Annotated in this window: 52 protein-coding genes (2 of these 52 only partly in view); 34 read left to right on the plus strand and 18 right to left on the minus strand. The window is 60.9% G+C overall.

Annotated features, from left to right (window positions below):
- On the minus strand, positions 1-366 hold the 5' portion of the coding sequence (locus ACSAMW_RS19130) for an energy transducer TonB (RefSeq protein ID WP_500591624.1). 267 nt of this gene lie to the left of the window's left edge; only the first 366 of its 633 coding nucleotides appear in the window; it begins with the start codon at positions 364-366; the stop codon falls past the left edge of the window.
- A gap of 94 nt (positions 367-460) precedes the next feature.
- Here ACSAMW_RS19130 and ACSAMW_RS19135 point away from each other — a divergent pair, with 94 nt between their 5' ends.
- Positions 461-1,243, plus strand: coding sequence for a class I SAM-dependent methyltransferase (locus ACSAMW_RS19135; RefSeq protein WP_500591625.1), 783 nt, complete (start codon positions 461-463; stop codon positions 1,241-1,243).
- On the opposite strand, the gene ACSAMW_RS19140 is transcribed toward ACSAMW_RS19135, so the two are convergent.
- The 7 genes from ACSAMW_RS19140 to ACSAMW_RS19170 form a co-directional block, all read right to left on the minus strand.
- Positions 1,240-1,632, minus strand: a complete 393-nt coding sequence (locus tag ACSAMW_RS19140) for a YbaY family lipoprotein (protein ID WP_500591626.1) — start codon at positions 1,630-1,632, stop codon at positions 1,240-1,242. The two genes, ACSAMW_RS19135 and ACSAMW_RS19140, sit on opposite strands and share 4 nt — an antisense overlap.
- Before the next feature lie 126 nt (positions 1,633-1,758).
- Positions 1,759-2,145 (minus strand): YbaY family lipoprotein, encoded by a 387-nt coding sequence (locus ACSAMW_RS19145; RefSeq protein ID WP_500591627.1) that lies wholly within the window; start codon positions 2,143-2,145, stop codon positions 1,759-1,761.
- 47 nt (positions 2,146-2,192) lie between these two features.
- Positions 2,193-4,763: a glycerol-3-phosphate 1-O-acyltransferase PlsB gene (gene plsB / locus ACSAMW_RS19150; RefSeq protein WP_500591628.1), complete on the minus strand. Its 2,571-nt coding sequence runs from the start codon at positions 4,761-4,763 to the stop codon at positions 2,193-2,195.
- Between the two features lie 63 nt (positions 4,764-4,826).
- On the minus strand, positions 4,827-5,201 hold the full coding sequence (locus ACSAMW_RS19155; RefSeq protein ID WP_500594082.1) for a hypothetical protein: 375 nt from the start codon (positions 5,199-5,201) through the stop codon (positions 4,827-4,829).
- Positions 5,202-5,224: 23 nt separating this feature from the next.
- A complete protein-coding gene (locus ACSAMW_RS19160) occupies positions 5,225-6,058 on the minus strand; it encodes a putative RNA methyltransferase (RefSeq protein ID WP_500591629.1) in 834 nt (277 codons plus the stop codon).
- A complete protein-coding gene (dapE, locus tag ACSAMW_RS19165) occupies positions 6,058-7,209 on the minus strand; it encodes a succinyl-diaminopimelate desuccinylase (RefSeq protein WP_500591630.1) in 1,152 nt (383 codons plus the stop codon). The genes ACSAMW_RS19160 and dapE overlap by 1 nt, the downstream gene beginning before the upstream one ends.
- A gap of 69 nt (positions 7,210-7,278) precedes the next feature.
- Complete coding sequence (locus ACSAMW_RS19170; protein WP_500591631.1) at positions 7,279-9,870, minus strand: glycosyltransferase; 2,592 nt, start codon at positions 9,868-9,870, stop codon at positions 7,279-7,281.
- Positions 9,871-10,009: 139 nt separating this feature from the next.
- Here ACSAMW_RS19170 and tcdA point away from each other — a divergent pair, with 139 nt between their 5' ends.
- A complete protein-coding gene (gene tcdA, locus ACSAMW_RS19175; RefSeq protein ID WP_500591632.1) occupies positions 10,010-10,801 on the plus strand; it encodes a tRNA cyclic N6-threonylcarbamoyladenosine(37) synthase TcdA in 792 nt (263 codons plus the stop codon).
- Positions 10,802-10,874: 73 nt separating this feature from the next.
- Here tcdA and ACSAMW_RS19180 read toward each other — a convergent pair whose 3' ends face one another.
- Genes ACSAMW_RS19180 through ACSAMW_RS19195 form a run of 4 tightly spaced genes read right to left on the minus strand, consistent with a single transcriptional unit; the run spans position 10,875 to position 13,950 of the window.
- Positions 10,875-11,279, minus strand: coding sequence for a SufE family protein (locus ACSAMW_RS19180; RefSeq protein ID WP_500591633.1), 405 nt, complete (start codon positions 11,277-11,279; stop codon positions 10,875-10,877).
- Positions 11,276-12,481: an aminotransferase class V-fold PLP-dependent enzyme gene (locus tag ACSAMW_RS19185; protein ID WP_500591634.1), complete on the minus strand. Its 1,206-nt coding sequence runs from the start codon at positions 12,479-12,481 to the stop codon at positions 11,276-11,278. Before ACSAMW_RS19185 ends, ACSAMW_RS19180 begins: the two co-directional genes overlap by 4 nt.
- 53 nt (positions 12,482-12,534) lie before the next feature.
- Positions 12,535-13,569 carry a 2,3,4,5-tetrahydropyridine-2,6-dicarboxylate N-succinyltransferase gene (gene dapD, locus ACSAMW_RS19190; RefSeq protein WP_500591635.1) on the minus strand — a complete coding sequence of 345 codons (1,035 nt, stop codon included), beginning with the start codon at positions 13,567-13,569 and terminating at the stop codon, positions 12,535-12,537.
- Between the two features lie 33 nt (positions 13,570-13,602).
- Positions 13,603-13,950 carry an ArsC family reductase gene (locus tag ACSAMW_RS19195; RefSeq protein ID WP_500591636.1) on the minus strand — a complete coding sequence of 116 codons (348 nt, stop codon included), beginning with the start codon at positions 13,948-13,950 and terminating at the stop codon, positions 13,603-13,605.
- Positions 13,951-14,316: 366 nt separating this feature from the next.
- On the opposite strand from ACSAMW_RS19195, the gene katB reads away from it, so the two are divergent.
- A complete protein-coding gene (gene katB, locus ACSAMW_RS19200) occupies positions 14,317-15,846 on the plus strand; it encodes a catalase KatB (RefSeq protein ID WP_500591637.1) in 1,530 nt (509 codons plus the stop codon).
- A 37-nt stretch (positions 15,847-15,883) separates the two neighbouring features.
- On the opposite strand, the gene dapC is transcribed toward katB, so the two are convergent.
- Genes dapC through map form a run of 3 tightly spaced genes read right to left on the minus strand, consistent with a single transcriptional unit; the run spans position 15,884 to position 20,620 of the window.
- Positions 15,884-17,083: a succinyldiaminopimelate transaminase gene (gene dapC, locus ACSAMW_RS19205; protein ID WP_500591638.1), complete on the minus strand. Its 1,200-nt coding sequence runs from the start codon at positions 17,081-17,083 to the stop codon at positions 15,884-15,886.
- A 13-nt stretch (positions 17,084-17,096) separates the two neighbouring features.
- The gene (locus ACSAMW_RS19210; protein WP_500591639.1) at positions 17,097-19,799 is read right to left on the minus strand and encodes a [protein-PII] uridylyltransferase; all 2,703 of its coding nucleotides are present in this window, start codon (positions 19,797-19,799) and stop codon (positions 17,097-17,099) included.
- A 35-nt stretch (positions 19,800-19,834) separates the two neighbouring features.
- Positions 19,835-20,620 carry a type I methionyl aminopeptidase gene (map, locus tag ACSAMW_RS19215; protein WP_500591640.1) on the minus strand — a complete coding sequence of 262 codons (786 nt, stop codon included), beginning with the start codon at positions 20,618-20,620 and terminating at the stop codon, positions 19,835-19,837.
- Between the two features lie 287 nt (positions 20,621-20,907).
- Between map and rpsB the strand changes: the two genes are divergently transcribed.
- The 23 genes from rpsB to ispD all read left to right on the plus strand — a co-directional run bounded on the left by rpsB (position 20,908) and on the right by ispD (position 46,812).
- Complete coding sequence (gene rpsB / locus ACSAMW_RS19220; RefSeq protein ID WP_168082200.1) at positions 20,908-21,651, plus strand: 30S ribosomal protein S2; 744 nt, start codon at positions 20,908-20,910, stop codon at positions 21,649-21,651.
- 155 nt (positions 21,652-21,806) lie between these two features.
- A complete protein-coding gene (tsf, locus tag ACSAMW_RS19225; RefSeq protein ID WP_500591641.1) occupies positions 21,807-22,670 on the plus strand; it encodes a translation elongation factor Ts in 864 nt (287 codons plus the stop codon).
- A gap of 172 nt (positions 22,671-22,842) precedes the next feature.
- Entirely contained in the window at positions 22,843-23,583 is a 741-nt protein-coding gene (gene pyrH, locus ACSAMW_RS19230; protein WP_168082196.1) for a UMP kinase, read from the plus strand.
- Entirely contained in the window at positions 23,583-24,140 is a 558-nt protein-coding gene (frr, locus tag ACSAMW_RS19235; protein WP_168082194.1) for a ribosome recycling factor, read from the plus strand. The genes pyrH and frr overlap by 1 nt, the downstream gene beginning before the upstream one ends.
- Before the next feature lie 10 nt (positions 24,141-24,150).
- Positions 24,151-24,915: a polyprenyl diphosphate synthase gene (uppS, locus tag ACSAMW_RS19240; protein ID WP_324616856.1), complete on the plus strand. Its 765-nt coding sequence runs from the start codon at positions 24,151-24,153 to the stop codon at positions 24,913-24,915.
- On the plus strand, positions 24,915-25,736 hold the full coding sequence (locus tag ACSAMW_RS19245) for a phosphatidate cytidylyltransferase (RefSeq protein ID WP_500591642.1): 822 nt from the start codon (positions 24,915-24,917) through the stop codon (positions 25,734-25,736). Before uppS ends, ACSAMW_RS19245 begins: the two co-directional genes overlap by 1 nt.
- Positions 25,733-26,923 carry a 1-deoxy-D-xylulose-5-phosphate reductoisomerase gene (ispC, locus tag ACSAMW_RS19250; RefSeq protein ID WP_500594083.1) on the plus strand — a complete coding sequence of 397 codons (1,191 nt, stop codon included), beginning with the start codon at positions 25,733-25,735 and terminating at the stop codon, positions 26,921-26,923. The genes ACSAMW_RS19245 and ispC overlap by 4 nt, the downstream gene beginning before the upstream one ends.
- Before the next feature lie 58 nt (positions 26,924-26,981).
- The gene (gene rseP / locus ACSAMW_RS19255; protein WP_500591643.1) at positions 26,982-28,328 is read left to right on the plus strand and encodes an RIP metalloprotease RseP; all 1,347 of its coding nucleotides are present in this window, start codon (positions 26,982-26,984) and stop codon (positions 28,326-28,328) included.
- A gap of 73 nt (positions 28,329-28,401) precedes the next feature.
- Positions 28,402-30,759 carry an outer membrane protein assembly factor BamA gene (gene bamA / locus ACSAMW_RS19260; protein ID WP_500591644.1) on the plus strand — a complete coding sequence of 786 codons (2,358 nt, stop codon included), beginning with the start codon at positions 28,402-28,404 and terminating at the stop codon, positions 30,757-30,759.
- Between the two features lie 46 nt (positions 30,760-30,805).
- Positions 30,806-31,309 (plus strand): OmpH/Skp family outer membrane protein, encoded by a 504-nt coding sequence (locus tag ACSAMW_RS19265; protein ID WP_500591645.1) that lies wholly within the window; start codon positions 30,806-30,808, stop codon positions 31,307-31,309.
- On the plus strand, positions 31,306-32,367 hold the full coding sequence (lpxD, locus tag ACSAMW_RS19270) for a UDP-3-O-(3-hydroxymyristoyl)glucosamine N-acyltransferase (protein WP_500591646.1): 1,062 nt from the start codon (positions 31,306-31,308) through the stop codon (positions 32,365-32,367). The genes ACSAMW_RS19265 and lpxD overlap by 4 nt, the downstream gene beginning before the upstream one ends.
- 120 nt (positions 32,368-32,487) lie before the next feature.
- Entirely contained in the window at positions 32,488-32,928 is a 441-nt protein-coding gene (gene fabZ, locus ACSAMW_RS19275; RefSeq protein ID WP_168082182.1) for a 3-hydroxyacyl-ACP dehydratase FabZ, read from the plus strand.
- On the plus strand, positions 32,925-33,701 hold the full coding sequence (lpxA, locus tag ACSAMW_RS19280; protein WP_500591647.1) for an acyl-ACP--UDP-N-acetylglucosamine O-acyltransferase: 777 nt from the start codon (positions 32,925-32,927) through the stop codon (positions 33,699-33,701). Before fabZ ends, lpxA begins: the two co-directional genes overlap by 4 nt.
- Entirely contained in the window at positions 33,701-34,831 is a 1,131-nt protein-coding gene (lpxB, locus tag ACSAMW_RS19285) for a lipid-A-disaccharide synthase (RefSeq protein WP_500591648.1), read from the plus strand. The genes lpxA and lpxB overlap by 1 nt, the downstream gene beginning before the upstream one ends.
- A gap of 13 nt (positions 34,832-34,844) precedes the next feature.
- The gene (rnhB, locus tag ACSAMW_RS19290; protein ID WP_500591649.1) at positions 34,845-35,480 is read left to right on the plus strand and encodes a ribonuclease HII; all 636 of its coding nucleotides are present in this window, start codon (positions 34,845-34,847) and stop codon (positions 35,478-35,480) included.
- A 78-nt stretch (positions 35,481-35,558) separates the two neighbouring features.
- Positions 35,559-39,080 (plus strand): DNA polymerase III subunit alpha, encoded by a 3,522-nt coding sequence (gene dnaE / locus ACSAMW_RS19295; RefSeq protein WP_500591650.1) that lies wholly within the window; start codon positions 35,559-35,561, stop codon positions 39,078-39,080.
- 152 nt (positions 39,081-39,232) lie between these two features.
- Positions 39,233-40,180: an acetyl-CoA carboxylase carboxyltransferase subunit alpha gene (locus ACSAMW_RS19300; RefSeq protein ID WP_168082172.1), complete on the plus strand. Its 948-nt coding sequence runs from the start codon at positions 39,233-39,235 to the stop codon at positions 40,178-40,180.
- A 51-nt stretch (positions 40,181-40,231) separates the two neighbouring features.
- Positions 40,232-41,551 (plus strand): tRNA lysidine(34) synthetase TilS, encoded by a 1,320-nt coding sequence (tilS, locus tag ACSAMW_RS19305; RefSeq protein WP_500591651.1) that lies wholly within the window; start codon positions 40,232-40,234, stop codon positions 41,549-41,551.
- Between the two features lie 273 nt (positions 41,552-41,824).
- Positions 41,825-43,453, plus strand: coding sequence for a CTP synthase (pyrG, locus tag ACSAMW_RS19310; RefSeq protein ID WP_500591652.1), 1,629 nt, complete (start codon positions 41,825-41,827; stop codon positions 43,451-43,453).
- Between the two features lie 3 nt (positions 43,454-43,456).
- The gene (gene kdsA / locus ACSAMW_RS19315; protein ID WP_168082166.1) at positions 43,457-44,302 is read left to right on the plus strand and encodes a 3-deoxy-8-phosphooctulonate synthase; all 846 of its coding nucleotides are present in this window, start codon (positions 43,457-43,459) and stop codon (positions 44,300-44,302) included.
- Between the two features lie 110 nt (positions 44,303-44,412).
- Positions 44,413-45,702 carry a phosphopyruvate hydratase gene (gene eno, locus ACSAMW_RS19320; protein WP_500591653.1) on the plus strand — a complete coding sequence of 430 codons (1,290 nt, stop codon included), beginning with the start codon at positions 44,413-44,415 and terminating at the stop codon, positions 45,700-45,702.
- Between the two features lie 148 nt (positions 45,703-45,850).
- Positions 45,851-46,129 (plus strand): septum formation initiator family protein, encoded by a 279-nt coding sequence (locus ACSAMW_RS19325; protein WP_168082162.1) that lies wholly within the window; start codon positions 45,851-45,853, stop codon positions 46,127-46,129.
- Positions 46,126-46,812, plus strand: coding sequence for a 2-C-methyl-D-erythritol 4-phosphate cytidylyltransferase (gene ispD / locus ACSAMW_RS19330; RefSeq protein WP_500591654.1), 687 nt, complete (start codon positions 46,126-46,128; stop codon positions 46,810-46,812). Before ACSAMW_RS19325 ends, ispD begins: the two co-directional genes overlap by 4 nt.
- Positions 46,813-46,898: 86 nt before the next feature.
- Here ispD and ACSAMW_RS19335 read toward each other — a convergent pair whose 3' ends face one another.
- Positions 46,899-47,783, minus strand: coding sequence for a LysR substrate-binding domain-containing protein (locus tag ACSAMW_RS19335; RefSeq protein WP_500591655.1), 885 nt, complete (start codon positions 47,781-47,783; stop codon positions 46,899-46,901).
- A 99-nt stretch (positions 47,784-47,882) separates the two neighbouring features.
- Between ACSAMW_RS19335 and ACSAMW_RS19340 the strand changes: the two genes are divergently transcribed.
- The 8 genes from ACSAMW_RS19340 (at position 47,883) to rpoS (ending at position 55,025) form a co-directional block, all read left to right on the plus strand.
- Positions 47,883-48,995 (plus strand): S-(hydroxymethyl)glutathione dehydrogenase/class III alcohol dehydrogenase, encoded by a 1,113-nt coding sequence (locus ACSAMW_RS19340; protein WP_500591656.1) that lies wholly within the window; start codon positions 47,883-47,885, stop codon positions 48,993-48,995.
- Between the two features lie 10 nt (positions 48,996-49,005).
- Positions 49,006-49,854 carry an S-formylglutathione hydrolase gene (gene fghA / locus ACSAMW_RS19345; protein WP_500591657.1) on the plus strand — a complete coding sequence of 283 codons (849 nt, stop codon included), beginning with the start codon at positions 49,006-49,008 and terminating at the stop codon, positions 49,852-49,854.
- A gap of 74 nt (positions 49,855-49,928) precedes the next feature.
- Positions 49,929-50,402: a 2-C-methyl-D-erythritol 2,4-cyclodiphosphate synthase gene (gene ispF / locus ACSAMW_RS19350; protein ID WP_500591658.1), complete on the plus strand. Its 474-nt coding sequence runs from the start codon at positions 49,929-49,931 to the stop codon at positions 50,400-50,402.
- Entirely contained in the window at positions 50,399-51,433 is a 1,035-nt protein-coding gene (gene truD, locus ACSAMW_RS19355) for a tRNA pseudouridine(13) synthase TruD (RefSeq protein ID WP_500591659.1), read from the plus strand. Before ispF ends, truD begins: the two co-directional genes overlap by 4 nt.
- Before the next feature lie 11 nt (positions 51,434-51,444).
- On the plus strand, positions 51,445-52,194 hold the full coding sequence (surE, locus tag ACSAMW_RS19360) for a 5'/3'-nucleotidase SurE (protein WP_500591660.1): 750 nt from the start codon (positions 51,445-51,447) through the stop codon (positions 52,192-52,194).
- A gap of 38 nt (positions 52,195-52,232) precedes the next feature.
- Positions 52,233-52,868 carry a protein-L-isoaspartate(D-aspartate) O-methyltransferase gene (locus tag ACSAMW_RS19365; RefSeq protein ID WP_168082678.1) on the plus strand — a complete coding sequence of 212 codons (636 nt, stop codon included), beginning with the start codon at positions 52,233-52,235 and terminating at the stop codon, positions 52,866-52,868.
- A 162-nt stretch (positions 52,869-53,030) separates the two neighbouring features.
- Complete coding sequence (locus tag ACSAMW_RS19370) at positions 53,031-53,912, plus strand: peptidoglycan DD-metalloendopeptidase family protein (protein WP_500591661.1); 882 nt, start codon at positions 53,031-53,033, stop codon at positions 53,910-53,912.
- 108 nt (positions 53,913-54,020) lie between these two features.
- A complete protein-coding gene (gene rpoS / locus ACSAMW_RS19375) occupies positions 54,021-55,025 on the plus strand; it encodes an RNA polymerase sigma factor RpoS (RefSeq protein WP_500591662.1) in 1,005 nt (334 codons plus the stop codon).
- 424 nt (positions 55,026-55,449) lie between these two features.
- Here rpoS and fdxA read toward each other — a convergent pair whose 3' ends face one another.
- Together fdxA and mutS are read right to left on the minus strand one after the other, a co-directional pair.
- Positions 55,450-55,773 carry a ferredoxin FdxA gene (fdxA, locus tag ACSAMW_RS19380; RefSeq protein ID WP_500591663.1) on the minus strand — a complete coding sequence of 108 codons (324 nt, stop codon included), beginning with the start codon at positions 55,771-55,773 and terminating at the stop codon, positions 55,450-55,452.
- A gap of 171 nt (positions 55,774-55,944) precedes the next feature.
- Positions 55,945-57,485, minus strand: partial view of a DNA mismatch repair protein MutS gene (gene mutS / locus ACSAMW_RS19385; RefSeq protein ID WP_500591664.1) — the 3' portion only. It continues 1,027 nt past the right edge of the window; 1,541 of the gene's 2,568 nt are visible here — the last part of the coding sequence; its start codon lies beyond the right edge, outside the window — the gene reads right to left on this strand; it ends in the stop codon at positions 55,945-55,947.

Here is a 57,485-nt window from a genome sequence, read left to right on the forward strand (position 1 = left end):
TTCTTCAGCCGGGTAGGGGACTGCTGCGGGTGGCAACAGGTCGGTGTCGAATTCTGCGATGGGCAGGAACAGGGGCTTGGGCGGCTCTATCACCTGCTCGGCAATGTCACAGCCCCGTTGCTCGTGCACTTGCTGCAGCCATTGGGCGCCGGCAACCGGTTCGCCGTCGGCGTTGACGGGGGCTGGCAATACAAAGGGTGGTGCGTCAGTGGCCGTATCAGAATCACCTTCAGGTGCAGGCTTGAGCGCGCTGGCGAAAAAGTCCTGCCAAAGGTGGCTCACCCCGCCCAGGGTCTGGGTATTGCGCCGGCTGAAGTTGCCAACCGGTGACAGATAACCAACAGGTGGGGAAATGAGATCGGTCATTGGCGTTCAGGGGACCCAAAGCTCTGGCAAAATATCGCACACAGTCACTATCGGCCGCTTGCGGCGAAGATTTAACCTTTTTCGAGTACAGGTGATGCAAGAGCGACAAGCGGCGTGCCGCATTCAGGTGGTGCCCATGGCTGAAGCGTTCCGTGAAACCGCCCAGGCCTTGGCGACGACGCTGGGCCTGCCTTTGGTGCTGGAGGCAGCGGATTTTGCCCTTCAGGTAGGGCCCGCCGGTGTGCAGTTGCAACAGCTGGGGGCGGAGGCACCCGGCCCGGTGTGGGTGGATTTTCTCCAAGGCGGCGCGGCACACCGGCGCCAGTTCGGCGGAGGCAGCGGGCAGATGATCGCCAAGGCCGCTGGCCTGCAGCCCGGCGTACGCCCCCATGTGCTGGATGCTACGGCAGGGTTGGGGCAGGACGCTTTTGTACTGGCGACCTTGGGCTGCCGCCTGGACCTGATCGAGCGCCAGCCCATTATTGCCACCCTGTTAAGGGATGGCCTGGCACGCGCCAGCCTGGATCAAGAAGTAGGCCCTATCGTAGCCCGCATGGCGTTGCACCAAGGCAATGCTATTGAACGGATGAGCCACTGGGAGGGCGAAGCGCCACAAGTGGTGTACCTGGACCCTATGTTCCCTCACCGGGACAAAAGCGCCCTGGTGAAAAAGGAGATGCGCCTGTTCCGCCCGCTGGTCGGTGATGACCTGGACGCGCCGGCCTTGCTGGAAGCAGCGCTGGCGCTGGCCACCCATCGCGTGACGGTAAAGCGCCCGCGCAAGGCGCCACCGGTTGAAGGGCCGAAGCCAGCGCTGTGCATTGAAGGTAAATCCAGCCGCTATGACATTTACCCGAAGAAGTCCCTGAAACCCTAGCGCATGGGCTCCACTTTCACGCGCAGCGGCTGCGGGTCGTTGCCATCGAGCGTGACAGGCACCGCCTGGGTATTGATCCACAGCAGCTTCCCCGCCGATTCGATACGGGCAGTGATTGCATAGCGGTGACCACTGGCCAGCTGTCGACGGTCGTAGCTCAGCTCGAAGGGAATGGGCACCTGAGCACCGGCGGGGCCGGTATAGCGCGCCAAGGCAACCGCCGGGGCGTCGGCCATGGAGACATCCGCCAGGGTTACGTTCAACACGGCTGTGGGCGGTAATGCGATCCGTTGCAGGTAATAGGCCTGGCCTTGCAGCACGGCGGTGTCAGGCCAGTGTTGGCAACCGCCGAGCAACAGGGCGGCTAGAAGAGGGAAAAGTCGTTTCAAGAGGGCACTCCAGGCCATGATCAGAACGCTGAATGTAGCGGATCGATAGGGCCTGTGCAGCAGGGGAAGCTCTGAAGCAGGAGGCGTACCGAAGCATAGGGGGGCTGCGCTTCGGTATCCTGGGCCTTATCGCACGTCGAACGGCAGGTCGTCCTCCGGCACAATCCCGCCTGGGCAGAAGACAGCTGATTGCACGTTGACCACTTTAATGTCCGCCGCCTTGGTTTCAGGCAGTGGAATGACTAGTTGAGCTTCGCTGGCTTTGAATAGATGGTCATCCAAGTACAGCTTGGCGGACAACGCGTAGCTATGGGTAGGGGCCAGGGCTGCAGGGTCGTAGGCCAGGCTGTAGCTCAACGAACCCCAGGCAGGCACGGCACGCGAAGTGCTGGCAACCAGTTTGGCTTCTTTGTTCTCGACAGACAATTCGTGCAATTCCACTACCAAGGTAACCGGAGGCAAGGCCTCGCGGGTACGGTAGGTGACATGGCCGGTCAGTGTTGCTGTAGTCATCGCAGTAAGCTCCGTAAGTAGCCCGGCCCTATGCCGGGGTTGCTACGTTACTCAGTTGCGTCAGGGCCCTTGCGGTGCATATGTGACACAAGCGCCTCAGCAGGCGCGTCTGCCAACAACGCCTCAGGCGCCGCCTCCGTTTCACGCACCGCCAGCTCTTCGTTGCGGTGCAGGGTCACCTGCCGAATGGACAGCCGCACTTCAGCGGACAGCACGCGCTTGGCTGCACCTTCTGCCAGTTCGCCTAGGCCGCTCTGGTAGCCCAGCTTGCCTTCCTCGTTGCGGTGCACCACACCGGTATCGACCAACGCCTGGATAAAATGCCGGAACAGCATTTTGTCGAAAAACTCGGGTGCATTGAGCCCATGGAGAATGGACAGCCGCTGGGCCATGACCGTGGCCAGGTCTTCCAGGGCCTCAGCGGTAAGCCCGTATTGCCCATGGTTAAGCAACAGCGCAATAGCCATATAGAAGCGTTGCAGCGTTTGGGTAATGCCCCGGGCAAGTAGGGTGAGCAGTACGAACTGCCGGGAGCTGGGGGCGGGCCTCAGGTAGTTTTCCCCTTCCTGGCGCAGCAAGCCGTGGCTCACAAACGCCGCCAGCCACTGGTCCATCACGCCATCGAGTTCTTCCACCGACCAGCGAATGAACAGCTCTGCCCGCAGGTAGGGGTAAAGGGCGCGCGTGAAGCGCAGTACCTGCTCCCGGTTGATACGGGCTGAGCTCTGGAACAGGCTTGCCAACAACGCGGGCAGGGCGAATACGTGCAGCACGTTGTTGCGGTAGTACGTCATCAGTACCGCATTCTGTTCGTTCAAGTACAGGATGCGGCCCAAGGCATCCGATTGCTCGGCTACCAACCCCATACCCTTCACATGGGCAATCAGGGCCAGGCCATCGCCCTCGGGCAGGGTGGTATAAGGCGAATAGGGCACCTCGCGCATCAGCCCCAGGAACAGGTCCAGCACCCGTGCCAGTGCGCTTTCGTCCAGCGCCTGGCGTGCAGTGGACAGCAGGGCCAGGGCCACCAGGTTGGCCGGGTTGATGGCCGCGGCTTCGTTGATATGGCAAGCCACCTGCTCGCCCAACTGGTGCGTGACCCGGTTCAACCAGGCGGGTTTGAAATCCTCGGCGGGTGGTTCGGCGCGCCAGCCAGGTTGTTGGGCGTCCAGGAACTCCGTGAGGCGAACAGGCCGGCCAAAATTGACCGATACCTGCCCGAAGCGCTGCTTGAGGGCGCCAATCACCTTGAAGATATCGAGCACCGACTCCTTCTTTTTGGCCGCGCCACGGAGTTCGCCCAGGTAAGTGCGGCCCTCCAGCACACGCTCGTAGCCGATGTACACCGGTACAAACACGATAGGCGTGCGTGACGAGCGCAGGTAGCTGCGCACGGTGATGGCCAGCATGCCCGGCTTGGGGCGCAGCATTCGCCCAGTGCGCGAGCGCCCGCCTTCCACGAAATACTCGACCGGGAAACCCTTGGTGAACAGGGTGTGCAGGTATTCGTTGAACACCGCCGCATAGAGGGGGTTGCCCTTGAACGTGCGGCGCATGAAGAACGCGCCGCCCCGGCGAAGGAGGCTGCCAATCACAGGCATGTTCAAGTTGATGCCGGCAGCAATGTGCGGCGGCGTGAGGCCATGACGGAACAGCAAGTAAGACAGCAGCAGGTAGTCGATATGGCTGCGGTGGCACGGCACATAGATCACTTCATGCCCTGGCGCCAGGGCCTGTACCTGCTCGATCTGGCTGACCTTGATGCCATCGTAGATCTTGTTCCAGAACCAGCTCAGTACCACCTCAAGAAAGCGAATGGCCGTGTAGGTGTAATCCGAGGCAATCTCGTTGCCATAACGCAGTGCCTGGCTTTCGGCCCGTTCCAGGCTGATGTTCTCGCGGGCAGCTTCGTCGGCGATGGCTTGGCGAACAGGCGCTGCGTGAACCAGGCCTTTGACCAGGTGGCGGCGATGTGAAATATCCGGCCCGATCACGGCCGCCTTTTGCTGGCGGAAATGGACCCGCAACAAACGTTGCGCCATGCGTACGGTGCGCTCCGGGCCTTTGCCCGCGTCCACCAGTTCGCGCAGGGAAAGGGCCGGTGCAAACTGGACGCGGGTCTTGCGACCCAGAATCAGTACCGTAACCAGCCGACGCAGGCGCCCGGTCACTGCCCAACTGTCGGCGAACAGCAGCTTCCAAGGGCTGGACTCGCTGTCAGGTGACAGCCCCCAGAACACGCTTACGGGCACAATCAGTGCATCCTCGCCAGGGCGTTGGGTACAGGCCTCTACCAGGCGCTGCAGCGCCGGCGGGGCACCACGCTTGTCTCGCCGCCCTAACCAGTCTGCCGCAGGGGTGAGGTAGAAATGGGCGCGGGGTTCCAGTAGCGGGCCCACTGCCACTGGCCGAACCGGGCGCGGCAGCCCCAGGCGCCGACATTCGTGGTCTACCACGGCCAGGTCCGTCGTCGCTGGGCTTTCCAGCACATAGATGACAGGGCGGCTGCGGTCCAGGCTCGTGCCGGCGCCTGGGTTGATGGTTTCCGAGCGGACCCACAGGTAGAGGATTCTACGCAATGCACTGGCGACAACACGGTGCAAGACAGAAGGGGACATAGGGGCAGGCTCAGGTAAACCCGTATTGTAGAAGCTGGCGTAGCCTGCGAACAGCCCGTGGCCTCAGGTTCGCCAGGTGATCTCTTCTTCCCCGTCGGCGCTTACCCGAATCCAGCGGTCGGCCTGCTCGTCGCTTTCCTCTTCGACCCAGGTGCCCGGCGCGCATCTTACCTCGACCTTGAGGGCCTGGTGCGCGGCTCGCGCGCACGCAAGGTCATCCGCCCATGGCGTGCGGTCACTTTCGAGAAACAGGCTGTTCCATTTGCCCACGGCCAAGGGCACCCAGGTGACAGGGATGTCGCCTGCGCTGCATTTCCATACCTGCCCTTTTTGTGCCCAGGCGGTGCATGGGCCCAGGGCTGTGGACAGCCAGGTGGTGATCGCCTTGTGATCGACGTCCGCGTCCTTGAGGTAGATCTCGATATCCGGTTGCCGCATGGTGGGTTCGCTCGATGAAGGGGTCATTGGGCTACCGAAGCAGCATCGTTGGCATTGACAAAATAATCGTACCGCATGGATACCGTTACCGCGAAGGGGCCGGGCCGCTCGATCAAGGCCTTGCGCTTGTCAGCGCTGGCGCGCCAGCCATGGGGTGTCATGGCCAGCAGGTGGGCACGGCTGTCACCGGCCGGCAGGTGCAAGGGGTACGTCAGCACCTCGGAGTGGGCCAGCGTCATGCCGTCGGGCACCTTAGCAAGGTGCTTGTCATCCACGTATTCGCGCACCTGGTCGTACAGCTGTTCACGCAGCTCCATCAGGTGGTCCCGGTTGGGCCCCACGCGCATCAGGCCGCCACCGGGGCGCAACACGCGCTGGGCCTCCTGCCAGTCCAGTGGGCTGAACACACTGGCAATGAAATCACAGCTGGCCGAGGCCAAGGGCACCCGCGCCATGCTCGCCACCAGCCAGGTCACCGTGGGGGCGCGGCGACAGGCGCGCTTGACGGCCTCACGGGAAATGTCCAGGCCATAACCCTGTGCTTCCGGCAGGGCCTGAGCCATCTGGGCGGTGTAATAGCCTTCACCGCAGCCGATGTCCAGCCACTGGCCAGGGTGGCGCTCGTGGGCCAGTGCAGCCAGGCGCGCAGCCACCGGGGCATAGTGGCCTTCCTCAAGGAAGGCGCGCCGGGCATCGACCATGGCCTGGTTATCCCCTGGCGCGCGGCTGTTCTTGTGCTGAACGGGCAGCAGGTTCAGGTAGCCCTGGCGGGCGCGGTCGAAGCGGTGGCCCGCTGGGCAGGCCACGCCGTTATCGGCGAGCAGCAGTGGGGCGGAACACAGGGGGCAGGTCAGCATCAGGCAAGCAGCTTCACAAGGGTGTGGTAATAGATATCGGTGAGCAGGTCCAGGTCGCTGGCTAGTACGCGTTCATCCACTTGGTGGATGGTAGCGTTCACCGGCCCGAGCTCAACCACTTGGGTACCCAAGGTGGCGATAAAGCGGCCATCGCTGGTGCCGCCACTGGTGGAGGGCTGGGTTTCACGGCCTGTGACGTCTTTGATGGCACCGGCCACCGCAGTGAGCAGGTCGCCAGGTTCGGTCAGGAACGGCAACCCCGACAGCGCCCAATCGATATGCCAGTCCAGCCCATGTTTGTCGAGGATAGCTGACACCCGCTGCTGCAAGCCTTCCACGGTGGATTCAGTAGAGAAGCGGAAGTTGAATACGACCGTCAGCTCGCCAGGAATCACGTTGGTGGCGCCTGTGCCCCCATTGATGTTGGACACCTGGAAGCTGGTAGGCGGGAAGAACGCATTGCCGTCGTCCCAGTGCTCGGCGGTCAGCTCGGCCAGGGCAGGGGCTAACAGGTGAATAGGGTTGCGCGCCAGGTGAGGGTAGGCCACATGACCTTGCTTGCCACGCACCAGCAAGGTAGCGCCCAGCGAGCCGCGACGGCCGTTCTTCACCACGTCGCCCACCAGTGTGGTGCTAGACGGCTCACCCACGATGCACCAGTCCAGCCGTTCGTTGCGAGCTGCCAGGCGCTCCACCACAGCCTTGGTCCCATGGTGAGCCGGGCCTTCTTCATCGCTGGTAATCAGGAAGGTAATGGCGCCTCGGTGGGCCGGGTAATCCGCCACGAATCGCTCGGCGGCCACCACCATAGCGGCCAGGCTGCCTTTCATGTCCGCCGCGCCGCGGCCACACAGCATGCCCTGTTCATCGATCAGGGCATCAAAAGGCCCGTGTTGCCATTGAGCGGCGGGGCCGGTGGGTACGACGTCCGTATGCCCTGCAAAGCACAGCACCGGGCCGTCCTGGCTGCCATGGTGTGCCCAAAAGTTATCCACATCCTGGATGCGCATGGGTTCCAAGGCAAAGCCGGCGGCACCCAAGCGCTGCATCATCAGGGCCTGGCAGTCGGCGTCCAGCGGCGTAATCGACGGGCGCCGGATCAGCTCGCAGGCCAAGGCAAGGGTAGGCGACAGGTCAACAGCGGCCGACATGGTGTTACTCCGGGCAAGGCGGGAAAAGGCTGCGTATGGTAAAGCAAAAACGCCTGCCGGGCTTGCCCCTCAAGCATCGCTCATGGCGACCTTGGCTGCCCGGTGCAAACGGGGTGCTGTGGACACCAGCGCCATGATCACGGCCGCCAGGTAGGGCAGGGATTGCACCAGTAGCATCACCAGCCACCAGCGTGCGTCCGAACTGGGCAGCCCCTGAATCAGGCAGAGGCCGGCTGCTGCACTCCATAGCAGCACCAGTACGTACAACTCTTCACGTGCCTCACCTAATGCGGTGGCCACGCCATGGGTGCCGGCCAGCTTGGGTGTACGTACAAAGGGCATGCTCTTGGTGAACACGCCATAGAGCACCGCTTTACCAATGGTATGTGACAGCGCCAGCCCGGCCACAGCCGCGTACAGGCCCCGACGCAAGGGCAGGCCCAAGGCACGTCGGTACAGGAATAGCAGCTTGCCGACCTTGAACACAAACAAGGCCAGGGGTGGAATGGCAAAGATCAGCAGAGGAGGGGCGACCCGATTGGGCACGATGATCATGGCCCCACTCCACAGCAGGGCGCCGAAGGTGAAGTAGATGTTCATGCCGTCGGCGATCCAGGGCAGCCAGCCGGCCACAAAGTGGTAACGCTGGCCTCGCGTGAGTTTGCCTTTACCCAGTAGCAACGTGGCGGCATGGCGCTTGAGAATTTGCACAGCGCCGTAGGCCCAGCGCACTCGTTGTTTCTTGAAGGCGCTGAAGGTATCTGGCATCAGGCCTTTGCCGTAGCTGCGCGGGTGATAAGCGGCAGACAAGCCTTCTTCGAATACGCGCAACCCCAGTTCGGCATCCTCGCAGATACACCATTTGGCCCAGCCGAGCCGGTCCAGCACACTGCGGCGGGTGAGTGTCATGGTGCCATGCTGGATAATCGCATCCCGGTCGTTGCGGGTAATCATGCCGATGCGGAAAAAACCCTGGTACTCCAAGTGGCACAGGCGCTTGAACAGGCTGTCGTGCTCGTCCCGGTAATCCTGAGGGCTTTGCACGATGGCAATTTTCGGGTCCGCGAAATGCGGCACCATGTGCTTGAGCCACTCCGGTGCCACGCAGTAGTCGGAGTCGATGACCGCGATCACCTCGGCATCCTTGGCCGTGTGTTCCAGCAGGTAATTAAGCGCGCCGCCCTTGAAGCCTTCCAGGGGGGCCACGTGGAAGAACCGGAAGCGGGGCCCCAGGGTGGCGCAATGGGCTTCTACCGGTTGCCATACGGCAGGGTCTTGGGTGTTGTTGTCGATCACCAGCACTTCAAAGTCGGGGTAGTCCAGTGCCGCAAGGGCGTCCAGCGTGGCATTCACCATGGCTGGCGGTTCGTTGTAGCACGGCACATGGACAGACACCTTGGGCCGATACGCTTCGCTCGCCTCTACAGGAGGGAACGGCCGGCGACGCTTTCGCGTCCACACTGCTTCGGCCAGTTCATGGGCCTCGGTGAGCAGCACAATGGCTACGCCCAGCACTCCAAGGGCCAGCAGCCCGCCCACGATCAGGCTGAACCAGGTGCTGTATTGCTGGCTGTAGTCGTAGGCGATCCACACCAGCACCGACCCGCACAGGAACGCGATAAACGTGAGAAAGGTACGGCCGCGCTGGCGCAGGGCTGAACCGTCAATCAGAAGCAGGGCCAGCGCTACCAGTGCCAGCACGGCCGAGGCCGTGGCCAGCAGCCGCCATTGTGGAATGGCCACGACGGGGCCGGCGAAGTTGAACTTGGGCTGGCGGGCGGCATTGAAGACGCCCCAGTAGGCGCCTACGGCGCCTTCATCGTTGGCTTTCCACGGCTGGTCGTAGGCTTCGATCACAAAGTAGTCATAGCCTCGGCGGTTAAGGGTGTTGACCAGCTTGCGCAAATAAAGGGCCTGGTCTGCCTGGCTGGCATCGGCGCCGCCCCGCATTCGCCCATTGCTGGGCCAGCCCACTTCCGAGAGCAGCAGTTGTTTTTTAGGGAATTGCTGCCGCAGCTCGCGGGCGCGGGCCAGCACAAAGCTGCCGGCGTCCTCCATCTTCACGAATTCCCAGTACGGCAGAATGTGCGCGGCAATCAGGTCCACATGGGCAGCCAGCTCAGGGTGATGGTTCCAGATGTGCCACTGTTCGGAGGTAGTCACCGGCACCTTTACCGCTGCGCGTACCCGATCCAGGTAAGCAGCCAGTTGTTCTGAGGTCACCTCTTGGCGAAACAGCGCCTCGTTGCCGACGATCACCCTCACCACACTGCGGTAACGGTTGGCCAAGTCGATCCCGGTGGCTATTTCTCGCTCGTTGCGGGCCGTGTCGTTGCCGATCCAGATGCCCAGCGTCACTTGCAGGCCGGCCTCCTCAGCCAGGCGCGGAATGTCTGCCTGGGTACCAGCCACTGAATAGGTCCGCACACTCTCGGTGTATTGGCTGAGCTGGTTCAGGTCTTGGAGGATTTCAGCATCACTGGGGTAACGGTCCGCTTGAGGGTTCTGCCCCAGGCGGAAAGGGGAGTAGGAGAACCCGCCGATGCGGTCGGGCCAATCCGGGGCAGACACCGGGCGGTTGATCAGTGCCCAGCCGCCAATGAACAATGAGGCAATGGCCAGCACGGTCATCAGGTTCAGGCCCAGCTTGCGGGTAGGCATTTAATTGCGACGTCCTTGCAGTGCGTGAACAGCTGAAACCAGGCGGCCAGGAAAGTTGCCCTGTCATGAAGAATATCGGCGGCGGGTTTGCCTTGTCGCCACTATCCGTATAATTGCCGCCTGATCAATGAGGTAAGCAATGAGCAGTGACGATCCAAGGTTTGGCGGGGTAGCTCGCCTGTATGGCGTAGCTGGCCTGGCACGATTGCAGGGTGCCCACGTGGCCGTGGTGGGGGTGGGCGGCGTGGGGTCGTGGGCCGCCGAAGCCTTGGCGCGCTCGGGCGTGGGTGAAATTTCCCTGTTCGACCTGGACGACACCTGTGTGAGCAATACCAACCGCCAGTCCCATGCCTTGGCCAGCACCATCGGCCAGCCCAAGGTGGAGGTATTGGCCCAGCGTTTGCGGGACATCAACCCTGCCTGCAAGGTGCACGCGGTGGTGGACTTCGTGACCCAGGAGACCTTGGCCGACTACCTGACCGACCAACTGGACTATGTACTTGAATGCATCGACAGCGTGATCGCCAAGGCTGCTGTGATTGCCTGGTGCAAGCGACGCAAGCTGCCCATCGTGACCACAGGGGGCGCGGGGGGCCAAGTGGACCCTACCAAGATCGACATCGTGGACCTGAACCGTACCTGGAATGACCCACTGGCCTCCCGGGTACGGTCCTTGTTGCGCAAAGACTACGGCTTTTCCCGCAACACGTCGCGCAACTATGGCGTGCCCTGTGTGTACTCCACCGAGCAGTTGCGCTATCCCGCTGCGGACGGGACCGTCTGCGCGACCAAAGCGTTTGTAGGGGAAGGCGTGAAACTGAACTGCGCCAGTGGTTTTGGCGCCGTGATGATGGTCACGGCTACGTTTGGCATGGTGGCGGCCAGCCGGGTAGTGGATAAGCTTGTGTCGGGCGTTGGCCGGCCGCAGTAAGCGGTAGCGCCGTTCGTGGTTGCAGGCGGGCGCCTACTCCCTCATCAGAAGGGTTGGGCTGAATATTCCGGCCTCACCCAGCAATGGCTTTTATACGCTGCAGCACGGCATTGAGCCCATTGCTGCGCGACGGAGTAAGCTGGCGTTGCAACCCTAGCCCCTCAAACCAGGCTCCCAGGTCTACGGCTTGCAGCTCATCCGTCCCAAGCCCGTTCACCCGCACCAGCAACAGGGCCAGCAAACCGCGCAGCAACCGGGCGTCGGTGTTAGCGCGGAAATGCCATTGCCCGTTTTCCTGCGCACCGGCCAGCCACACCTGGCTCTCACAGCCGTGTACCAGGTTCCTGTCGGCCTGGTCTTCCGGGGCCAGGGCTGGGAGGTGGTTGCCTTCCTGCATCAACAGCCGGGCACGGGCCTCCCATGAACTACAGCCCGCGAACCGCTCTACGGCCGCGAGCGCTTGCGGGGACAGGCTCATAGCAGTAGCTCCAGGGCGCGGTCCAATGCCTCGAAAAAGCGCGACAGGTCGCTGGAATCGTTGTACATCGCCAGGGACACCCGTATCGCTCCATTCAGCTCCAGGCCCTTGAACAAAGGCATCGCGCAGTGCTGGCCTGCGCGTATGGCAATACCCTGGTCGGTTAGCAGGTGGGCCAGGTCAGCGTTGTGTACACCTTTGACCCAAAAACTGGCCAAGGCGCTGTCTGGCGTACCCAGTACCTGAATGTCGTCGCGGTCATGCAGCCCGCGCAGCAGTTGCTGGTGAAGCGCCTGCTCATGGGCCAGCACGGCGCTGCTGTCCAGAGACCCGAGCCAGTCCAGGGTAGCGCCCAGTGCAATCACGCCGGCAATGGGTGGCGTACCGGCTTCGAAGCCTAACGGGGCAGGGTGGAAGCTGGCGTGATGGTAGCCGGCCTGGTGCACCATTTCCCCACCGAACTGCCAATGGCGCAGCCTACCCAACGCCTCGCTGCGACCATACAACACGCCTACCCCTTCCGGGCCATACAGCTTGTGGCTGGAAAACACGTAGAAATCACAGCCTAGAATGGTCACGTTCTGCCGGCCATGCACTACACCTTGAGCACCATCGACCACGGACAGCGCGCCGTGCTCGCGAGCCAGCGCCAGCAAGGGGGCCAGTGGCTGTGCCGTGCCCATCACGTTGGACAGTTGGGTAACGGCCACAACCCGAGTGCGTGGCCCAATCAGGGCCTGGGCCTGGGCCAGATCGACCCGACCATCGGTATCCACAGGCAGAATCACCAGCCGGGCGCTGCGCCGCTGCGCCAGTTGCTGCCAGGGCAGCAGGTTGGCGTGGTGCTCAAGGGCGCTGACAACGATTTCATCGCCTTCGGCCACCTCGTGCTCCAGCCCATAGGCCAGCAGGTTAAGCGCCGAGGTGGCGCCATGGGTGAAGATTACCTGGGCGGGAGCGTTGGCCTGCAGCCACTGGGCAACTTTCTCGCGGCTTTCCTCGAACGCCTGGGTGGCGAGTGCACCGGGCAAATGCTGCGCACGGTGCACGTTGGCAGCACCATGGGCGTAGTAATGGGCCATCGCATCCAGCATGGCCTGTGGCTTTTGCGTGGTGGCGGCGCTGTCCAAGTAGGTTTGTTGCTGCCGCTCCAAGGCGGCGATTGCGGGAAACTCGCCCCGCCAGGGAGATGGCTGAAACATGTTTTTAGGCCTTGGTGCCGGAGCGGGGAGCAACGCCGCCCCGGCTACCCTCATCAGTTATGGGCGTGCAGCGCTTCGTTCAACTCGATGGCCGACTTATGCGTTTTGCATTCCACCGCGCCGGTTTCGGAATTGCGACGGAACAGCAGGTCATTCTGGCCAGCCAGGTCGCGTGCCTTGACGACCTTGACCAACTGGTTGGCGTCATCCAGCAGGCGCACTTTCGTACCCGCGGTAATGTACAGGCCTGCCTCCACCGTATTACGGTCGCCCAGCGGTATGCCGATACCGGCATTGGCGCCGATGAGGCAGCCTTCACCCACCTTGATCACAATGTTGCCGCCGCCGGACAGCGTACCCATGGTAGAGCAGCCGCCGCCCAGGTCCGACCCTTTGGCCACGAATACGCCAGCCGACACACGGCCTTCGATCATGCCTGGGCCTTCGGTGCCGGCGTTAAAGTTCACGAAGCCTTCGTGCATGATGGTGGTGCCTTCACCGATGTACGCGCCCAGGCGAACCCGTGCGGAATCGGCAATACGCACGCCGGCCGGCACCACGTAGTCGGTCATTTTCGGGAACTTGTCTACCGAGAACACTTCCAGTAGCCGCCCCTTCAGGCGTGCTTCGAGCTGCAGTTCGGCCAGCTCGGCCAGGTCCACAGCGCCTTGGCTGGTCCAGGCCACGTTGGGGAGCAGCGGGAAGATGCCGGCCAGGTTCAGGCCGTGGGGCCGTGCCAGGCGATGAGACAGTAGGTGCAGTTTGAGGTAGGCCTCTGGCGTGGAGGTCAGTGCTGCGTCTTCGGCCAGCAGCGTGGCTACCAGCGGCTTCTGGCTTTCGGCCAGGCGGGTGAGCAGCGCGGCTTGTGCCGGGTCGATGGCCTTCAAGGCTTCAGCCAGTTGCGAGGCCTGAGTGCTGCTGAACGTAATGGCCTGGTTGCCGCCGGTGTAGCCCAGGGGGCCACTCACCGCATCGACCAATGCCTGGGAAGGCGAAACCAGCGGTTGCGCGTAGAACACTTCCAGCCAGTTGCCTTGACGGTTCTGAGTGCCAACGCCGAAGGCCAGGCTGAACAGGGTAGTAGACATGCACGATTCCTCTTGAAGGGCGGGGCCGGCTGATCAGCTCAGGGCCGCCGCGTAGTGATCTGGCTTGAACCCCACCAGGGTGCTTTCACCCAGGTCGAGTACCGGGCGCTTGATCATGGAGGGCTGGGCCAGCATCAGGTCGATTGCCCGTGCCTGGTCCAGGCCTGCCTTGTGGGCGTCCGGTAATTTGCGAAAGGTGGTGCCCGCACGGTTGAGCACGGTTTCCCACCCGTGGGCATCGCACCAGCGCTGCAGGTGCTCGCGGTCGATGCCTTGGGTTTTGTAGTCATGAAAGGCGTAGGCGATGCCGTGGTCGTCGAGCCAGCCACGGGCCTTTTTCATGGTGTCGCACGCCTTGATGCCGTAAAGAGTGTAAGCCATGGGACGCAGCAGCCGCCTGGGCAGGCGCTTGCCTGTACTCCGAATTGAAGGGTTGTGAAGTATGCGGCATTAGCCTTTTTAACGCCATGACTATGTACTTCGATAGGCGCTACTGTGCATTGGTCATAAAAGTGTGTATTTGTGTGTACAACATTCCATACGCTGTGAGGCCATATTCAAGTAGTTGGGGCCTGTCAATACTTCAATCTATCTATGCGTGCGCGTGTAGCACGGATGGCTTACTTAGCCTGAACGTTTTTATGCATCTGGTAGATAGAGAGGTTTGATTATAGTTTCAGCCGGTCCGCTCCCTAGGATTCATAGGCAGCCGCTGTGAGCTGCTTATAATTGTCCATGAGGGATACCATGCTACTTTCCAGCTTTAATGGCAGAGCCTTCACTGCGGTTGCAGTGGGTGCCCTGGCGTTTTCTCCGGCCTTTGCCGATACCCTGACCCGGGATAACGGCGCCGCAGTAGGTGACAATCAGAATTCGCAGACGGCAGGGGCTAACGGCCCTGTGCTGCTGCAGGATGTTCAGCTGATTCAGAAACTTCAACGCTTTGACCGTGAGCGCATCCCGGAGCGTGTGGTGCATGCGCGTGGCACCGGAGCAAAAGGTGAGTTCACCGCGACGGCAGACCTTTCAAGCCTCACCAAAGCCAAGGTGTTCACCCCAGGGGAGCACACCCCGGTATTTGTCCGATTCTCCGCCGTGGTGCATGGCAACCATTCGCCAGAGACCTTACGGGACCCGCGTGGCTTTGCGACCAAATTCTACACCGCCGATGGCAACTGGGACCTTGTAGGCAACAACTTCCCCACATTCTTTATTCGCGATGCCATCAAGTTCCCGGACATGGTACATGCGTTCAAGCCAGACCCACGTACCAACCTGGATGATGACTCGCGGCGTTTCGATTTCTTCTCTCATGTGCCCGAAGCCACGCGCACACTTACCCTCTTATACTCTAACGAGGGCACGCCCGCCGGCTATCGGTTCATGGATGGCAACAGTGTCCATGCCTACAAGTTCGTGAACGATAAAGGCCAGGTGCATTACGTCAAGTTCCACTGGAAAAGCCTGCAAGGTATAAAGAACCTGGACCCTGCCCAAATGGCCAAGGTGCAGTCAACCGACTACAGCCACATGACCCATGACCTGGTAGGTGCCATCAAGCAGGGCGACTTCCCGAAATGGGACCTGTACATTCAGGTGCTCAACCCCGAAGACCTGCCTACGTTTGCCTTCGACCCGCTGGACGCGACCAAGATCTGGCCGGATGTGCCAGAGCGCAAGGTCGGGCAGATGGTGCTGAACAAGAACGTAGACAACGTGTTCCAGGAAACCGAGCAGGTGGCCATGGCACCGTCCAATGTGGTGCCAGGCATCGAGCCGTCCGAGGACCGTTTGCTGCAAGGCAGGTTGTTCTCTTATGCCGACACCCAGATGTACCGTATTGGTGCCAATGGCTTGAGCCTGCCAGTCAACCGGCCGCGTGATGGCGTGAACAATGGCAACCAGGACGGCAGCCTGAACAGTGGGCATACCACTACCGGTGTTAACTACGAGCCCAGCCGCTTGAACCCACGGCCGAGCCAGGACAGCGCCCGCTACAGCCAACTGCCGCTTACCGGTACTACGCAGCAGGCAAAGATCCAGCGTGAGCAGAACTTCAAGCAGGCCGGCGATCTGTACCGTTCCTACAGTGAGAAGGATCGCAAGGACCTGATCCAGAGCTTCGGTGAGTCCTTGGCGACCACAGACGCCGAGAGCAAGAACATCATGCTCTCCTACCTGTACAAGGCCGATCCGGAATACGGAACAGGCGTTACAAAAGTGGCCAAGGGCGACATGGCCAAAGTGAAGGCACTGGCGGCGCAGCTGCAGGATTGACGCCTGCCCAGGCTTACCCTCTGAAACCGGGGTAAGCCTATCGGCGTGCTTTCACGAATGCCCGCACCCGCTGCGCCGCCTCGATGCACTCGGCCAGCGGGGCCACCAATGCCATGCGTACGCGATTGGCCCCCGGATTTACCCCGTTGACCTCGCGGGAAAGGTACGAACCCGGCACCACGGTGACGTGCTGTTCGCAGAACAACTCACGGCAGAAGGCTTCATCCCCCATGGCTACGCCTGCCCAGAGGTAGAAGCCACCATCCGGCCGCTGTACATCCAGCACCGGGCCGAGGATGTCCAGCACGGCACCGAACTTTTCCCGGTACAGGTCGCGGTTTTCGCGTACGTGGGCTTCGTCCTGCCAGGCGGCGATGCTTGCCAATTGGGTTGGGATGGACATGGCGCAGCCGTGGTAAGTGCGGTACAGCAGGAACGCTTTGAGAATATCCGCATCACCAGCCACGAAGCCTGAGCGCAGGCCGGGCAGGTTGGACCGTTTGGACAAGCTATGAAACACCACACAGCGCTTGAAGTCCGAACGCCCCAAGGCAGCACAGGCGCTGAGCAGGCCAGGCGGTGGCGTACCTTCGTCAAAGTACAGTTCGCTGTAGCACTCATCGGCGGCAATGATGAAATCGTGCTGGTCGGCCAAGGCAATCAACCGCTTCAGCGTATTCAGTGGAATCAGCGCGCCGGTCGGGTTGCCCGGCGAGCACAGGAACAACACCTGGCAGCGGTCCCATACCTGAGCAGGTACCGCATCGAAGTCCGGGTTGAAACCCTGCGCTTCGAGGCAGGGCAGGTAATGGGGCTGCACACCCGCCAGAATCGCAGCCCCCTCGTAGATCTGATAGAAGGGGTTAGGGCTGACGATCAGCCCCTCCTGGTCCCGCTCGGCGACGGTTTGCACGAAGGCAAAGAGCGCCTCGCGGGTGCCATTGACCGGCAGCACGTGGCGCGCAGGGTCCAGCCAACTGGTGGGGATGCCGAAGCGCTGAGCGCACCATTGAGTGATGGCTTCGCGCAGCGCAGGCAGGCCGGCCGTGGTGGGGTACACGGACAGCTTGTCCAGGTTGTCTGCCAGTGCCTTGGCAACAAAGGCCGGCGACGCATGCTTGGGCTCGCCGATGGACAGTGCGATGTGTGCCTTGCCCTCGGGTGGCTGCGCGCCGGCCATCAGGGCGCGGAGCTTTTCGAACGGGTAGGGCTGCAGGTGGCTAAGGGCTTGGTTCATCGGTAGCTCGGCTTCAGATGCTTAAACGGGACAATTCGATGCCTTGCGGCTGGCTTACGCTGAGCTGTTCGACGATGGCGTCTTGCAGGCGCAGGCACAACTGCGGGTCGGACAATGGCTGGTTGTTGGCGTCGGTCAGGAAGAACACGTCTTCTACACGTTCACCCAAGGTGGCGATTTTTGCGTTCTGCAGGGACAGGTCGAACTCCAGGAAAATCTTGCCCAGGCGGGCCAGAAGGCCGGGGCGGTCTGGTGCGCTCAGTTCCAGGATGGTCACTGGCCGCTGTGCATCAGTCAGGATGGTCACCCGGGGGGCGAAAGCGAAGTGCTTGAGTTGGCGCGGCACGCGGCGCTGGATGATGGTGGGGTAGTCATCCGGATTGCGCAGCGCGTCGGTGAGGCCTTCGCGAATCTGCTGGATACGCTGTGGATCGTCGCCAATGGAGCCGCCGTCGTTGTTCAGCACAATGTACGTGTCCAAGGTGAACTGGCTGCTGGACGTAATGATGCGGGCGTCGTGAATGTTCAGGTTCAACTGGTCCATGGCCGCGACGGTCACGGCGAAGAAGTCGTGCTGGTCCGGCGCATAGATGAAGATCTGGCTGCCGCCCTCGAAGTCCCGTTGGGTGGTTTCACGGATCAGTACCAAGGGGCCGCCATCGGCCGGTTGCTGCAGAATGGCATCGGTATGCCAGGCCACGTCTGCCGAGGTATGGCGCAGGAAATAATCATCGCCCAGCTGGCTCCACAGCTGCTCCACGTCATCCTGGTCCGTCCCGCCACGCACCAGCGTGTCCAGTGCGGCGGCCTGGGTCTGGCGAATCTGCTCCTCGCGGTCGAGCGGGTTTTCCAGGCCCCGGCGCAGTGCGCGCTTTGTTTCGGTATACAGTTGGCGCAGCAGGCTGGCCCGCCAGGAGTTCCACAGGCTGGGGTTGGTGGCGTTGATATCGGCCACCGTCAGCACGTAGAGGTAGTCCAGGTGCGTTTCATCCCCCATCAGCTGAGCGAAGTCATGGATGACCTGGGGGTCAGACAGGTCTTTGCGTTGGGCCGTGGTGGACATGACCAAGTGGTTCTGCACCAGCCACACAATCAGGCGACTGTCCCAGGGTGGCAGCTGATGGCGGGCGCAGAACGCCTGCGCATCGATGGCCCCCAGCTCGGAATGGTCACCGTTACGGCCTTTGCCGATGTCGTGGTACAGCCCCGCCATGTAGATCAGTTCAGGCTTGGGGAGCTTGCCCATTAACTTGCTCGCCAGGGGGAACATCTCCGAGACCGGCGTGTATTGCAGTTTGCGCAAGTGCTTGATCAGGTTCAGCGTGTGCGCATCCACGGTATAGATGTGGTAGAGGTCATGCTGCATCTGGCCCACGATATGGCCAAACTCGGGCAGGTAACGCCCCAGAATGCCGTAGCGGTTCATGCGCCGCAGGTTGCGATGAACCCCTTTTTCGCACTTGAACAGCTCCACGAACAGGCTGGTATTGCGCAGGTCATGCCGGAAGGCGTCGTCGATCAGGTGACGGTGCTCGCGCAGCAGCCGAATGGTGTCTGCACGCACGCCCTTGATCTCGGGGTTCTGCGCCATCAGAACGAATATTTCCAGAATGGCGAAGGGGAACCGGCGGAAAATATGAGGTGCCGTGGCTTCTATGTAGCCGTCATGCAACTGGAACCGGGTATTGATAGGCGTAATGCATGTGCCTGCGTCTGCTGCCAGAATTTCTTCTTCGAAATGCTGGATGATCAAGTCGCTCAACTTGGCGATACGCATGACCACACGGTAATACCTTTGCATCAGCGCTTCGATGGCAAGCCTGGCATCGCTGTCCTGGTAGCCTAATAGCTCTGCAATTCGCCGCTGGTAGTCGAACAGCAGGCGGTCTTCGGAGCGCCCGGCCAGCATGTGCAGTGCATAGCGTACCTTCCAGAGGAATTCCTGAGAGGCTGCCAGCAGGTCACCTTCGTTTTCCAGCAAAAACCCTTGGCCTGCCAGCGCCTGCAGGTTCAGCGTGCCGTACTGGCGCCGGGCAACCCACAGGATGGTCTGGATGTCCCGGAGCCCTCCAGGCGAGCCTTTCACGTTAGGCTCCAGGTTGTATTCGGTGTCGTTGTATTTATGATGCCGCGCCTGCTGCTCGGCACGCTTGGCCAGGAAAAACGCCTTGCTGGGCCACATGCGGTCGGGTGCCGTCACTTCCAGCATGCGTTTGCGCAAGCGTTCGGGGCCAGCAATGGTACGGCTTTCCATCAGGTTGGTGATCACCGTCAGGTCCGCTTCGGCCTGCTCGGCGCATTCTTCGATGGAGCGAACACTCTGGCCGACCTCCAGGCCGATGTCCCAGAGCAGTGTCAGAAAGCGCTCGATGGAATCCCGGAATACTTCGTGATCGGCATGTTCCAGAAGGATGAGCAGGTCGATGTCCGAGTAGGGGTGCAGTTCGCCGCGCCCGTAACCGCCTACGGCTACCAGCGCAATATCGGCTTCTTCATTCCATTCGAACTGGTCCCAGGCCTGCTGGAGGATGTTATCCACGAACCAGGCCCGGTCTTCAACCAGCCGGCGCACGTTGCGGCCTGCCGCAAAGCGTGCGTCCAATACCTCACGGGCCCGGCGAATGGCCTTCTTGAACGCCGTCACAGGGCTGGCCTTGAGCGCCAATTCCGCCTGGAACTGCCCGCGATCAAACAATTCCGGGTCCACCTGGGGCATTAATAGCCTTCCTTTTATAGGGCAGGCGCAGCCTGTTACTGCGCAGAGGTGCGGGGCAGGGTGTCGTCCTGGCGCAACGTAAGGATTTCATAGCCGTCGGCGGTCACCAGTATGGTGTGCTCCCACTGGGCCGACAGTTTGCGATCCTTGGTGATTGCGGTCCAGCCATCGCCCAGCAGGCGGGTATCGGCCTTGCCCTGGTTGATCATCGGCTCGATGGTGAAGATCATGCCTTCCTTGAGCGCGATGCCAGTGCCGGCGCGGCCATAGTGCAGCACCTGAGGCTCTTCGTGGAAGACCTTGCCAATGCCGTGGCCACAGTATTCGCGCACTACCGAAAAGCCGTTCTTCTCGGCATGCTTCTGGATAACCTCGCCGATGTCACCCAGGTGGGCACCGGGGCGCACCACTTCGATGCCCTTGTACATGCATTCCTGGGTCACGCGTGACAACCGGGTGGCCCACTCGGGCACGGTGCCCACGTGGAACATGCGGCTGGTGTCGCCGTGGTACCCGTCCTTGATGACGGTGATATCGATGTTCAGTACATCGCCGTCCTTCAAAGGCTTTTCGTTGGGAATGCCATGACACACCACATGGTTGATGGAAGTGCAGATGGACTTGGGGAAGCCCTTGTAATTAAGGGGCGCCGGGATGGCCTTCTGTTCGTTCACGATGTAGTCGTGGCACAGGCGGTCCAGTTCGTCGGTGGTAACCCCAGGCTTCACATAGGGCTCGATCATTTCCAGCACCTCAGCGGCCAAGCGGCCGGCGACGCGCATTTTCTCGATGTCCTCGGGGGTCTTGATGGTTACGGTCATACAGGCTCTCTGGGCACCTTTGGGTGCGGTATCAATGTGCAAGGCCGTGATTCTACCATAGGCCAGGGGCTGGGAACCGTGCATGGGGAAGGGGGTACGGTTACGCACCCGCGTTGCGGTTTCTCTTTGCCCGATTGTGTGATATAAAGTGCGCCGCTTTGCGGGGGTGCCCGCAGGGCTTAACCCACACACGTATCGACACGATGACCTGGGTGCCCAGGCCGCAAGGCCGTGGGTTGGATCATTGGGATACGTGGAGGCCTAACCCGACTTATCAAGGAACTACCATGTCCCAAGTCAACATGCGCGATATGCTGAAGGCCGGTGTGCACTTCGGTCACCAGACCCGTTACTGGAACCCAAAGATGAACAAGTTCATCTTCGGCGCGCGCAACAAGATCCACATCATCAACCTGGAAAAAACCCTGCCGATGTTCAACGAAGCGCTGAGCTTCGTCGAGAAACTGGCCCAGGGCAAGAACAAGATCCTGTTCGTCGGCACCAAGCGTTCCGCTGGCAAGATCGTTGCCGAAGAAGCAGCACGTTGCGGTTCGCCGTATGTGGATCACCGCTGGTTGGGCGGCATGCTGACCAACTTCAAGACCATCCGCGCTTCCATCAAGCGTCTGCGTGATCTTGAAGTACAGGCCGAAGACGGTACCTTCGCCAAGCTGACCAAGAAAGAAGCCCTGATGCGCACCCGCGACCTGGAAAAACTGGATCGCAGCCTGGGTGGTATCAAGGACATGGGCGGCCTGCCTGACGCATTGTTCGTGATCGACGTTGACCACGAGCGCATCGCGATCACCGAAGCCAACAAGCTGGGCATCCCGGTCATCGGCGTTGTCGATACCAACAGCAGCCCAGAAGGCGTGGACTACGTGATCCCAGGTAACGATGACGCCATTCGCGCCATCCAGCTCTACATGGGTTCGATGGCTGACGCCGTCATCCGTGGCCGCAACCATGTTGCGGGCGGCACTGGCGAATTCGTCCAGGAAGCTGCTTCCAGCGAAGCCGCAGAAGGCTGAGTCTGCCGCGCCTGAAAATGGCATGGTAAGCAAAAAGGGGGCTAGGCCCCCTTTTTGCCACCCGCACCGGCCAAGCCGGCATGTTGGGTCCGAATTTCAATGCCCGCCGATGCGCGGGTGGTATGGCCGAAAACCTGTTCGAGAGGATTTTTGAAATGGCAGAAATTACTGCAGCGCTGGTCAAAGAACTGCGCGAGCGTACCGGCGAAGGCATGATGGATTGCAAGAAGGCCCTCACCAAGGCCGGCGGCGACATCGAAAAAGCCATTGACGACATGCGTGCTTCCGGCGCCATCAAGGCTGCCAAGAAGGCTGGCAACGTTGCCGCCGAAGGCGCCATCGCCATCAAGGACGACGGCAAGACCGCTGTCCTGCTGGAAGTCAACTCCCAGACCGACTTCCTGGCCCTGCAGGAAGACTTCAAGGCCTTCGTTGCCAAGGCAGTCGAGCAGGCCTTTGCCGAGAAACTGTCCACCGTCGAGCCTCTGGTAGAAACCATGGAAGCCGACCGTCTGGTACTGGTTGGCAAAGTGGGCGAGAACGTCAACATCCGCCGTCTGGTGCGTGTCGAGGGCGACGTGGTAGGTACCTACCTGCACGGCAACAAGATCGGTGTGGCCGTTGTCCTCAAGGGCGGCGACATTGAACTGGCCAAAGACATCGCCATGCATGTGGCGGCCAGCAACCCCGAGTTCCTGCTGCCATCGGAAGTCTCTGCCGACGCGATCGAGCGTGAGAAGGGCGTGTTCCTGTCGCTCAACGAAGAAAAGATCAAGGGCAAGCCTGCCAACATCGTGGAAAACATGGTGGCCGGTCGCATCAAGAAGTTCCTGGCCGAGGCCAGCCTGGTAGAACAGGCGTTCGTCAAGAACCCGGAACTGACCGTGGGTGCCCTGGCTCAGAAAGCCGGCGCGGAAATTGTTTCCTTCACTTACTTCAAGGTAGGCGAAGGCATCGAGAAGCCCGTCGACAACTTCGCCGATGAAGTTGCCGCACAACTGGCTGCCGCCAAGCAGTAAGACAGGTTCACCTCTGTCACCCCAGAGAGGCTGCCCGCTCACGCGCGCAGCCTCTTTGTCAAAGTAGGACCCGTGGAAGCCGGAAGGCAACCATGGCGGGCACCAGAAGTGCCCAAGGTGCAACACAGGCCAAGGCCTGAACTATTCAAGAACGCCGCAGGAGAGATACGCAATGGCCCAGCAGGTGAGTGGTCGTCAACCTCGCTATAAACGCATTCTGCTCAAACTAAGCGGCGAGGCCCTCATGGGCTCCGAAGAGTTCGGTATCGACCCCAAGGTGCTTGATCGCATGGCGCTGGAAGTGGGCCAACTGGTAGGCATCGGCGTGCAGGTGGGGCTGGTGCTTGGTGGCGGCAACCTGTTCCGCGGCGCGGCACTGAGTGCAGCCGGCATGGACCGCGTTACAGGTGACCACATGGGCATGCTGGCTACCGTGATGAACGGCCTGGCCATGCGTGATGCGCTGGAGCGGTCGAACATTTCCGCCATGGTCATGTCAGCCATTTCCATGGTCGGCGTGACCGATCACTATGATCGCCGCAAGGCTATGCGTCACCTCAACAGCGGTGATGTGGTAATTTTCTCTGCCGGCACTGGCAATCCGTTCTTCACTACGGACTCAGCAGCCTGCCTGCGCGGTATCGAAATCGACGCCGATATTGTGCTCAAGGCCACCAAGGTGGACGGCGTGTACACTGCAGACCCGTTCAAAGACCCCAATGCCGAGAAGTTCGAGCGGTTGACCTACGACGAAGTGCTGGACCGCAAGCTGGGCGTAATGGACCTCACTGCCATTTGCCTGTGCCGCGACCACAAGATGCCGCTGCGGGTCTTCAACATGAACAAGCCTGGCGCCCTGCTGAACATCGTAGTCGGTGGCGGCGAAGGTACCCTGATCGAGGAAGGCATGTAATGATCGACGATATCAAGAAAGACACCAAAGGCCGTATGGACGGCGCCATCAATTCCCTGTCGCATAACCTGGGCGGTATCCGTACAGGCCGCGCGCACCCCAGCATTCTGGAAAGCGTGAAGGTGCCAGCCTGGGGGAGCGAAATGCCGCTCAACCAGGTCGCATCGGTTACCGTTGAAGATGCCCGTACCTTGAAGATCGTTGCTCACGACAAAGACCTGGGCAAAGCCATCGAAAAGGCTATTCTCAACTCGGACCTGGGCCTGAACCCCAGCAGTGCCGGGACCACCATCCGTGTGCCAATGCCCGCCCTCACTGAGGAAACCCGCAAGGGGTACACCAAGCAGGCACGTGGCGTCGCCGAAGATGCTCGCGTGGCCGTGCGCAACGTTCGCCGTGACGCCCTGGCCCAGTTGAAGAAGCTGGTGAAAGACAAGGAAATCAGCGAGGACGAGGAGCGTCGCGCTGCCGATGACATCCAGAAGCTGACGGACAAGTGCGTGGCCGAGGTAGACAAGAAGCTGGAAGAAAAGGAAAAGGACCTCATGGCCGTTTGAGGGCAGCGTTGTGCGCAAGGAAAAGACCAAACAGCCGGCACTGCCAGCCACCGTGCCTCGACACGTGGCAATCATCATGGATGGCAACAATCGCTGGGCCAAAAAGCGCCTGCTGCCTGGTGTGGCAGGCCATAAGGCTGGCGTGGACGCTGTTCGTGCAGTGATCGAAGTCTGTGCCGAGGCCAAGGTCGAGGTACTGACGCTCTTTGCCTTCTCCAGCGAAAACTGGCAGCGGCCTGCCGAAGAAGTCGGTGCATTGATGGAGCTGTTTTTCACGATGCTTCGGCGCGAAGCGCGGCGGCTCAACGACAACGACATCAGCCTGCGCATCATTGGCGACCGCAGCCGCTTTCATCCTGATCTGCAAGCGGCCATGCGCGAAGCCGAAGCGGTGACCTCCGGGGCAGGGCGGTTCGTTCTGCAGATCGCTGCCAACTATGGTGGCCAGTGGGATATTGCCCAGGCTGCACAGCAGCTTGCGCACCAGGTTCAGGCCGGCAAGCTCAAGCCGGAAGACATCACGCCAGCGTTGCTCCAGGGCAATCTGTCTACCGGTGAACTGCCCGTGCCAGACCTGTGTATCCGCACGGGAGGCGAGCACCGTATCAGCAATTTCCTGTTGTGGCAGCTCGCCTATGCCGAGCTGTATTTCTCCGACCTGTTCTGGCCGGACTTCAAACACGAGGCCATGCGCAGCGCGCTGGCCGATTTCGCCTCCCGGCAGCGTCGCTTTGGTAAAACCAGCGAGCAGGTGGAGGCTGGAGCCCGTGCCTGATGCTTAAACAACGCATACTCACCGCGCTGGTGTTACTGCCCCTGGCCCTTTGCGGGTTCTTTCTGCTCAATGGCGGGGCCTTTGCCCTGTTCATTGGTGCGGTAGTCACACTGGGCGCCTGGGAGTGGGCGCGCCTGGCCGGGTTCGAAGCCCAGGGGCTACGGGTCGGTTTCGCAGCCGTGGTGGCGATCCTGCTGGCCGTGCTGTACAGCTTGCCAGGCCTGGCACCGTGGCTGCTGGGGCTGGCTGTCATCTGGTGGGGGCTGTCCACCTGGCTGGTGATGACGTACCCAGCGTCTGCCCGCTACTGGACCACAAAAGGCGCCAAGGTCGTGATCGGGCTGCTGGTGCTGCTACCGGCCTGGGAAGGGTTGCTGCTGCTCAAGCAATCCGCTTCCGGCATGGGAAACCTGCTCATCGTGGCGGTCATGGTGCTGGTATGGGTGGCTGACATCGGCGCCTATTTCTCTGGCCGTGCCTTTGGCAAGCGCAAGCTTGCACCGGCTGTCAGCCCTGGAAAGAGCTGGGCGGGGCTGTATGGTGGCTTGGGCATTGCCTTGCTGGTGACGCTGGTCACCGGTTGGGTACGTGGCTGGGCGGCCAATCAAGTGCTTGTCGCGTTGCTCATTACAGCGGTGGTGGTGCTCGTTTCAGTGGTGGGTGACCTGACGGAGAGCATGTTCAAGCGCCAGGCCGGCATCAAGGACAGCAGCCAGTTGCTGCCGGGTCACGGAGGCGTGCTGGACCGTATCGACAGCCTGACTGCAGCGATTCCGGTATTTGCGGTGCTGCTGTGGATGACGGGGTGGGGGCTGCTGTGAAGGCACTGCAACGTATTACCGTACTAGGCGCTACCGGTTCGATCGGGCAAAGCACGCTGGATGTGATTGCTCAGCATCCGGAGCGGTACGAAGTCTTTGCTCTCACGGGCCACGCTCGGCTCGACGAGCTGTTTGCGCTGTGCCAGCAGCATCGGCCTAAGTGCGCTGTCGTGGCTACAGCGGCCGATGCCGCCCTGTTCAGCCAGCGACTGCGTAAAGCAGGGCTGGCGACAGAGGTGCTGCATGGCGAGCAGGGGCTGAGCGAAGTGGCCAGCGCTTCGGAGGTCGATGCCGTGATGGCGGCGATCGTGGGCGCAGCCGGGCTCAAGCCCACGTTGGCGGCAGTGCGGGCTGGCAAGAAAGTGCTGCTGGCCAACAAGGAGGCACTGGTGATGTCCGGTGGGCTGTTCATGCAGGCCGTGCGGGACAGCAAGGCGGTATTGCTCCCCATCGACAGCGAGCACAATGCCATCTTCCAGTGCCTGCCTGGCAACTATGCACAAGGGTTGTCCCAGGTAGGCGTACGCCGAATTCTGCTCACGGCTTCGGGTGGCCCGTTCCGTGAAACGCCCTTGGCAAACCTGGAAGCGGTAACGCCCGAACAGGCGTGTGCGCACCCTAATTGGTCCATGGGCCGCAAGATTTCAGTGGACTCGGCCACCATGGCGAACAAGGGGCTTGAGCTTATCGAAGCGTGCTGGCTGTTCGACGCGCATCCGTCCCAGGTCGAGGTGGTCATTCATCCCCAGAGTGTGATTCATTCGCTGGTGGACTACGTGGATGGTTCGGTGCTCGCCCAGCTGGGTAACCCGGACATGCGAACGCCGATTGCCAACGCGCTGTCCTGGCCGGAGCGAATAGCTTCCGGGGTAGCCCCATTGGACCTGTTCGCTATCGCACGTCTGGATTTTCACGCCCCGGACGAACACCGGTTCCCCTGTTTGCGCCTGGCCAGGCAGGCCGCGGAGGCGGGCGGGAGCGCGCCTGCTATGTTGAACGCCGCCAACGAAGTAGCGGTTGCTGCCTTTCTCGACCGGCGCATCCGCTACACCGAAATCGCGCGTATCATTGACGCTGTTCTGAGCCAGGAGCCAGGCGGTAGCCTTGAAAACCTGGATGCCGTATTTGAAGCCGATGCCATTGCTCGGCGTACTGCCGTGCAGTGGTTGACTCGGCAGGGCCGATGAGTTCCGATTGGTGCGCCCCGGGGTTGCATGAAGGCACCCGGGTGCTGCGGAGATACCTATGAGCGCGCTCTATATGCTGGTCGGCACCCTTGTTGCGTTGGGTGTGCTGGTGACCTTTCACGAATTTGGCCACTTCTGGGTCGCCCGCCGCTGTGGGGTGAAGGTACTGCGGTTTTCGGTAGGGTTCGGTACGCCACTGGTACGCTGGTCAGACAAACAGGGTACAGAATATGTAGTAGCGGCCATTCCTCTGGGCGGCTACGTGAAAATGCTCGATGAGCGTGAGGCCGAGGTTCCTGCTGAGCAGTTGAACGAAGCGTTCAACCGCAAGCCGGTTCGCCAGCGTATCGCCATCGTTGCAGCCGGTCCCATTGCCAACTTCCTGCTGGCCATCGTGTTCTTCTGGTTCATTGCCATGCTGGGCAGCGAACAGGTGCGCCCTGTGATCGGCGCCGTCGAAAGCGGCAGCCTGGCAGCAAGCGCAGGCCTGCAGCCTGGGCAGGAAATAACGTCCATCGACGGCGAACCTGTAACAGGGTGGTCCGGCGTGAACATGGAGCTGGTACGGCGGTTAGGCGAAACAGGTCGGCTGCAAGTAGGTGTGGTCAGCGATGGCGCCGCCAGTATTCACGACCTGAACCTGGTGGAATGGCTCAAGGGCAGTGACGAGCCGGACCCTGTGCGTTCCCTGGGCATTCGGCCCTGGCGCCCTGTGCTGGCGCCCGTATTGGCAGAAGTCGAGCCAACGGGGCCTGCCCACGCAGCCGGGTTGAAGTCCGGAGACCGGCTGGTCTCCCTCGACAACGTGGCCTTGGCGGACTGGCAGCAGGTGGTGGATGCCGTACGTCAACGCCCCGGCCAGCAGGTGCTGCTGCACGTTGAACGAGAAGGGCAGGGCCTTGATGTGCCAGTGACCCTGGCCAGGAAAGGGGACGGTGAAGCAACGACCGGTTACCTGGGGGCGGGAGTAGCGGCAGGGGCCTGGCCACCGGAAATGCTGCGTGAAGTACGGTTCGGCCCGCTGGACGGCTTTATCGAAGGCGCCCGCCGTACCTGGGAGATGAGCGTTCTGACCCTTGATTCGCTGAAGAAAATGCTCTTTGGCGAGCTCTCGGTAAAAAACTTGAGTGGACCGATAACCATTGCTAAAGTGGCGGGCGCTTCGGCCCAGTCGGGCCTTGGGGATTTCCTGAATTTCCTGGCTTATCTGAGTATCAGCCTGGGGGTTCTCAATCTGCTGCCCATTCCTGTCCTGGATGGGGGGCATCTGCTGTTCTACCTGATCGAATGGGTCAGGGGTCGCCCGGTTTCGGACCGGGTACAGGGCTGGGGGGTTCAGATCGGTATCAGCCTGGTGGTGGGCGTCATGCTCCTCGCGTTGATAAACGATCTGGGTCGGTTGTAATGAGTCGTACAATTGCGAACCTGCCGCCTATGCGGCAGTTTGTTTATTGCCAGTTGGAATAAGAAAGGACTTCATGAAACGTCTGCTGCTTACTGCGGTGCTGTCCGCACTGATGGTCACCGAAGTTCACGCCGAGTCCTTCACCATCTCCGATATCCGAGTCAATGGCCTGCAGCGCGTCTCTGCCGGCAGCGTCTTCGGCGCCTTGCCCCTGAACGTGGGCGAGCAGGCCGACGACAGCAAGCTGGTGGATTCCACGCGCGCGCTGTTCAAGACCGGTTTCTTCCAGGACATTCAACTGGGCCGTGATGGTAACGTCCTGGTGATCAACGTGGTGGAACGGCCATCGGTTGCCAGCATCGAGATCGAGGGCAACAAGGCCATTTCGACCGAAGACCTGCTCAAGGGCCTGAAACAGTCCGGCCTGGCCGAAGGCGAAATCTTCCAACGCGCTACCCTTGAAGGCGTGCGTAACGAGCTCCAGCGCCAGTACGTGGCCCAGGGTCGTTATTCCGCCACGGTGGACACCGAGGTGGTCACCCAGCCACGCAACCGCGTAGGCCTGAAGATCAAGATCAACGAAGGCACGGTCGCGGCCATCCAGCACATCAACGTGGTGGGCAACACCGTGTTCCCCGAAGACGACCTGGTCGACCTCTTCGAACTGAAAACCACCAACTGGCTGTCGTTCTTCAAGAACGACGATAAGTACGCGCGCGAAAAACTGTCGGGTGACCTTGAGCGGCTACGTTCCTACTACCTGGACCGCGGCTACATCAACATGGACATCGCGTCCACCCAGGTGTCGATCACGCCGGACAAGAAACACGTCTATATCACGGTTAACGTGAACGAAGGCGAGAAGTACAAGGTTCGCGACGTCAAGCTCAGTGGTGACCTGAAGGTCCCCGAAGACCAGATCAAGGACCTGTTGCTGGTCAAGCCAGGCCAGGTGTTCTCGCGCAAGGTCATGACCTCTACCTCGGAACTGATCACTCGGCGCCTGGGCAACGAAGGCTATACCTTTGCCAACGTCAACGGCGTGCCACAGCCTCACGATGACGATCACACCGTAGACATCACGTTCGCGGTAGACCCCGGCAAGCGCGCCTACGTGAACCGTGTGAATTTCCGCGGCAACACCAAGACCGAAGACGAAGTGCTGCGCCGTGAAATGCGCCAGATGGAAGGGGGCTGGGCGTCCACCTACCTCATCGACCAGTCCAAGACGCGCCTGGAGCGTTTGGGCTACTTCAAGGAAGTGAACGTCGAAACACCGGCGGTGCCTGGCACCGACGACCAGGTGGACGTGAACTACACCGTCGAAGAGCAACCTTCCGGCTCGATCACCGCCAGCGTGGGCTTTGCCCAGAGCGCCGGCCTGATCCTGGGCGGTTCGATCAGCCAGAGCAACTTCCTGGGCTCGGGCAACAAGGTCAGCATTGGCCTTACCCGTTCCGAATATCAGAGCCGCTACAACTTCAGCTTCGTGGACCCTTACTACACGCCAGACGGCGTGAGCCTGGGCTACAACGCTTTCTACCGTAAAACCGACTACGACGACCTAGACGTCGACGTGGCCAGCTATGCAGTGGATAGCCTGGGTGCCGGCCTGAACTTCGGCTACCCCATCAGCGAAACCTCGCGCCTTACCTTCGGCCTTACCGTACAGAAGGATGAGATCAACACCGGCACCTATACCGTTGGCGAGATCTACGACTTCATCGAGCGTGAGGGCGACAGCTTCACTAACTTCAAGGCATCCGTAGGCTGGTCGGACTCCACCCTGAACCGTGGCACCCTGCCAACCCGTGGCCACTCCCAGAGCCTGACCCTGGAAACCACCACGCCGGGCAGCGACCTGTCGTTCTACAAGGTGGACTACCGAGGGCAGCTGTTCACGCCGGTGACTGAGAACTACACGCTGCGCTTCCATACCGAGCTGGGTTATGGCGACGGCTATGGTTCCACCGATGGCCTGCCGTTCTACGAGAACTACTACGCCGGCGGCTTCAACTCCGTACGCGGCTTCAAGGACAGCACCCTGGGCCCGCGCAGTACAGCGGCCCTCAATGACCCTGATCAGGATTCCCTGGCCTTCGGCGGTAACGTAATGATCACCGGTGGTGCTGAAGTGCTCTTCCCGATGCCGTTCGTGAAGGACCAAAAGTCCTTGCGCACCTCGCTGTTCTGGGACGTGGGCAATGTGTTCGATTCCAAGTGCCAGTACACCACCAAGAGTGCTCAATACCCGGTCAACACCAAGGACTGCGGTTCCATTGACTTCTCCAACATGGCGTCGTCGGTCGGCTTGGGTGTGACCTGGATCACCGCCCTTGGCCCGTTGAGCTTCAGCTTGGCAATGCCGGTGAAAAAGCCCGAAGAAGCCGAAACCCAGATCTTCCAATTCTCGTTGGGGCAGACGTTCTAAGCGTCACGCCCTGGCACCTACACAACGACTTCGCAGGAGTTCTACTGTGCGCAAGCTGACTCAACTGGTTATCGTGGCCGCGGCGCTGTTCGCAACCCCGGCCTTCGCAGAAATGAAAATTGCGGTGCTGAACTATCAAATGGCCCTGCTCGAATCGGACGCGGCCAAAAAGTACGCGGTTGATGCAGAGAAGAAGTTCGGCCCTCAGCTGACCAAACTTAAAAGCCTGGAAAGCAGCGCCAAGGACATCCAGGACCAACTGGTCAAGGGTGGGGACAAGATGCAGCAGCCTCAGCGCGAGCGCCTGGAGCTTGATTTCAAGCAAAAAGCTCGTGACTTCCAGTTCCAGTCCAAGGAGCTGAACGAAGCCAAGGCCTCGGCTGACCGTGACATGCTTAAGGTGCTCAAGCCCAAGCTGGATCAGGCGGTAGAAAGCGTGATCAAGTCTGGTGGTTTTGATTTGGTGCTTGAGCGTGGCGCAGTCATTGATGTCAAGCCTCAGTACGACATCACTCGCCAAGTCATCGAGCGCATGAACCAGACGAAGTGATGATGACGCCTAGCCTTACCCTCGGCGAGATCGCCGATACCCTGGGGGCCGACGTCGTCGGCGCCCGGGGGCAACTGATCGATGGGCTGGCCACCTTGCAGGAGGCCGGCCCTTCTCAGCTGAGCTTTCTGGCCAACCCCCAATACCGCAAGCACCTGGCGACCACGCAGGCGGGCGCCGTGCTGCTCAAGCGTGAGGATGCCGAAAGCTTTCAGGGCAATGCCCTTGTAGTGCCGGACCCTTACCTGGCGTACGCGCGCATCTCTCACCGGTTTGACCCGAAGCCCCGAGCCCCGGCAGGTATTCACCCCAGCGCGGTAGTGGCCCCTGATGCACAGGTAGACCCTACCGCCAGCGTGGGCCCGTTCGTGGTAATCGAGAGTGGGGCGGTCATTGGCGCAGGTGTAACGCTGAGTGCCCACTGCGTCATTGGTGCCCGCAGTGTGGTGGGCGAGGGTGGCTGGCTGGCGCCTCGTGTAACGCTTTATCACGATGTGCGCATCGGCAAGCGGGTGGTTATACAGTCGGGTGCTGTCATTGGCGGCGAAGGGTTCGGGTTCGCCAACGAGAAAGGCGTATGGCAGAAAATCGCCCAGGTCGGTGGCGTCACCCTGGGGGATGATGTGGAAATCGGTGTAAATACCGCCGTGGACCGCGGCGCCCTGGCCGACACCCTGATTGGCAATGGCGTGAAACTGGATAACCAGATCCAGATCGCCCATAACGTACAGGTGGGTGACCACACGGCCATGGCCGCCTGTGTAGGCATTTCAGGAAGCAGCAAGATCGGCAAGCATTGCATGCTGGCAGGCGGGGTTGGCCTGGTTGGCCACATAGAGCTGTGCGACAACGTCTTCGTAACAGGTATGACCATGGTCACGCGGTCCATCACCGAACCAGGGGCCTATTCCTCCGGTACGGCCATGCAACCGGCTGCCGAATGGCGCAAAAGCGCAGCGCGTATCCGTCAGCTGGACGACATGTACCGTCGCCTTGCTCAGGCAGAAAAGCGAATCGAGGCGGTGACCCAGGCCAGTGACGGATCATCAGATGGCTGATTGCTTTTCAATGTCAGTTGCGCATCACCGCTAGACCGCGCTGCTGAAGCAAAGGAGTGCCGCACCTGGCAACCCGCGGGCTTGGGCGCTCTCCCTCTTTTATACAGGCTTTCCCCCGATATGATGGACATCAACGAGATTCGCGAATACCTGCCGCATCGCTACCCCTTCCTGCTGGTGGATCGGGTAGTTGAACTGGATGTAGAAAGCCAGCGCATTCGCGCCTACAAGAATGTCAGCATCAATGAGCCTTTCTTCAACGGTCATTTTCCCGCGCACCCAATCATGCCCGGTGTACTGATCATCGAGGCCATGGCTCAGGCTGCGGGTATTCTCGGGTTCAAGATGCTGGATGTGAAACCGGCTGATGGCACCCTGTATTACTTCGTAGGTTCGGACAAGCTGCGCTTCCGCCAGCCAGTTACACCGGGGGACCAGCTGATTCTTGAAGCGCGCTTCATCAGTTGCAAACGGCAGATCTGGAAGTTCGATTGCAGCGCCTCCGTAGACGGCAAGCCGGTATGTTCGGCCGAAATCATCTGTGCGGAACGCAAACTATGAGCTTGATCGACCCTCGTGCAATCATCGACCCTTCAGCCGTACTGGCTGAAGGCGTCGAGGTGGGCCCGTGGTCGATCGTCGGCGCAGGGGTTGAAATCGGCGAAGGGACGGTCATCGGCCCTCACGTAGTGCTGCGTGGGCCCACGCGTATTGGTCGCCACAACCGCATCTACCAGTTCTCATCCATCGGTGAGGACACGCCAGACCGGAAGTACAAGGGTGAGGCGACCCGTCTGGTCATTGGCGACCATAACGTTATACGGGAAGGCGTGACCATTCATCGCGGAACGGTACAGGACCGGTTTGAAACGACCTTGGGCGATCATAACCTGATCATGGCCTATGCTCACATCGGGCACGACAGCGTGATCGGCAACCACTGCATCCTGGTCAACAATGTGGCGCTGGCCGGGCATGTGCATGTGGGTGACTGGGCCATACTCTCTGGCTATACCCTGGTGCATCAGTACTGCCATATCGGCCCTCACAGCTTCTCAGGCATGGGCACCGCCATCGGCAAGGATGTACCTGCCTTCGTCACGGTATCTGGCAACCCGGCCGAGGCACGCAGCATGAATTTCGAAGGCATGCGCCGGCGCAACTTCAGTGACACCACCATTCACCAGTTACGCAATGCCTATAAAGTCGTGTACCGCCAGGGGCTAACCATTGAGCAGGCGCTGGCCTTGCTGGAAGAACCCAGCAAGGCCTGTCCCGAAGTGGCCCTGTTCGCGGCGTCCATTCGCGAAGCCACGCGCGGTATCACCCGCTGATGCCAGCGCCCTTATGCGTGGCATTGGTAGCAGGTGAGGCAAGCGGCGACATTCTTGGCGCTGGCTTGATGCGCGCTTTGAAAGCCCGGCACCCCGATGTGCGCTTTATTGGAGTGGGTGGGCCATTGATGGAGGCCCAGGGGCTTGCGTCCTATTTCCCTATGGAACGCCTGGCGGTCATGGGGTTGGTGGAAGTGCTGGGCCGCCTGCGTGAACTGCTGGCACGGCGCAAGCTGTTGATCCAGACCTTGCTGGACGCGCGCCCGGACGTCTTCATCGGTATCGATGCACCGGACTTCACCCTTGCCATTGAGGCACGTCTGCACCAGGAGGGCATCAAGGCCGTGCATTACGTCAGCCCGTCCGTGTGGGCGTGGCGGCAGAAGCGTGTGCTGAAGATCCGCCAAGGCTGCGACCTCATGCTGACGCTGTTCCCCTTCGAGGCCAGGTTCTATGAAGAGCAGGGCATGCCTGTGAAGTTCGTGGGCCATTCGCTGGCAGACCAGATTCCCTTGCAGGCAGACCGTAGCCAGGCTAGGCAGGCCATCGGCTTGCCCCTTGAAGGGCCGGTGGTAGCACTGATGCCAGGTAGCCGCGGGGGCGAGGTGCGCCGGTTGGGCGCCCTGTTCTTTGAAACTGCCGAGCGCCTGCTGGCAGCCCGGCCGGGCCTGCGCTTTGTGCTGCCTTGCGCCAGCCCACAGCGCCGTGTGCAGCTTGAGGAGGCACTGGGTGACCGGTCCTTGCCTATCACCTGGCTGGACGGGCAGTCCCACGCGGCGCTTGCGGCCTGTGACGCGGTATTGATCGCCTCCGGCACTGCCACACTTGAAGCGCTGCTGTACAAGCGCCCAATGGTGGTGGCCTACCGCTTGGCACCCCTCACCTGGTGGATACTCAAGCGCATGGTCACCAGCCCCTATGTGTCCTTGCCGAACCTGCTGGCCCAGCGCGCCCTGGTGCCTGAAGTACTGCAGGACGCCGCCACCCCCCAGGCATTGGCCGAGGCCCTGCTACCCTTGCTGGACCAGCCTCAGGTACAGACAGCGGCATTCGACGCCATTCATCGCACGCTTCGTCAGGATGCTTCCAACCAGGCAGCCGAAGCGGTGCTGCAACTGCTGGCACGCTGACCAGGAACACCACATGAAACCGACACAATTACAGATGGGCCTGGATTACACCCTGGTCGAAGAACTGGTCTGCGGTGTAGACGAAGTAGGCCGTGGCCCCCTATGCGGGGCTGTGGTCACGGCAGCGGTCATTCTGGACCCTGCTCGCCCTATCCACGGCTTGAACGACTCCAAGAAGCTCACCGAGGCCCGGCGCGAAGCGCTGTACGAGGAAATCATCGAAAAGGCGCTCAGTTGGCACATCGCCCGGGCCGAGGTCGACGAAATAGACCGGCTGAACATCCTGCATGCCACCATGCTGGCGATGCAACGAGCAGTGACCGGCCTGCATATCACGCCACGCATGGCGTTGATCGATGGCAACCGGTGCCCTGCGCTGGCCGTACCCAGTGCGCCAGTGATTCAGGGCGACGCCAAAGTGCCTGCCATCGCAGCGGCGTCCATTCTTGCCAAGGTCAGCCGAGACCGTGAAATGACAGCCTTCGAGCTGATCTATCCCGGTTACGGTTTGGGCGGGCACAAAGGCTATGCCACGGCCGTCCATCTGGAAGCCCTGGCCCGGCTGGGGCCGACACCTATTCATCGGCGCTCGTTTGCGCCCGTGCGTGCGGCCTTCGAAGCCCGCGACGCAGGCTTTGCCCAAGCCTGACGCCTGAACGGCGGCTGCAATCGCGCGCCGCCGCCGGTACACTGCCCCGCTATCGTTTTCTAAGCCAACGGAACGTCCATGTCGGTTTCTTTCGTACATCTTCGCCTGCACACCGAATACTCCCTGGTAGACGGGCTGGTACGGATCAAGCCGCTGGTCAAATCCCTGGCGGCCATGAACATGCCGGCGGTCGCGGTCACTGACCACAGCAACATGTGTGCGCTGGTGAAGTTCTACAAAGCCGCCATGGGTGCGGGCATCAAGCCCATCTGCGGCACCGACCTTTGGCTGGCCGGTGCCGGGGCGGACTCCCCACTAAGCCGTATCTCCCTGCTGGCGATGAATGCCCAGGGCTACCGGAACATCACTGAGCTGATCTCCCGTGGCTACATTGAAGGCCAGCGCAACGGCCTTATCATCATTGAACGCGAGTGGGTGGCTCAGGCCAGCGAGGGTGTTATCGCCCTGTCCTGCGCCAGGGAAGGGGAAATCGGCCAGGCCTTGCTGGGCAACGATCCGGCTCAGGCTGAAACATTGCTTCGCCACTGGATGGGCGTGTTTCCAGACCGTTTTTATGTGGAAGTGCAGCGCACCAACCGGGCTGGCGATGAAGACTACCTGCATGCCGCCGTTGCCCTGGCTGATCGGGTGGGTGCCCCGCTGGTGGCCACCAACGACGTACGCTTCATCAAGGCCGAAGACTTCGACGCTCACGAAACACGCGTGTGCATTGGCGAAGGCCGTGCCCTGGACGATCCCCGCCGGTCGCGTAACTACAGTGACCAACAGTACCTCAAAAGCCCGGAGGAAATGGCCGAGCTGTTCAGCGACCTGCCCGACGCCCTGCAAAACACGGTGGAGATCGCCAAGCGCTGCAACATCGAGGTGAAACTGGGCACGCACTTCCTGCCGGACTACCCCATTCCCGATGGCATGACCATCGATGAGTATTTCCGCAAAGTGTCTTTCGATGGCCTGGAAGAACGCCTCAGTGTGCTACTGCCCAAGGACACGACCGAGGACTACGACGCCAAGCGCCAGGTGTATGTGGACCGGCTCAATTTTGAGCTGGATATCATCATCCAGATGGGGTTCCCCGGTTACTTCCTGATCGTGATGGATTTCATCCAGTGGGCCAAGAACAACGGCGTGCCGGTAGGCCCTGGCCGAGGGTCAGGTGCGGGCTCCCTGGTGGCCTACGTGCAGAAGATCACCGACCTGGACCCGCTCGAATATGACCTGCTGTTCGAACGTTTCCTGAACCCGGAACGGGTGTCCATGCCCGACTTCGACGTGGACTTCTGCATGGACGGCCGCGACCGCGTGATCGACTATGTGGCCGACAAATACGGCCGCAATGCGGTCAGCCAGATCATTACCTTCGGTTCCATGGCCGCCAAGGCTGTGGTGCGGGACGTGGCGCGGGTACAGGGCAAAAGCTACGGGCTGGCCGACCGCCTGTCCAAGATGATCCCGTTCGAAGTTGGCATGACCTTGCAAAAGGCCTTCGAGCAGGAAGAAATGCTTCGGGACTTCCTGGCGACCGACGAGGAGGCCGCCGAAATCTGGGCCATGGCCCTCAAGCTTGAAGGCATTACCCGTAACGTGGGCAAGCACGCCGGTGGCGTGGTAATCGCGCCGACCAAGCTGACGGATTTCTCGCCCATCTACTGCGACGAAGCCGGCGATGGCCTGGTAACCCAGTTCGACAAGGACGATGTGGAAGCCGCCGGCCTGGTGAAGTTCGACTTCCTGGGGCTGCGAACCCTGACCATCATCGACTGGGCGCTGCGCACCATCAACCGCGACCGCGCCAAGGTGAACGAGCCGCCGCTGGACATCGCGTTCATTCCGCTGGACGACAAGCCGACCTACAGCCTGCTGCAGAAGGCCGAAACCACGGCTGTGTTCCAGCTTGAATCGCGTGGCATGAAAGAGCTGATCAAAAAGCTTAAGCCAGACTGCCTGGAAGACCTGATCGCTTTGGTGGCACTGTTCCGCCCAGGCCCACTGCAGTCGGGCATGGTGGACGACTTCATCAACCGCAAGCACGGCCGCGCCGAACTGGCGTACCCGCACCCGGACTACCAGTACGAAGGGCTCAAGCCGGTGTTGGCCCCCACCTACGGCATTATCCTGTACCAGGAACAGGTGATGCAGATCGCCCAGGTGATGGCGGGGTACACGCTCGGTGGGGCCGACATGCTGCGCCGGGCCATGGGTAAGAAAAAACCCGAAGAAATGGCCAAGCAGCGCGGCGGTTTCATCGAAGGCTGTGCCAACAACAACATTGATGCAGACCTGGCCGGCAACATCTTCGACCTGGTGGAAAAGTTTGCCGGCTATGGCTTCAACAAGTCCCACTCGGCGGCCTACGGCCTTGTGTCGTACCAGACCGCCTGGCTCAAGACCCACTACCCCGCGCCCTTCATGGCGGCAGTGCTGTCAGCAGATATGCACAACACGGACAAGGTGGTCACGCTGATCGAGGAAGTGCGCAGCATGAAGCTGCGCCTGGACGCCCCGGACGTGAACACCTCGGACTTCAAGTTCACCGTGAATGATGACGGCCGCATCCTGTATGGCCTGGGCGCGATCAAGGGCGTAGGGGAGGGGCCGGTAGAAGCCATCGTGGAATCACGTGCCGGTGGGCCGTTCAAGGATCTGTTCGACTTCTGTGCACGGGTAGACCTCAAGCGCATCAACAAGCGCACGCTGGACGCCCTGGTTCGTAGCGGCGCTCTGGATCGCCTCGGGCCGCACTTCCATGACGAGCCCAAAGCCTACCAAGCCACTATCGACCGTAACCGTGCAGTGCTGCTGGCGGCCATGGAAGAAGCTATCAAGTCGGCCGAACAAACGGCCCGTACCCAGGACAGCGGCCATGTGGACCTGTTTGGTGGCGTGTTTGCCGATACCGAGGCCGACGTGTACGCCAACTACGGGAAAGCGCGCGCCCTATCGCTCAAGGAGCGCCTGAAGGGCGAGAAGGACACCCTCGGGCTGTACCTGACCGGGCACCCGATCGATGAATATGAAACCGAAATCCGCCGCTTTGCCCGCCAGCGCATCATCGACTTGAAGCCCGCTCGGGATACACAGACCGTTGCAGGCATGGTGGTCGCGCTACGGGTCATGAAAAACAAAAAGGGCGACAAGATGGGGTTCATCACCCTGGACGACCGTTCCGGGCGCATCGAAGCCTCTTTGTTCGCCGATGCCTTCCATGGCGCACAAGCCCTGCTGCAAACCGACACGGTGGTGGTGGTTGAGGGCGAGGTGAGCAATGACGATTTTTCCGGCGGCCTGCGCCTTCGGGTAAAACGTGTGCTAAGCATGGAAGATGCTCGTACCCAGCTGGCTGAAAGCCTGCGCCTGAAAGTGGACATCAAGGCGCTGGCGGGTGACCGTATCAACTGGCTGGGCACCCTGATCAACAAGCATCGGGGTGCCTGCCCGATCACCTTGGACTACACCTCCAGCGAGGCCCGGGCGCTGCTTCAGTTTGGCGAGCAATGGCGTATCGACCCGGCGGACAGCCTTATCCAGGCCCTGCGTGACCAGTTTGGGCGGGAGAACGTCTTTTTGAATTATCGTTGAACCAGGGCGAGTGACCCTGCCTCAGCCTGCGCTCTGGCCAGATCAGCACGCGCATTATTTTTTTACATCTCGACCTCAAGGCGCCACTTCCGTATGGTATGGCGCCAAACGGATCAACCGGCCAACTGGCCGTCGACCCTAGACGGAAGCCTATGAACCCGAATTTCCTGGATTTCGAACAGCCAATCGCTGACCTGCAAGCCAAGATCGAAGAGCTGCGCCTTGTCGGCAACGACAACTCGCTCAACATCAGCGATGAGATCTCTCGCCTTCAGGAAAAGAGCAGTACGCTGACCGAGAGCATTTTCGGCAACCTGACCAGCTGGCAGATCGCTCGCCTGGCGCGCCACCCGCGCCGGCCCTACACCCTGGATTACATCCCGCAGCTCTTCACCGAATTCGAAGAATTGCATGGTGATCGTCACTTCTCCGACGACGCGGCTATCGTGGGTGGCACGGCCAGGCTCGATGGGCAGCCTGTCATGGTGATCGGCCATCAGAAGGGCCGTGAGGTTCGCGAGAAGGTACGCCGCAACTTCGGCATGCCCCGCCCTGAGGGCTATCGCAAGGCCTGCCGCCTGATGGAAATGGCCGAGCGCTTCAAGATGCCCATCCTCACCTTCATCGACACCCCAGGTGCCTACCCAGGTATCGACGCTGAAGAGCGTAACCAGAGCGAGGCCATCGCCTGGAACCTGCGCGTGATGGCCCGCTTGAAAACGCCCATCATCGCAACCGTGATTGGCGAAGGCGGGTCCGGTGGTGCGCTGGCCATCGGTGTGTGCGACCAGCTCAACATGCTGCAGTACTCTACCTATTCAGTGATCTCGCCCGAGGGCTGCGCGTCCATCCTGTGGAAAACCGCTGACAAGGCGCCCGACGCTGCCGAGGCCATGGGTATCACGGCCGAGCGGCTCAAAGGCCTGGGTATCGTGGACAAAGTGATCGATGAGCCTCTGGGTGGTGCCCACCGCGACCTGAACAAGGTCTCCCAGACCCTGCAAGCTTCGCTTATCGAGCAGTTGGACATGCTCAAGGGGATGGACAGCAAAGCGCTGCTCGATCGCCGTTACCAGCGGCTGATGAGCTACGGCCTGTAAACCATTGCCTGCCGTGCTCCTTTGGGGTACGGCTGGCCTGGTGGTGTTCCAGTGAACCTTGCTGAGCACGTACTCGCGAGCCTTCACCCCTGGCGTGATGCCCCTGGCTGGGTCGTCGCGCTGTCGGGTGGCCTGGATTCCACGGTCTTGCTGCATGTCCTTGCCACGCTTTCTCGAAAGCACGCCTTGCCCCCTATCCGGGCTATCCATGTCCACCACGGCTTGCAAGCGGTCGCGCAGGGTTGGCCTGCCCACTGCGCCAAGCTGTGCGAACCCTTAGGCATCCCTTTCCAAACCCTGGCGGTACAGGTTGCGCCTGGCGCCAGCCTGGAACAGTCCGCCCGGCAGGCGCGCTATGCGGCCTTGGGTGCCGCGCTGGGCGAACGCGAGGTGCTGTTGACCGGGCAACACCAGGACGACCAGGCAGAGACCGTGCTGTTGCGGCTGCTGCGTGGGGCAGGGGTGCGGGGCGCCGCCGCCATGCCCAGCCATCGCCCGTTGGGGCGCGGCGTGCTGTATCGCCCTCTGCTCGATGTCAGCCGAACGGTGTTGGAAGGCTACGCCAAAGGCCAAGGCTTGAGCTGGATAGACGATCCGTCCAACGAGGACCATCGCCATCAGCGCAATTACCTGCGGCATGATGTCATCCCCCGCCTAACCTCATGCTGGCCAGCGGCTTCGCAAAACCTTGCCCGTAGTGCTGGGCATTTCGCCCAAGCCCTGGACCTGCTTGAAGCCGTGGCGCTGGACGACCTTGCGCCCGCACGCGACACCCCGCCTTTTCCCTGGCTGCCGCTGCCATCGTTGGCGCTGGCGCCCTTGCGGGCCCTGAGCGAGGCCCGCCAGCGTAATGCCTTGCAAGCCTGGCTGGCGCCGTTGACGCGGCTGCCAGACACCGCCCATTGGGCTGGGTGGTCAGCGGTGCGAGATGCGGCGGGCGATGCCCAGCCGCTGTGGGCATTGGCCGATGGCACCCTGTGCCGGGCAGGCGACCGTATATGGTGGTTAGCTTGTGCATGGCAGCACGTACCGGCGGCGCCCCCCGCCTGGGAAAATATAGCGGCGCCCTTGGCGCTCCCTGGCAATGGCAGCCTGTTCTGGGACGGCCCAGCCCTTTTGGGCGACCTTCAGGTGCGCTACCGCCAGGGGGGTGAGCGCCTGGCGTTGGCGCATCGGCGCCGTGACCTCAAGCGTTTGCTCAATGAGGCGAAGGTCCCTGGTTTTGTGCGGGGCCGCCTGCCGTTGCTGTTTGCAGACGGGCACTTGGTGGCTGTAGCGAACCTGCCCGCGTTGACTTCCGTGCCGGGCCAGTTGCGCTGGCAGCCACCGACGGTTGACCGGGTGTTTGAGATGAAAGGCGCTTTCCGGTAGACTACCCTCCCTTCTTGATACAGCTTCTGCGCGTTCATGTAACCGCGGGCGCTGGCCGATTACCCGGCAGTCTTTGCCGTGCACTGTTCGAACCTGCAACACGCGTTTGTCGGCGGCTTTCAGCCGGCGAGCCCGGCTGTGGCATTCATCGAGCTGTACATGGCAAGGTCGCGGGTATCGGGGTTCACGCAGGCGGGCACAGCCCCCGCGTTGAGCTTTCCTTGCTTTCCCCGGCGGCTCCAACCGCTTTAACGCAGACTTCTAGGGTTTTTCATGACGCGCTACATCTTCGTCACGGGCGGTGTTGTTTCTTCACTGGGGAAGGGCATTGCTTCGGCATCTCTGGCGGCCATCCTGGAGGCGCGGGGGCTGAAGGTCACCATGCTCAAGCTGGATCCGTACATCAACGTCGATCCTGGCACCATGAGCCCCTTCCAGCACGGTGAAGTGTTCGTCACCCACGACGGCGCCGAAACCGACCTGGACCTGGGTCACTACGAGCGGTTCATCCGCACCACCATGACCCAGAACAACAACTTCACCACCGGCCGTGTGTACGAGCACGTACTGCGCAAGGAGCGCCGGGGTGATTACCTGGGCGCCACCATTCAGGTGATCCCGCACATCACTGACGAAATCAAGCGCCGCATCATCAAGGGCGCCGGTGACGCGGACGTGGCCCTGGTGGAAATCGGCGGCACGGTGGGGGACATCGAATCCCAGCCGTTCCTGGAAGCCATCCGCCAGTTGCGCGTTGAAGTGGGCGCACGCCGTGCCATGCTCATGCACCTTACCCTGGTGCCGTACATTGCCACGGCGGGCGAAACCAAGACCAAGCCAACCCAGCACTCCGTGAAGGAACTGCGCTCCATCGGCCTGCAGCCCGATGTGCTTATCTGCCGCTCCGACCACCCGGTGGACGCGTCGTCGCGTCGCAAGATCGCCCTGTTCACTAACGTGGAAGAGCGTGCCGTCATCTCCCTGGAAGACGTGGACACCATCTACAAGATTCCAGGCGTGCTGCACGCCCAGGGCCTGGACGACTTCGTGGTGGAGCGCTTTGGCTTGCAGTGCGGCAGCGCAGACCTGGCCGAATGGGACAAGGTCATCGATGCCAAGCTCAACCCCGAGCATGAAGTCACCATCGCCATGGTCGGCAAGTACATGGAATTGCTGGATGCCTACAAGTCGCTGATCGAAGCGATGAGCCACGCCGGTATCCAGAACCGTACCCGTGTAAACCTGCGCTATATCGACTCCGAAGACATCGAGAACCAGGGCACCGGCCTGCTGGAAGGCGTCGACGCCATTCTTGTACCTGGCGGGTTTGGCCTGCGAGGCGTGGAAGGCAAGATTCGCGCAGTACAGTTCGCCCGTGAAAACAAGGTGCCTTACCTGGGGATCTGCCTAGGCATGCAGGTGGCGGTCATCGAGTTCGCTCGTAATGTGCTGGGCTGGGCCGATGCCAACTCCACCGAGTTCGAGCGCAACAGCGGCCACCCGGTCGTGGGCCTGATCACCGAGTGGGAAGACGCCACCGGCGCGGTGGAAACCCGTACTGAAACGTCCGACCTGGGTGGCACCATGCGCCTGGGTGCTCAGGACTGCCTGCTTGAAGCCGGTTCCAAGGTACACGCCTGCTACCAGAAAGACGTGATCGTGGAGCGTCACCGCCACCGTTACGAAGTGAACAACAAGCTGCTGCCTCAATTGGTAGACGCCGGGCTGGTGATCTCCGGCCGCTCTGGCGACGGTGCGCTGGTGGAAGTGGTGGAAGGCAATGACCACCCCTGGTTCGTTGCCTGTCAGTTCCACCCGGAATTCACGTCGACCCCACGTGATGGTCACCCGCTGTTCAGCGGCTTCGTCAAAGCGGCATTGGCACAACGGAACAAGGGCTGAACCATGGCACAGAAGACTATCCGCGTTGGCAACATCGAGCTGGCTAACGACAAGCCCATGGCACTGTTCGGCGGCATGAACGTGCTGGAGTCCCGTGACCTGGCCATGCAGATCTGCGAAGAGTACGTACGGGTCACCGAGAAGCTCGGCATTCCCTACGTGTTCAAGGCCAGCTTCGACAAGGCCAACCGCTCCTCAGTGACGTCCTACCGCGGCCCGGGCCTGGACGAAGGCCTGAAGATCTTCGAAGAGATCAAGAAAACCTTCAACGTGCCTGTGATCACCGACGTGCATGAACCGCACCAGGCGGCACCAGTGGCCGAGGTGTGCGACATCATCCAGCTGCCGGCCTTCCTGTCCCGGCAGACGGACCTGGTCGTGGCCATGGCCCGCACCAATGCAGTGATCAATATCAAGAAGGCCCAGTTCCTGGCACCCCAGGAAATGAAGCACATCCTCACCAAGTGTGAAGAGGCCGGCAATGACCAGCTTGTGTTGTGCGAGCGAGGGTCGAGCTTTGGCTACAACAACCTGGTCGTGGACATGCTGGGCTTCGGCATCATGAAGCAGTTCGAATACCCGGTGTTCTTCGATGTGACCCACTCGCTGCAAATGCCGGGTGGGCGTTCGGATTCCGCCGGCGGGCGGCGTGCCCAGGTGACCGACCTGGCCAAGGCCGGCATCAGCCAGGGGTTGGCTGGCTTGTTCCTGGAGGCCCATCCGGACCCGGACAATGCCCGCTGCGATGGCCCTTGTGCATTGCGCCTGAGCAAGCTGGAGCCGTTTTTGGCCCAGCTAAAGGCGCTCGATGAACTGGTCAAGCATTTCCCGATCATAGAGACCGCCTGACCGTCGTTCAGAGGGTCAGTACCGGCTTTCTCTGGCGTTGTGGTGGCTTAGGCCGCTTGCAGCGCCAAACCCGTTGCGTCGTTCTCGTCCAATCTGGAGTGTTTACAACAATGGCAAAAATCGTCGACATCAAAGGTCGTGAGATTCTGGATTCCCGTGGTAACCCGACCGTAGAAGCTGACGTGCTTCTGGACAACGGTATCATCGGCCGCGCCTGCGCGCCCTCTGGCGCTTCCACTGGCTCGCGCGAAGCACTGGAACTGCGTGATGGCGATAAAAGCCGTTACTTGGGCAAGGGTGTACTCAAGGCCGTTGGCAACATCAACGGCCCCATCCGTGATGCGTTGATGGGCAAGGACCCTGCCGACCAGAAAGCACTCGATCGCACCATGATCGACCTGGACGGTACCGAGAACAAGGCCAACCTGGGCGCCAACGCCATTCTCGCCGTCTCCTTGGCGGCGGCCAAGGCTGCCGCTGAAGACCAGGACCTGCCGCTGTACGCGCACATTGCCAACCTGAACGGCACCCCAGGCGTGTACTCCATGCCGGTACCCATGATGAACATCATCAATGGTGGTGAGCATGCTGATAACAACGTGGACATCCAGGAATTCATGGTGCAGCCGGTTGGCGCCAAGACCTTTGCCGATGGCCTGCGCATGGGCACCGAGATTTTCCATCACCTCAAGGCGGTGCTGAAAAAGCGTGGCCTGAACACAGCTGTTGGTGATGAAGGTGGCTTTGCGCCGAACCTGACCTCCAACGAAGATGCCTTGAAAGCGATTGCCGAAGCGATTGAGGCAGCCGGTTACACGCTGGGCACTGACGTGACCCTGGCCCTGGATTGCGCAGCCAGCGAGTTCTACGAAGGGGGCAAGTACAGCCTGTCCGGTGAAGGGCACAGCTTCGATGCCGAAGGCTTTGCCGAGTACCTGAAAGGGTTGACCGAACGCTACCCGATCATCTCCATCGAAGACGGCCTGGATGAATCCGATTGGGCAGGCTGGAAGGTACTGACCGACAAGATCGGCGACAAGGTGCAATTGGTAGGTGACGACCTGTTCGTGACCAACACCAAAATCCTGAAGGAAGGGATCGACAAGAAGATCGGTAACTCCATCCTGATCAAGTTCAACCAGATCGGCAGCCTTACCGAGACCCTGGAAGCCATTCAAATGGCCAAAGCGGCTGGCTATACCGCCGTGATCTCCCACCGCTCGGGCGAAACGGAAGACTCCACCATTGCCGACCTGGCCGTGGGTACTGCGGCAGGCCAGATCAAGACCGGCTCGCTGTGCCGTTCGGACCGCGTCTCCAAGTACAACCAACTGCTGCGTATTGAAGAACAATTGGGCGAGAAAGCCCCTTACCGTGGCCGTGCCGAGTTTCGCGGCTGATCAGGAAGTGGTAAAAAGGCGGCAGGGAAGGGGTAGCCCGGCCGATGTCGCCTTGATCGCTTCCCGGCGATGCTGAAATGCTGAAGCCTGGCGCTCGCCAGGCTTTATGCTATCCGGCAAGCGACTGAATTTTTTCCTGGATCTTTCGATGCGCAGTCCTTATTGGTTATTTCTGGTGCTTGGTCTGTTGCTGGCAGGGTTGCAGCATCGGCTGTGGGTAGGCACGGGTAGCTTTGCCCAGGCCGCTGACCTCAGGCAGCAGATCGCGGATCAGAAAGCCGAGAACGAACGCCTGTTCGAGCGTAACCGTGTGCTTGATGCTGAGGTGCTCGAACTCAAGAAAGGCATGGAAACCGTTGAAGAACGTGCCCGTCATGAGCTGGGCATGGTCAAGGACGGCGAAACTCTCTATCAGATTACCCAATGACCCCTCCTGTTTCTTTCTGGGTGGTTATCCCTGCTGCCGGCATTGGCACGCGCATGAGAGCCGACCGCCCGAAGCAATACCTTAGTTACGCGGGCAAAACCCTGCTGGAGCACACCTTGGCGTGCTTTCTCGGGCACCCAGACCTGCGCGGCCTGGTGGTGAGCCTGGCGCCCGGTGACACCTGGTGGCCTGCGCTGGCCTGTGCGCAGGATCGCACCCTGCACAGCGTCATCGGTGGAAGCCAGCGCTGCGACTCAGTACTGAACGCCTTGCTCAAGCTCAATGAGCTGGGCGCCGGCAGCCGGGATTGGGTACTGGTTCACGATGCGGCCCGGCCTAACCTGGCGGCCAGTGACCTGGAACGTTTGCTGACGGAGCTGGGGCACGACGACGTAGGTGGCCTGCTGGCGGTCCCCGCCAAGGATACCCTCAAGCGCGCAGGCCCCGATGGCCGCGTGGCCGAGACCCTCGACCGTAGTGTGGTCTGGCAAGCGTTCACGCCCCAGATGTTCCGCCTGGGCCCTTTGCAACGTGCACTGGCAGACGCCTTGGTGGCAGGGGTAAACGTGACCGACGAAGCCTCGGCCATGGAATGGGCTGGCCATGCACCCCGGCTGATCGAAGGGCGCGCCGACAATATCAAGGTCACACGGCCCGAAGACCTGGCCTGGTTGAAGCGCTAACCTACGGCCTGAATCCTGCTGTAGGACCGGGCGTAGCCGAAGGCGAAGACCGGGAACCTGCCCGGCACCTTCCGCATGCCATATAGCTAAGCAATCCTCCCAAGCCCCTCACGCAAATGCTCGATCAACCCTCGTACTTTGGGCGACAGGTGCCGCTGTTGCGGATAAAGCGCCCATACCGCTGTGTTGGGAGGCTGATGGGCTTCGAGCAGGGCGACCAGCGCGCCACTGCGCAAGTGCTCCTGCACATAGTAATCCGGCAATTGGCACAGCCCGAGGCCTTTAAGGGCGGCATCCAGTACCGCCTGGCCGCTGTTGCAGCGCCAGTTGCCCTCGACCCGTACCGTAATTTCCCGCGTGTCCTGCAACAGCAGCCACTGGTCGGTACTGCCAATCAGGCAATTGTGTCGGTTCAGTTCGGACAGGCTATGGGGCCGCCCATATTGCTCCAGGTAGGCGGGTGCAGCGCACAGGTACATGCGCCGCGGCGCCAGGCGGCTGGCCACCAGGCGAGAGTCCTGCAGCCTGCCTAGCCGAATGGCCAGGTCCAGGCCTTCATCGAGCAGGTCCAGTGGCCGGTTCGTCAGCTCGATATCCACCTGCAACTGCGGGTGCCTGGCCTGGAAATCGGTGACCAGAGGCACCACGAAACGCTCGCCGTAAGCGACCGCACAGGTCATGCGTAACAGGCCCTTGGGCGAACTTCCCAAGTCCTGTACGGCTCGCAGCGCTTCTTCGCGCCCGTCCTGCAGGCGTTGGCAATGCTGAAGGAACGTATGCCCCGCTTCGGTCAGGCTGACCCGGCGAGTACTGCGATAGAACAGGCGCGTTTGCAGGCGCTCTTCCAATTGGGACACTTGGCGGCTGACATGCGATGAAGACACGCCCAACTGAACAGCCGCAGCGTTGAACTGCCCTAATTCAGCAACTGCCACGAATTCATCCATACCCTCCCAGCGCAAACCGGCCATATTGTCCCTCAGCAGCAATAATGTTTCCCTTGCTGGCCGATTATCCACTGGAGTGCGGTGAATTACACTGTCTTCTTTGTTTCTACCAAGGAATTTCCCATGATCAAGTCCCGGGCCGCCGTTGCCTTCGAAGCCAAGAAGCCGCTGGAAATCGTAGAGGTAGAGGTTGCCATGCCCAAGGCGGGCGAGGTACTGCTGCGCGTGGTTGCCAGTGGCGTGTGCCATACCGACGCCTACACCCTGTCAGGGGCTGACCCAGAGGGTATTTTCCCGAGCATCCTGGGCCATGAAGGTGGCGCGATCGTCGAAGCCGTGGGCGAGGGCGTCACGTCGGTGGCTGTGGGGGATCACGTGATCCCGCTCTATACTCCCGAATGCCGTCAGTGCAAGTTCTGCCTGTCTGGCAAGACCAACTTGTGCCAGGCCATTCGCGCGACCCAGGGCAAGGGCCTGATGCCCGATGGCACCACGCGGTTCTCCTACCAAGGCAAGCCGCTGTTTCATTACATGGGCACCTCTACGTTCTCCGAGTACACCGTGCTGCCGGAAATCTCCGTGGCACGCATTCCTAAAGAGGCGCCGCTGGAAAAGGTGTGCCTGCTAGGGTGTGGCGTAACCACTGGTATCGGCGCGGTGCTGAACACCGCCAAGGTCAAGCCAGGTGATACGGTGGCCATCTTCGGCCTGGGCGGCATCGGCCTGTCAGCCATTCTGGGCGCCGTGAAGGCCAAAGCCAGCCGTATCATTGCCATCGACATCAACCCCGCCAAGTTCGAGATCGCTCGCCAACTGGGCGCTACTGAATGCGTAAACCCTAAGGACTTTGACAAGCCCATTCAGGACGTCATCGTCGATATGACCGATGGCGGCGTGGACTTTTCCTTCGAGTGCATCGGCAACGTGCAATTGATGCGCGCCGCACTGGAATGCTGCCACAAAGGGTGGGGAGAGTCCGTGATCATTGGTGTGGCCGGCGCAGGCCAAGAGATTGCTACGCGCCCCTTCCAACTGGTTACCGGCCGGGTCTGGCGGGGTAGCGCGTTTGGCGGTGTGCGCGGCCGTAGCGAGCTGCCCAGCTACGTGGAAATGGCCGAGCAGGGTGAGATCCCGCTGGATACCTTCATCACCCATACCATGCCGCTGGAAGACATCAACAAAGCCTTTGACCTGATGCATGAGGGCAAGAGCATTCGCAGCGTTGTCCACTTCTGAGGTGCACGCCATGAGCCTTGAAAACCTGTCGTGCCAGAAAAGCTTTGGTGGCTGGCACAAGCGCTACAAGCACCGTTCGAGCACCCTGGGATGTGACATGGTGTTCGCGGTGTACCTCCCGCCCCAGGCCGAATCCGGCCAGAAGCTGCCGGTGGTGTATTGGTTGTCCGGGCTTACCTGCACGGACGAGAACTTCATGCAGAAAGCTGGCGCTCATCGCTTGGCCGCCGAGTTGGGGCTGATACTGGTGGCGCCCGACACCAGCCCGCGTGGCCCAGATGTCCCGGGCGACCCGCAAGGCGCCTGGGACTTTGGCCTGGGAGCCGGGTTCTACCTCAATGCCACCCAGGCGCCCTATGCCCAGCATTACCAGATGCATGACTACGTGGTCACTGAACTCCCGGGCCTGATTGAAGCCAACTTCCCGGCTAGCGATGCGCGGTCCATCGCTGGCCACTCCATGGGAGGGCACGGTGCCATGGTGTGTGCATTGCGCAACCCTGGTCGCTACCGGTCGATATCGGCGTTCTCGCCCATCTGCAACCCCATGGATTGCCCATGGGGGGAGAAAGCCTTCAGCCATTACCTGGGCGAAGACCGCAGCCGGTGGCGTGAATGGGACAGCAGCGTGCTCATGAGCCAGGCCGAGGAGCAGTTGCCACTGCTGGTCGACCAAGGGGACAAGGACGATTTTCTGGCCAACCAGCTCAAGCCCGAGGCCCTGCAAAAGGCTGCCAAAGGTGTGGGTTACCCCCTGGTATTGCGCCACCAGCCGGGCTACGACCACAGCTATTATTTCATCGCCAGCTTTATCGATGACCACTTGAAACACCATGCGGCCGCTCTGGGCCTAGGCTAGGTTCCACTACAACGGTGCCCAATACCGCCCCGGCAAGGTAGAATCGCGCCCTGACTCAAACAGGGCGTTTTTCTATGCGTATCGGCCATGGCTACGATGTGCACCGTTTCGGTGATGGCGACTTCATTACCTTGGGAGGGGTGCGCATTGCCCACACCGCCGGGCTGGTGGCCCATTCCGATGGTGACGTAGTGCTGCATGCACTCAGTGATGCCTTGCTCGGGGCGGCTGCCCTGGGTGACATCGGCAAGCATTTTCCCGACACAGACCCCCGCTTCAAGGGCGCTGACAGCCGCGCATTGTTGCGCCATGTGGTAGCCCTGGTGCAGGCCAAAGGCTGGCGAGTGGGTAACGTGGACGCTACGATCGTGGCTCAAACCCCGAAAATGGCCCCTCATATCGACGCCATGCGTACTGCAATTGCCCAAGACCTGCAGGTTGAACTAGACCACGTGAATGTCAAAGCCACCACAACCGAGAAGCTGGGCTTTACCGGGCGCGAGGAAGGCATTGCCGTTCATGCGGTCGCCTTGTTGCTGACGGCATGAACGACGCTTACCTGCTAGGCCCGCGTGCCTGTGGCGATACCTTGGGTAGCGCTGTGCTCAAGGCCACAGCGGAAGATTTCCAAGTCAATGAGGTGCTGGACATTCCCCTGGAGGGAGCAGGCGAGCACCTGTGGTTGTGGGTGGAAAAGCGAGAGCTGAACACCGAGGAAGCCGCCCGCCGTTTGGCGAAGGCTGCAGGTGTGCCGGTCAAGTCCATCAGCTATGCAGGGCTCAAGGACCGCCAGGCCTTGACGCGACAGTGGTTCAGCCTGCACCTGCCCGGCAAGGGCGAGCCCAACCTGGACGCCGCCCAGGACGCCAGCCTGCGCGTGCTCCAAGCCACACGGCACCGTCGTAAATTGCAGCGCGGCGCTCACTCGGCCAATGGTTTTTCCCTGCGTCTTACGTCCCTTGCAGCCGACCCTGCTGCCATAGAGCAACGGTTGCAATGGATCAGGCAGCAGGGTGTGCCCAATTACTATGGCCCACAGCGTTTCGGCCATGAGGGCGGTAACCTGGCGCAGGCACGGCACTATGCCGCTAACCAGCGGTTACCTGAACAGCGCAACGTGCGCTCGCGCATCCTGTCCGCCGCACGAAGCTACTTGTTCAATCAGGTGTTGGCCGAACGCGTGCGCCAAGGCAACTGGAACCAGGCCCAAGTGGGGGATGTGTTGGCGTTTACCGATAGCCGCAGCTTTTTCGGCGCTGGTGAGGCCGAGTGCGCAGACCCACGCCTGGCGGCACTGGACCTGCACCCCACTGGGCCCTTGAGCGGCCGGGGGGGCTCGCCTGCGGTAGGTAGCACGCTGGCCGTGGAACAACGCATCGAAGCAGGCGAAGCGGCACTGTGCGCTTGGCTGGCCGAAGCGGGCCTGGATCACGAACGGCGCATTCTGCGGCTGCCCATCCGGGAGTTGACGTGGCATTATCCCGAGCCTGACATTCTGCAACTGGACTTCATCCTGCCCACCGGATGCTTCGCCACGGTCGTGGTTAGAGAGCTGTTCGAATTGGTGCAGACAGGGTAGATGGAAAGCCCATGCGTATCTTGATCTCCAATGACGACGGGGTCACCGCCCCAGGCATCGCCGCGCTCCATGCTGCGCTGGCGGAATTCGCCCACTGTACGGTGATAGCGCCAGACCAGGACCGCAGTGGCTGCAGCAGTGCATTGACCATCGACCGGCCGTTGCACCCGGTAACGCTCGACAATGGCTTTATCAGCGTGAACGGCACCCCGGTCGATTGCGTTCATCTGGGTTTGAACGCCTTGCTGGAAGACGCACCCGACCTGGTTGTCTCCGGTATCAACCTGGGGGCTAACCTGGGGGATGACGTGATTTATTCCGGCACCGTGGCTGCTGCCCTGGAAGGCCGGTTCAATGGCAGTACCTCCTTCGCTTTTTCACTGGCCTCCCGGCAGTTGGACAACCTGCCTTCGGCAGCCTGGTATGCTCGCACCTTGATACAGGCACAGGCCGAGCTGGCGCTACCCCCACGTACCCTGATCAATGTGAACGTGCCCAACCTTCCCCTGAGTGCAATCCGTGGCATCCGCCTTACCCGGCTGGGGCATCGCGCACGCGCGGCCCGCCCTAGCCTGGTGGTAGACCCGCGTGGCAAGCCAGGCTACTGGATAGCCGCCGCTGGGGATGCGGAGGATGGCGGGCCTGGCACAGACTTCCATGCACTGATGCAAGGCTATGTGTCCGTGACGCCGCTGCAGCTGGATCGCACCTTCTACCCGGCGTTCGAAACACTGGGTGCCTGGCTGGAGGGGCTGAACTGATGCGTGGGCAGAACGACCTGCTTCACCGGGGCATCGGGATGACCTCCCAGCGAACCCGTGAACGCCTTATTCAGCGCCTGCACGAAGAGGGGATCAGCAACCCGAATGTGCTTGACGTGATCCGCAAGACCCCACGGCATCTGTTTGTCGATGAAGCGCTGGCCCACCGCGCCTACGAAGACACAGCCTTGCCCATTGGCAACAACCAGACCATTTCCCAGCCCTACATCGTGGCACGCATGAGCGAACTGCTGTTGGCAGCGGGGCCTTTGGATAAGGTGATGGAAATCGGTACAGGCTCGGGTTACCAGACCGCGATTCTCTCCCAGCTTGTGGAACGAGTGTTTTCCGTGGAGCGCATCAAGGGCCTGCAAGACCGTGCCAAAGAGCGCATGCAAAGCCTGAATGTGCGCAATGTGGTGTTCCGATGGGGAGATGGTTGGGAAGGGTGGCCGGCGCTGGCGCCCTATAACGGAATCATTGTCACAGCCGTAGCGGCCGATGTACCTCAAGCGTTGCTGGACCAGCTGGCGCCGGGAGGCCGAATGGTCATACCGGTGGGGGCTGGCGACGTGCAGCAACTGATGCTGATCGTACGCGAAGACGCGGGTTTCACCCGGCACCTGCTTGGGTCGGTTCGATTTGTGCCCCTGCTCAATGGCCCCCTGGCATGACACGCTATCCACCTGGAATTCTGCTGCCTGGGGCCTGTCATACGCGGGGTTCTAACGTCTTCTCATCCCTTGGCGTGCAACAACGCCTTCCACGGCATGGCCATTGACCACCTCGGTTATACTGCCAGCCTTGTTTCAACCATCATCCAAAGGGAGTAGCGGGTGAGTCCGACAGTTATTGGCCAGGGTGCGGGCATGCGGCTCCAGAAAAGCGTGCTTGCGGCACTGGCAGCTGCTGTTTTGCTGGCAGGGTGCTCAAGCACGCCCAGCAGTAGCGTACGGGTTGTGGATCGCGCAGCGCAGAAGCCTCAACGGCCCCAGGTCACTACAGGCCAATACGTCGTGAAGCGGGGCGATACGTTGTATTCCATTGCCTTCCGCTATGGCTGGGATTACAAGGCACTGGCTGCCCGTAATAATATCCCGCCGCCCTATACCATTCGTCTGGGCCAGGCCCTGCGGTTCGATGGTCAAAACGGGGCCGCCACAGTAGCAGCCACGGCGCCGTCCACTGTTGTGACCCGCAGCAACTCAACGTCCTCGTCAAGTACCACCACAGTCACGCGCCGGCCAGAGGCCCCTCCCATAGCGGTAGCACCGGGCATTTCCGAGTCCTCAACCGCTTCGGTAAACACGCCAACTCCGGTTCCTGCAGCTGCTGGCCAAACAATGGCAGGCGGTTGGACATGGCCGTCCAATGGCGTTTTGATAGGAAAATTTGCTTCAAACGGTAGTTTGAATAAAGGAATTGATATCGCCGGAGATTTGGGACAGCCTGTTTTCGCTGCGTCTGATGGATCCGTGGTGTACGCCGGGAGTGGCTTGCGGGGCTACGGCGAGCTGGTAATCATCAAGCATAGCGATACCTATGTAAGCGCCTATGGCCATAACCGTAGGCTGTTGGTTCGGGAGGGGCAGCAGGTCAAGGCCGGGCAGGCAATTGCCGAAATGGGCTCCACAGGTACCGACCGGGTGAAACTTCACTTTGAAATTCGCCGCCAGGGCAAGCCAGTAGATCCCATGCAGTTTCTGCCACGACGTTGAATGCCGCTGCAGCCTGTCGCTAACCACGTAGGGGGGACAGGCTCCTGCGTAGCCATGGAAACCAGGCACGCTTGGGCTTGAGGTCGAACTCAGAAAGGGACTACAACAATGGCTCTTAACAGAGAAGCGCCGGAGTTTGACATCGACGATGAGGTGCTGCTGGTTGAAACCGGTATCGTCCTTGACATGGCGTCCGACGAGGACGCTCCGGTAGCAGCGGTACGGTCAAAGGCCAGGCAAACCTCTTCGCTCAAGCAGCATAAGTACATCGATTACACCCGTGCGCTTGATGCCACCCAGCTGTACCTCAATGAAATCGGCTTTTCCCCCCTGCTTTCTCCTTCCGAAGAAGTGCATTACGCACGCCTCTCGCAAAAAGGCGACCCGGCAGGTCGCAAGCGCATGATCGAAAGCAACCTGCGGCTGGTGGTCAAGATTGCCCGGCGTTATGTAAACCGTGGGTTGTCGCTGCTGGACCTGATCGAAGAGGGCAATCTGGGCCTGATCCGAGCCGTCGAGAAATTCGACCCCGAACGCGGGTTCCGCTTCTCCACGTATGCAACGTGGTGGATTCGTCAGACCATCGAACGGGCCATCATGAACCAGACGCGCACCATTCGTCTGCCCATTCATGTGGTTAAAGAGCTGAACGTTTACCTGCGGGCGGCGCGTGAACTGACACAGAAGCTTGATCATGAGCCTTCGCCTGAAGAAATCGCTGCACTGCTTGAAAAACCAGTAGGCGAGGTCAAGCGCATGCTGGGCCTGAACGAGCGTGTGTCTTCGGTAGACGTGTCGCTAGGGCCGGATTCGGACAAGACCCTGCTGGATACCCTGACGGACGATCGCCCTACGGACCCGTGTGAATTGCTTCAGGACGATGACCTGTCCCAGAGCATCGATCAATGGCTTTCCGAGCTCACTGACAAGCAGCGGGAAGTGGTTGTACGGCGCTTCGGCTTGCGCGGCCATGAAAGCAGCACGCTCGAAGATGTAGGCTTGGAAATAGGCCTGACCCGCGAGCGCGTCAGGCAGATTCAGGTAGAAGGCCTCAAGCGCCTGCGTGAGATTCTGGAGCGCAACGGCTTGTCCAGTGAGTCCTTGTTTCAGTAGCGTATAGCTGCACCACAAGCCCCGCCATAGCGGGGCTTTTTTTGACCATTGGAAAGACGACGTGTGTGCTTAAGCTGCTGTAGGAAAACACTTACAGTACGCGTAAGCCTTAGTCATAAAGTAGTGTAGAAAATACCGAAAACTCAGTAGGTAAAAATATAAATTACTGAAATATAAGAATTTTAAAAGTGTCATGGCAGTGCAATGACTTTTTTTGAAAAACCCTTCGCCTTGCTCCGCACAACCAAAAGTCTATTATCTGAACTGTGTCCAGGGACAGACACAGGCTTCCATGGACGGCAGCCAGGACATCGCACGACGCGATTCATCAGGACGATGAGAAGGAAATACAAGGACCACGGAAGATGATACAGGGGGGCTTGATGCCCCCCTTTTTCGTGCGCGCCCGAAAGGCCTGCTAGGGTCAGCGAGCCAGGTCGGCAATCTTGCCCGGTTTGCCATCCCATTCTTCAGCGTCGGGCAGGGCATCCTTTCGTTCGGTAATGTTGGGCCATACGTCGGCCAACTCCGCGTTCAGCGCAATGAACTCCTGCATGTCGGCCGGTACTTCATCTTCGGAGAAGATGGCCTGCGCCGGGCATTCAGGTTCGCACAATGCGCAATCGATGCACTCGTCCGGGTGAATGACCAGGAAATTCGGGCCTTCGTAAAAGCAGTCCACCGGGCATACTTCTACGCAATCGGTGTATTTGCACTTGATGCAGTTGTCGGTGACGACGAAGGTCATTGCTGATGTTCTCCTCAGGCGGCTGTCGCGGGCCCCACGGCAAGGGCCCTGCAGGTTTCGGAGCTGGCTTGCAGCCAGCTGATGATCACGGGTGTCCGGACCCTGGTCCGAGCCTCTAAGAAGTGGACTTCCCAAACCGCGCGGGATTCTATCAGCTTGCGCCTTTAGGTGTTAGACCCGCTTTTTCAACGTGTACAGCAGGTCCAGCGCAGCCCGTGGCGTCATGTTGTCCAGGTCGGCCTTGGCCAGGTCGTCCAGTACCGGGTGCGGCAGTTGCGCGAACAGGTCACTCTGGTGCGGCGGCTGGGGGGTTCCAGGCTTTGCCAGAGCAGGCTCTTTTGGCAGGCTGGCTGTTTCGAGGCGGCCCAGATGTTCCCGTGCGCGCTGGATAACGGCTTCTGGTACGCCCGCCAGTTGCGCGACGGCCAGGCCGTAGCTTTGGCTGGCTGGGCCTGGCAACACGTGGTGTAGGAAGACGATGCGCTCCTTGTGCTCGGTTGCGTTCAGGTGAACGTTCGCCACCACCGGTTCGTTTTCCGGTAGCACGGTCAGCTCGAAATAATGGGTGGCGAACAAGGTAAAGGCTTTCAAGCGCGCCAACCGCTCCGCAGCTGCCCAGGCTAGCGACAGGCCATCGAACGTACTGGTGCCACGGCCTACTTCATCCATCAGTACGAGGCTGGCGTGGGTCGCATTGTGCAGAATGTTGGCGGTTTCGCTCATTTCCACCATAAAGGTAGAGCGGCCCCCTGCCAGGTCGTCGCTGGAGCCGATGCGTGTGAAGATACGGTCCACCAAAGACAGTTCGCACCGGGCGGCCGGTACAAAGGCGCCGATGTGAGCCAACAGTACGATCAGGGCTGTCTGCCGCATGTAGGTGGATTTACCCCCCATGTTGGGGCCGGTGATTACCAGCATGCGGGTCTGGTCATCGAGTGACAGGTCATTGGCCACAAACGGCGTGCTCAGCACCTGTTCCACTACAGGGTGCCGGCCTTGTTCGATACGAATGGACGGCTCGCTTACAAAGGTGGGGCAGTTCAGGTCCAGGGTGAGCGAGCGCTCGGCCAGGTTGCCCAGCACGTCCAGCTCGGCCAGCGCCGCTGCCGTGTCCTGCAGGGGCGCCAGGTGCCCTATGAGGGTTTCCAGCAGGGCCTCGTACAGCATCTTTTCACGTGCCAGTGCGCGGCTCTTGGCGGACAGCGCCTTGTCCTCGAAGGCCTTGAGCTCGGGTGTGATAAAGCGCTCGGCGCCTTTAAGGGTCTGGCGGCGAATGTAATCGCCAGGGGCTTGCTCGGCCTGCTTGCTGGGCAATTCGATGAAGTAACCGTGAACGCGGTTGTAGCCCACCTTGAGGTTGGCCAGCCCAGTGCGCGCCTTTTCGCGGGCTTCCAGGTCGATCAGGAACTGGCCAGCGTTCTCGCTCAGGGCCAGCAGCTCATCCAGTTCGGCGTCGTAACCGGTCTTGAGCACGCCGCCGTCACGGATAACGGCAGGTGGGTTATCGATGATAGCGCGCGCTAGTAAAGCAGCCAGCTCGGGATAGGTGCCGGCGATGGTGGCCAGCTGCGCCAGGTGCGGTGCTTCCAGGTCGGTCAGGTGGTTTTGCAATTCCGGCAACGCCGCCAGGGCATCGCGTAACCGTGCCAGGTCCCGTGGGCGCGCGTTGCGCAGCCCGATACGGGCCAGGATGCGCTCCAGGTCGCCAATGT

The sequence above is a fragment of the Pseudomonas sp. AB39(2026) genome (genome assembly GCF_059831485.1).

Coding starts and splice junctions, on each gene's coding strand:
- ACSAMW_RS19135 (WP_500591625.1), top strand. CDS start 461: ATGCAAGAGCGACAAGCGGCGTGCCGCATTCAGGTGGTGCCCATGGCT.
- ACSAMW_RS19145 (WP_500591627.1), bottom strand. CDS start 2,145: ATGACTACAGCAACACTGACCGGCCATGTCACCTACCGTACCCGCGAG.
- plsB (WP_500591628.1), bottom strand. CDS start 4,763: ATGTCCCCTTCTGTCTTGCACCGTGTTGTCGCCAGTGCATTGCGTAGA.
- ACSAMW_RS19155 (WP_500594082.1), bottom strand. CDS start 5,201: ATGCGGCAACCGGATATCGAGATCTACCTCAAGGACGCGGACGTCGAT.
- ACSAMW_RS19160 (WP_500591629.1), bottom strand. CDS start 6,058: ATGCTGACCTGCCCCCTGTGTTCCGCCCCACTGCTGCTCGCCGATAAC.
- dapE (WP_500591630.1), bottom strand. CDS start 7,209: ATGTCGGCCGCTGTTGACCTGTCGCCTACCCTTGCCTTGGCCTGCGAG.
- ACSAMW_RS19170 (WP_500591631.1), bottom strand. CDS start 9,870: ATGCCTACCCGCAAGCTGGGCCTGAACCTGATGACCGTGCTGGCCATT.
- tcdA (WP_500591632.1), top strand. CDS start 10,010: ATGAGCAGTGACGATCCAAGGTTTGGCGGGGTAGCTCGCCTGTATGGC.
- ACSAMW_RS19180 (WP_500591633.1), bottom strand. CDS start 11,279: ATGAGCCTGTCCCCGCAAGCGCTCGCGGCCGTAGAGCGGTTCGCGGGC.
- ACSAMW_RS19185 (WP_500591634.1), bottom strand. CDS start 12,481: ATGTTTCAGCCATCTCCCTGGCGGGGCGAGTTTCCCGCAATCGCCGCC.
- dapD (WP_500591635.1), bottom strand. CDS start 13,569: ATGTCTACTACCCTGTTCAGCCTGGCCTTCGGCGTTGGCACTCAGAAC.
- ACSAMW_RS19195 (WP_500591636.1), bottom strand. CDS start 13,950: ATGGCTTACACTCTTTACGGCATCAAGGCGTGCGACACCATGAAAAAG.
- katB (WP_500591637.1), top strand. CDS start 14,317: ATGCTACTTTCCAGCTTTAATGGCAGAGCCTTCACTGCGGTTGCAGTG.
- dapC (WP_500591638.1), bottom strand. CDS start 17,083: ATGAACCAAGCCCTTAGCCACCTGCAGCCCTACCCGTTCGAAAAGCTC.
- ACSAMW_RS19210 (WP_500591639.1), bottom strand. CDS start 19,799: ATGCCCCAGGTGGACCCGGAATTGTTTGATCGCGGGCAGTTCCAGGCG.
- map (WP_500591640.1), bottom strand. CDS start 20,620: ATGACCGTAACCATCAAGACCCCCGAGGACATCGAGAAAATGCGCGTC.
- rpsB (WP_168082200.1), top strand. CDS start 20,908: ATGTCCCAAGTCAACATGCGCGATATGCTGAAGGCCGGTGTGCACTTC.
- tsf (WP_500591641.1), top strand. CDS start 21,807: ATGGCAGAAATTACTGCAGCGCTGGTCAAAGAACTGCGCGAGCGTACC.
- pyrH (WP_168082196.1), top strand. CDS start 22,843: ATGGCCCAGCAGGTGAGTGGTCGTCAACCTCGCTATAAACGCATTCTG.
- frr (WP_168082194.1), top strand. CDS start 23,583: ATGATCGACGATATCAAGAAAGACACCAAAGGCCGTATGGACGGCGCC.
- ACSAMW_RS19245 (WP_500591642.1), top strand. CDS start 24,915: ATGCTTAAACAACGCATACTCACCGCGCTGGTGTTACTGCCCCTGGCC.
- rseP (WP_500591643.1), top strand. CDS start 26,982: ATGAGCGCGCTCTATATGCTGGTCGGCACCCTTGTTGCGTTGGGTGTG.
- bamA (WP_500591644.1), top strand. CDS start 28,402: ATGAAACGTCTGCTGCTTACTGCGGTGCTGTCCGCACTGATGGTCACC.
- fabZ (WP_168082182.1), top strand. CDS start 32,488: ATGATGGACATCAACGAGATTCGCGAATACCTGCCGCATCGCTACCCC.
- lpxA (WP_500591647.1), top strand. CDS start 32,925: ATGAGCTTGATCGACCCTCGTGCAATCATCGACCCTTCAGCCGTACTG.
- lpxB (WP_500591648.1), top strand. CDS start 33,701: ATGCCAGCGCCCTTATGCGTGGCATTGGTAGCAGGTGAGGCAAGCGGC.
- rnhB (WP_500591649.1), top strand. CDS start 34,845: ATGAAACCGACACAATTACAGATGGGCCTGGATTACACCCTGGTCGAA.
- dnaE (WP_500591650.1), top strand. CDS start 35,559: ATGTCGGTTTCTTTCGTACATCTTCGCCTGCACACCGAATACTCCCTG.
- ACSAMW_RS19300 (WP_168082172.1), top strand. CDS start 39,233: ATGAACCCGAATTTCCTGGATTTCGAACAGCCAATCGCTGACCTGCAA.
- pyrG (WP_500591652.1), top strand. CDS start 41,825: ATGACGCGCTACATCTTCGTCACGGGCGGTGTTGTTTCTTCACTGGGG.
- kdsA (WP_168082166.1), top strand. CDS start 43,457: ATGGCACAGAAGACTATCCGCGTTGGCAACATCGAGCTGGCTAACGAC.
- eno (WP_500591653.1), top strand. CDS start 44,413: ATGGCAAAAATCGTCGACATCAAAGGTCGTGAGATTCTGGATTCCCGT.
- ACSAMW_RS19325 (WP_168082162.1), top strand. CDS start 45,851: ATGCGCAGTCCTTATTGGTTATTTCTGGTGCTTGGTCTGTTGCTGGCA.
- ispD (WP_500591654.1), top strand. CDS start 46,126: ATGACCCCTCCTGTTTCTTTCTGGGTGGTTATCCCTGCTGCCGGCATT.
- ACSAMW_RS19335 (WP_500591655.1), bottom strand. CDS start 47,783: ATGGCCGGTTTGCGCTGGGAGGGTATGGATGAATTCGTGGCAGTTGCT.
- ACSAMW_RS19340 (WP_500591656.1), top strand. CDS start 47,883: ATGATCAAGTCCCGGGCCGCCGTTGCCTTCGAAGCCAAGAAGCCGCTG.
- fghA (WP_500591657.1), top strand. CDS start 49,006: ATGAGCCTTGAAAACCTGTCGTGCCAGAAAAGCTTTGGTGGCTGGCAC.
- ispF (WP_500591658.1), top strand. CDS start 49,929: ATGCGTATCGGCCATGGCTACGATGTGCACCGTTTCGGTGATGGCGAC.
- truD (WP_500591659.1), top strand. CDS start 50,399: ATGAACGACGCTTACCTGCTAGGCCCGCGTGCCTGTGGCGATACCTTG.
- surE (WP_500591660.1), top strand. CDS start 51,445: ATGCGTATCTTGATCTCCAATGACGACGGGGTCACCGCCCCAGGCATC.
- ACSAMW_RS19365 (WP_168082678.1), top strand. CDS start 52,233: ATGACCTCCCAGCGAACCCGTGAACGCCTTATTCAGCGCCTGCACGAA.
- rpoS (WP_500591662.1), top strand. CDS start 54,021: ATGGCTCTTAACAGAGAAGCGCCGGAGTTTGACATCGACGATGAGGTG.
- fdxA (WP_500591663.1), bottom strand. CDS start 55,773: ATGACCTTCGTCGTCACCGACAACTGCATCAAGTGCAAATACACCGAT.